Origin of the sequence: Streptococcus sp. HMSC078D09, assembly GCF_001813675.1 — a bacterium.
Classification (GTDB): domain Bacteria; phylum Bacillota; class Bacilli; order Lactobacillales; family Streptococcaceae; genus Streptococcus.
The window spans coordinates 1-57,671 of record NZ_KV813678.1; the positions used below are offsets into that span (position 1 = coordinate 1).

Annotated in this window: 53 protein-coding genes, 4 tRNA genes and 1 riboswitch; of the genes, 30 read left to right on the forward strand and 27 right to left on the reverse strand. The window is 37.4% G+C overall.

Annotated features, from left to right (window positions below; genetic code table 11):
• Positions 1–106: 106 nt before the first annotated feature.
• The 12 genes from HMPREF2926_RS09485 to ychF all read right to left on the reverse strand — a co-directional run bounded on the left by HMPREF2926_RS09485 (position 107) and on the right by ychF (position 12,048).
• The gene (locus tag HMPREF2926_RS09485; protein ID WP_070587616.1) at positions 107–586 is read right to left on the reverse strand and encodes a sigma-70 RNA polymerase sigma factor region 4 domain-containing protein; all 480 of its coding nucleotides are present in this window, start codon (positions 584–586) and stop codon (positions 107–109) included.
• Between the two features lie 154 nt (positions 587–740).
• A tRNA-Glu gene (locus HMPREF2926_RS09490) sits at positions 741–812 on the reverse strand.
• Positions 813–904: 92 nt separating this feature from the next.
• Positions 905–2,878, reverse strand: a complete 1,974-nt coding sequence (gene ftsH / locus HMPREF2926_RS09495; protein WP_023920009.1) for an ATP-dependent zinc metalloprotease FtsH — start codon at positions 2,876–2,878, stop codon at positions 905–907.
• A gap of 10 nt (positions 2,879–2,888) precedes the next feature.
• Positions 2,889–3,431: a hypoxanthine phosphoribosyltransferase gene (hpt, locus tag HMPREF2926_RS09500; protein ID WP_003018402.1), complete on the reverse strand. Its 543-nt coding sequence runs from the start codon at positions 3,429–3,431 to the stop codon at positions 2,889–2,891.
• A 4-nt stretch (positions 3,432–3,435) separates the two neighbouring features.
• On the reverse strand, positions 3,436–4,710 hold the full coding sequence (tilS, locus tag HMPREF2926_RS09505) for a tRNA lysidine(34) synthetase TilS (RefSeq protein ID WP_070587619.1): 1,275 nt from the start codon (positions 4,708–4,710) through the stop codon (positions 3,436–3,438).
• On the reverse strand, positions 4,710–5,975 hold the full coding sequence (locus HMPREF2926_RS09510; protein ID WP_256263034.1) for a serine hydrolase: 1,266 nt from the start codon (positions 5,973–5,975) through the stop codon (positions 4,710–4,712). The genes tilS and HMPREF2926_RS09510 overlap by 1 nt, the downstream gene beginning before the upstream one ends.
• Positions 5,968–6,096 carry an SP_0009 family protein gene (locus HMPREF2926_RS11370; protein ID WP_003009253.1) on the reverse strand — a complete coding sequence of 43 codons (129 nt, stop codon included), beginning with the start codon at positions 6,094–6,096 and terminating at the stop codon, positions 5,968–5,970. Before HMPREF2926_RS11370 ends, HMPREF2926_RS09510 begins: the two co-directional genes overlap by 8 nt.
• A 3-nt stretch (positions 6,097–6,099) precedes the next feature.
• Positions 6,100–6,468, reverse strand: a complete 369-nt coding sequence (locus HMPREF2926_RS09515) for an FtsB family cell division protein (RefSeq protein ID WP_003009251.1) — start codon at positions 6,466–6,468, stop codon at positions 6,100–6,102.
• Positions 6,461–6,727: an RNA-binding S4 domain-containing protein gene (locus HMPREF2926_RS09520; RefSeq protein ID WP_003002258.1), complete on the reverse strand. Its 267-nt coding sequence runs from the start codon at positions 6,725–6,727 to the stop codon at positions 6,461–6,463. The genes HMPREF2926_RS09515 and HMPREF2926_RS09520 overlap by 8 nt, the downstream gene beginning before the upstream one ends.
• Positions 6,728–6,795: 68 nt before the next feature.
• Positions 6,796–10,290: a transcription-repair coupling factor gene (mfd, locus tag HMPREF2926_RS09525; RefSeq protein ID WP_070587624.1), complete on the reverse strand. Its 3,495-nt coding sequence runs from the start codon at positions 10,288–10,290 to the stop codon at positions 6,796–6,798.
• Between the two features lie 4 nt (positions 10,291–10,294).
• Positions 10,295–10,864, reverse strand: coding sequence for an aminoacyl-tRNA hydrolase (pth, locus tag HMPREF2926_RS09530; protein WP_003009246.1), 570 nt, complete (start codon positions 10,862–10,864; stop codon positions 10,295–10,297).
• Between the two features lie 68 nt (positions 10,865–10,932).
• Positions 10,933–12,048, reverse strand: coding sequence for a redox-regulated ATPase YchF (ychF, locus tag HMPREF2926_RS09535; RefSeq protein WP_049475054.1), 1,116 nt, complete (start codon positions 12,046–12,048; stop codon positions 10,933–10,935).
• 177 nt (positions 12,049–12,225) lie between these two features.
• Here ychF and HMPREF2926_RS09540 point away from each other — a divergent pair, with 177 nt between their 5' ends.
• Complete coding sequence (locus HMPREF2926_RS09540) at positions 12,226–12,723, forward strand: DUF1307 domain-containing protein (protein ID WP_031574824.1); 498 nt, start codon at positions 12,226–12,228, stop codon at positions 12,721–12,723.
• Positions 12,724–12,758: 35 nt separating this feature from the next.
• Here HMPREF2926_RS09540 and HMPREF2926_RS09545 read toward each other — a convergent pair whose 3' ends face one another.
• The 5 genes from HMPREF2926_RS09545 to HMPREF2926_RS09565 all read right to left on the reverse strand — a co-directional run bounded on the left by HMPREF2926_RS09545 (position 12,759) and on the right by HMPREF2926_RS09565 (position 17,899).
• The gene (locus HMPREF2926_RS09545) at positions 12,759–12,950 is read right to left on the reverse strand and encodes a DUF951 domain-containing protein (RefSeq protein WP_003002008.1); all 192 of its coding nucleotides are present in this window, start codon (positions 12,948–12,950) and stop codon (positions 12,759–12,761) included.
• A 12-nt stretch (positions 12,951–12,962) separates the two neighbouring features.
• Positions 12,963–14,099: a DNA polymerase III subunit beta gene (dnaN, locus tag HMPREF2926_RS09550; RefSeq protein WP_049475055.1), complete on the reverse strand. Its 1,137-nt coding sequence runs from the start codon at positions 14,097–14,099 to the stop codon at positions 12,963–12,965.
• A gap of 159 nt (positions 14,100–14,258) precedes the next feature.
• Complete coding sequence (gene dnaA / locus HMPREF2926_RS09555) at positions 14,259–15,617, reverse strand: chromosomal replication initiator protein DnaA (RefSeq protein WP_003009237.1); 1,359 nt, start codon at positions 15,615–15,617, stop codon at positions 14,259–14,261.
• 267 nt (positions 15,618–15,884) lie between these two features.
• Positions 15,885–16,646, reverse strand: coding sequence for a ParB/RepB/Spo0J family partition protein (locus HMPREF2926_RS09560; protein ID WP_049475056.1), 762 nt, complete (start codon positions 16,644–16,646; stop codon positions 15,885–15,887).
• A gap of 71 nt (positions 16,647–16,717) precedes the next feature.
• On the reverse strand, positions 16,718–17,899 hold the full coding sequence (locus tag HMPREF2926_RS09565; protein ID WP_045760067.1) for a serine protease HtrA: 1,182 nt from the start codon (positions 17,897–17,899) through the stop codon (positions 16,718–16,720).
• A gap of 204 nt (positions 17,900–18,103) precedes the next feature.
• Between HMPREF2926_RS09565 and rlmH the strand changes: the two genes are divergently transcribed.
• From rlmH to HMPREF2926_RS09595, 6 genes are all read left to right on the forward strand, one after another.
• Positions 18,104–18,583, forward strand: a complete 480-nt coding sequence (gene rlmH / locus HMPREF2926_RS09570; protein ID WP_003009233.1) for a 23S rRNA (pseudouridine(1915)-N(3))-methyltransferase RlmH — start codon at positions 18,104–18,106, stop codon at positions 18,581–18,583.
• Between the two features lie 42 nt (positions 18,584–18,625).
• Positions 18,626–18,699: transfer RNA gene (locus HMPREF2926_RS09575), tRNA-Arg, on the forward strand.
• A 346-nt stretch (positions 18,700–19,045) separates the two neighbouring features.
• Positions 19,046–20,386 carry a sensor histidine kinase gene (locus tag HMPREF2926_RS09580; protein ID WP_070587625.1) on the forward strand — a complete coding sequence of 447 codons (1,341 nt, stop codon included), beginning with the start codon at positions 19,046–19,048 and terminating at the stop codon, positions 20,384–20,386.
• Complete coding sequence (locus HMPREF2926_RS09585; protein ID WP_003009229.1) at positions 20,383–21,141, forward strand: response regulator transcription factor; 759 nt, start codon at positions 20,383–20,385, stop codon at positions 21,139–21,141. Before HMPREF2926_RS09580 ends, HMPREF2926_RS09585 begins: the two co-directional genes overlap by 4 nt.
• Positions 21,142–21,191: 50 nt before the next feature.
• Positions 21,192–21,263 (forward strand) — tRNA-Glu (locus HMPREF2926_RS09590).
• A gap of 8 nt (positions 21,264–21,271) precedes the next feature.
• Positions 21,272–21,345: transfer RNA gene (locus HMPREF2926_RS09595), tRNA-Asn, on the forward strand.
• A gap of 99 nt (positions 21,346–21,444) precedes the next feature.
• On the opposite strand, the gene HMPREF2926_RS09600 is transcribed toward HMPREF2926_RS09595, so the two are convergent.
• Both HMPREF2926_RS09600 and HMPREF2926_RS09605 read right to left on the reverse strand, forming a co-directional pair.
• Entirely contained in the window at positions 21,445–24,012 is a 2,568-nt protein-coding gene (locus HMPREF2926_RS09600; protein ID WP_070587627.1) for a YfhO family protein, read from the reverse strand.
• Between the two features lie 49 nt (positions 24,013–24,061).
• On the reverse strand, positions 24,062–25,687 hold the full coding sequence (locus HMPREF2926_RS09605; protein ID WP_070587629.1) for an ABC-F family ATP-binding cassette domain-containing protein: 1,626 nt from the start codon (positions 25,685–25,687) through the stop codon (positions 24,062–24,064).
• Between the two features lie 205 nt (positions 25,688–25,892).
• On the opposite strand from HMPREF2926_RS09605, the gene trpS reads away from it, so the two are divergent.
• On the forward strand, positions 25,893–26,921 hold the full coding sequence (gene trpS, locus HMPREF2926_RS09610) for a tryptophan--tRNA ligase (RefSeq protein ID WP_003002236.1): 1,029 nt from the start codon (positions 25,893–25,895) through the stop codon (positions 26,919–26,921).
• Positions 26,922–27,064: 143 nt separating this feature from the next.
• Positions 27,065–28,546: an IMP dehydrogenase gene (gene guaB / locus HMPREF2926_RS09615; protein ID WP_070587632.1), complete on the forward strand. Its 1,482-nt coding sequence runs from the start codon at positions 27,065–27,067 to the stop codon at positions 28,544–28,546.
• A gap of 45 nt (positions 28,547–28,591) precedes the next feature.
• On the opposite strand, the gene recF is transcribed toward guaB, so the two are convergent.
• Complete coding sequence (gene recF, locus HMPREF2926_RS09620) at positions 28,592–29,686, reverse strand: DNA replication/repair protein RecF (RefSeq protein WP_049495794.1); 1,095 nt, start codon at positions 29,684–29,686, stop codon at positions 28,592–28,594.
• Complete coding sequence (gene yaaA, locus HMPREF2926_RS09625) at positions 29,686–30,048, reverse strand: S4 domain-containing protein YaaA (RefSeq protein ID WP_024054765.1); 363 nt, start codon at positions 30,046–30,048, stop codon at positions 29,686–29,688. The genes recF and yaaA overlap by 1 nt, the downstream gene beginning before the upstream one ends.
• A 155-nt stretch (positions 30,049–30,203) precedes the next feature.
• Between yaaA and yfmF the strand changes: the two genes are divergently transcribed.
• The 8 genes from yfmF (at position 30,204) to HMPREF2926_RS09665 (ending at position 36,989) form a co-directional block, all read left to right on the forward strand.
• Complete coding sequence (gene yfmF / locus HMPREF2926_RS09630) at positions 30,204–31,451, forward strand: EF-P 5-aminopentanol modification-associated protein YfmF (protein ID WP_070587855.1); 1,248 nt, start codon at positions 30,204–30,206, stop codon at positions 31,449–31,451.
• Positions 31,452–31,459: 8 nt separating this feature from the next.
• The gene (gene yfmH / locus HMPREF2926_RS09635) at positions 31,460–32,734 is read left to right on the forward strand and encodes an EF-P 5-aminopentanol modification-associated protein YfmH (RefSeq protein ID WP_070587635.1); all 1,275 of its coding nucleotides are present in this window, start codon (positions 31,460–31,462) and stop codon (positions 32,732–32,734) included.
• A gap of 26 nt (positions 32,735–32,760) precedes the next feature.
• Positions 32,761–33,168, forward strand: coding sequence for a helix-turn-helix domain-containing protein (locus tag HMPREF2926_RS09640; RefSeq protein WP_023919990.1), 408 nt, complete (start codon positions 32,761–32,763; stop codon positions 33,166–33,168).
• 31 nt (positions 33,169–33,199) lie between these two features.
• Positions 33,200–33,739, forward strand: coding sequence for a CDP-diacylglycerol--glycerol-3-phosphate 3-phosphatidyltransferase (gene pgsA / locus HMPREF2926_RS09645; protein WP_003009208.1), 540 nt, complete (start codon positions 33,200–33,202; stop codon positions 33,737–33,739).
• On the forward strand, positions 33,740–34,564 hold the full coding sequence (locus tag HMPREF2926_RS09650) for an energy-coupling factor ABC transporter ATP-binding protein (protein ID WP_070587638.1): 825 nt from the start codon (positions 33,740–33,742) through the stop codon (positions 34,562–34,564).
• Positions 34,549–35,391 carry an energy-coupling factor transporter ATPase gene (locus HMPREF2926_RS09655; protein WP_070587641.1) on the forward strand — a complete coding sequence of 281 codons (843 nt, stop codon included), beginning with the start codon at positions 34,549–34,551 and terminating at the stop codon, positions 35,389–35,391. Before HMPREF2926_RS09650 ends, HMPREF2926_RS09655 begins: the two co-directional genes overlap by 16 nt.
• Entirely contained in the window at positions 35,384–36,181 is a 798-nt protein-coding gene (locus HMPREF2926_RS09660; protein ID WP_070587644.1) for an energy-coupling factor transporter transmembrane component T family protein, read from the forward strand. The genes HMPREF2926_RS09655 and HMPREF2926_RS09660 overlap by 8 nt, the downstream gene beginning before the upstream one ends.
• Before the next feature lie 157 nt (positions 36,182–36,338).
• Positions 36,339–36,989, forward strand: coding sequence for a LysM peptidoglycan-binding domain-containing protein (locus tag HMPREF2926_RS09665; protein WP_070587647.1), 651 nt, complete (start codon positions 36,339–36,341; stop codon positions 36,987–36,989).
• Positions 36,990–37,013: 24 nt separating this feature from the next.
• On the opposite strand, the gene HMPREF2926_RS09670 is transcribed toward HMPREF2926_RS09665, so the two are convergent.
• Genes HMPREF2926_RS09670 through sdaAB form a run of 3 tightly spaced genes read right to left on the reverse strand, consistent with a single transcriptional unit; the run spans position 37,014 to position 39,198 of the window.
• Positions 37,014–37,643, reverse strand: coding sequence for an HAD hydrolase-like protein (locus HMPREF2926_RS09670; protein ID WP_070587650.1), 630 nt, complete (start codon positions 37,641–37,643; stop codon positions 37,014–37,016).
• Position 37,644: 1 nt separating this feature from the next.
• A complete protein-coding gene (sdaAA, locus tag HMPREF2926_RS09675) occupies positions 37,645–38,517 on the reverse strand; it encodes an L-serine ammonia-lyase, iron-sulfur-dependent, subunit alpha (protein ID WP_003002222.1) in 873 nt (290 codons plus the stop codon).
• Between the two features lie 9 nt (positions 38,518–38,526).
• The gene (gene sdaAB / locus HMPREF2926_RS09680; protein ID WP_023919982.1) at positions 38,527–39,198 is read right to left on the reverse strand and encodes an L-serine ammonia-lyase, iron-sulfur-dependent subunit beta; all 672 of its coding nucleotides are present in this window, start codon (positions 39,196–39,198) and stop codon (positions 38,527–38,529) included.
• Positions 39,199–39,426: 228 nt separating this feature from the next.
• Between sdaAB and HMPREF2926_RS09685 the strand changes: the two genes are divergently transcribed.
• From HMPREF2926_RS09685 to rpsD, 12 genes are all read left to right on the forward strand, one after another.
• Positions 39,427–39,969, forward strand: a complete 543-nt coding sequence (locus HMPREF2926_RS09685) for an aggregation-promoting factor (RefSeq protein ID WP_061604635.1) — start codon at positions 39,427–39,429, stop codon at positions 39,967–39,969.
• A 204-nt stretch (positions 39,970–40,173) separates the two neighbouring features.
• Positions 40,174–41,295, forward strand: coding sequence for a tRNA 2-thiouridine(34) synthase MnmA (gene mnmA, locus HMPREF2926_RS09690; protein ID WP_070587653.1), 1,122 nt, complete (start codon positions 40,174–40,176; stop codon positions 41,293–41,295).
• Positions 41,296–41,432: 137 nt separating this feature from the next.
• Positions 41,433–41,888 carry an NUDIX hydrolase gene (locus tag HMPREF2926_RS09695; protein WP_021154145.1) on the forward strand — a complete coding sequence of 152 codons (456 nt, stop codon included), beginning with the start codon at positions 41,433–41,435 and terminating at the stop codon, positions 41,886–41,888.
• Between the two features lie 8 nt (positions 41,889–41,896).
• Complete coding sequence (mnmG, locus tag HMPREF2926_RS09700) at positions 41,897–43,807, forward strand: tRNA uridine-5-carboxymethylaminomethyl(34) synthesis enzyme MnmG (RefSeq protein WP_070587656.1); 1,911 nt, start codon at positions 41,897–41,899, stop codon at positions 43,805–43,807.
• Positions 43,808–44,002: 195 nt separating this feature from the next.
• A complete protein-coding gene (locus HMPREF2926_RS09705; RefSeq protein WP_083307962.1) occupies positions 44,003–45,982 on the forward strand; it encodes a DHH family phosphoesterase in 1,980 nt (659 codons plus the stop codon).
• A complete protein-coding gene (rplI, locus tag HMPREF2926_RS09710; RefSeq protein ID WP_070587659.1) occupies positions 45,979–46,431 on the forward strand; it encodes a 50S ribosomal protein L9 in 453 nt (150 codons plus the stop codon). The genes HMPREF2926_RS09705 and rplI overlap by 4 nt, the downstream gene beginning before the upstream one ends.
• A gap of 24 nt (positions 46,432–46,455) precedes the next feature.
• Positions 46,456–47,814, forward strand: a complete 1,359-nt coding sequence (dnaB, locus tag HMPREF2926_RS09715; RefSeq protein ID WP_070587662.1) for a replicative DNA helicase — start codon at positions 46,456–46,458, stop codon at positions 47,812–47,814.
• 1 nt (position 47,815) lies between these two features.
• Positions 47,816–48,088: a Veg family protein gene (locus tag HMPREF2926_RS09720; RefSeq protein WP_003009183.1), complete on the forward strand. Its 273-nt coding sequence runs from the start codon at positions 47,816–47,818 to the stop codon at positions 48,086–48,088.
• A 34-nt stretch (positions 48,089–48,122) separates the two neighbouring features.
• A riboswitch (TPP riboswitch) is annotated at positions 48,123–48,224 on the forward strand.
• A gap of 74 nt (positions 48,225–48,298) precedes the next feature.
• The gene (locus tag HMPREF2926_RS09725) at positions 48,299–49,057 is read left to right on the forward strand and encodes an ABC transporter permease (RefSeq protein WP_070587665.1); all 759 of its coding nucleotides are present in this window, start codon (positions 48,299–48,301) and stop codon (positions 49,055–49,057) included.
• Positions 49,058–49,114: 57 nt separating this feature from the next.
• Entirely contained in the window at positions 49,115–50,110 is a 996-nt protein-coding gene (locus HMPREF2926_RS09730; RefSeq protein ID WP_070587668.1) for an ABC transporter substrate-binding protein, read from the forward strand.
• Positions 50,103–50,834 (forward strand): ABC transporter ATP-binding protein, encoded by a 732-nt coding sequence (locus HMPREF2926_RS09735; RefSeq protein ID WP_070587671.1) that lies wholly within the window; start codon positions 50,103–50,105, stop codon positions 50,832–50,834. The genes HMPREF2926_RS09730 and HMPREF2926_RS09735 overlap by 8 nt, the downstream gene beginning before the upstream one ends.
• A 205-nt stretch (positions 50,835–51,039) precedes the next feature.
• A complete protein-coding gene (gene rpsD / locus HMPREF2926_RS09740; RefSeq protein WP_003002210.1) occupies positions 51,040–51,651 on the forward strand; it encodes a 30S ribosomal protein S4 in 612 nt (203 codons plus the stop codon).
• 188 nt (positions 51,652–51,839) lie between these two features.
• Here rpsD and HMPREF2926_RS09745 read toward each other — a convergent pair whose 3' ends face one another.
• A complete protein-coding gene (locus HMPREF2926_RS09745) occupies positions 51,840–52,373 on the reverse strand; it encodes a TetR/AcrR family transcriptional regulator (RefSeq protein ID WP_003001962.1) in 534 nt (177 codons plus the stop codon).
• 134 nt (positions 52,374–52,507) lie between these two features.
• Between HMPREF2926_RS09745 and HMPREF2926_RS09750 the strand changes: the two genes are divergently transcribed.
• Complete coding sequence (locus tag HMPREF2926_RS09750; protein WP_061590854.1) at positions 52,508–55,303, forward strand: YhgE/Pip domain-containing protein; 2,796 nt, start codon at positions 52,508–52,510, stop codon at positions 55,301–55,303.
• Positions 55,304–55,537: 234 nt separating this feature from the next.
• Here the strand turns inward: HMPREF2926_RS09750 and HMPREF2926_RS09755 are convergent, their stop codons facing one another.
• Both HMPREF2926_RS09755 and HMPREF2926_RS09760 read right to left on the reverse strand, forming a co-directional pair.
• A complete protein-coding gene (locus tag HMPREF2926_RS09755; protein WP_070587673.1) occupies positions 55,538–56,221 on the reverse strand; it encodes a DUF4947 domain-containing protein in 684 nt (227 codons plus the stop codon).
• Positions 56,222–56,313: 92 nt separating this feature from the next.
• The gene (locus HMPREF2926_RS09760) at positions 56,314–57,558 is read right to left on the reverse strand and encodes a carbohydrate-binding domain-containing protein (protein ID WP_176745543.1); all 1,245 of its coding nucleotides are present in this window, start codon (positions 57,556–57,558) and stop codon (positions 56,314–56,316) included.
• Positions 57,559–57,671 lie beyond the last annotated feature (113 nt).

The following is a 57,671-nucleotide window of genomic DNA, read 5'->3' on the forward strand; positions in this document are numbered from 1 at the left end:
GCGACAACTATATTAGTATATCATGACCTACCCTTACTGTCAACACTTTTTCTTAAAAAAATTTATTTTTTTGAAAGTTCATTTATTCACTGGCAACTTTCAGTTTTTAAATTGAATTTTTAAAATCCTTTAGATAGTTCTCTAATTTCTTTTTCATTTTTGTTTTTCCTAGACATCTTCTGTTTACTAGTAATGCTTCATATTGTTCTTTTTCTTTTACGGTTAATTTTTCTTTAAAACGTTTTAATGCATCTCTCAGAACAACCAGCTCATCCAAATATATTTTTCTTGATGAAATTCTGTGACTAATTTCTCCAATTTCAATATATGGAAGTCTATTAATTTTTCTCTTATCACTTTCCTGTTGTCTTATTTTATCTTTAATATGATTTCTAAATTTTGTTTTGAAATATGTATAAAGTAATTCTTCATTTGTTTCAATTTCAGGATTTTTTTGATAAAGTTCAAACAGAGTTAGCTGACCTTCTTGTTCCCAATCATCCTTTTCCCATAATTGAATATAATATTCTTTTTCACATTTTCTTACGATATATTTTACTTTTTGATACATTTTATTAAATTCCATAAGCTCTCCTTTACTTTTATCTGTATTTTATAAAAATAAAGAAGCCCATTGGACTTTTTTTCTATTCTGCACGTTTTTTTAACTATTTGGTTATTATTTTTAACTATTTTTTCCAAATACACAAAAAAACTGCCACTTGGTGACAGTTTATCGATAGTCCGTACGGGATTCGAACCCGTGTTACCGCCGTGAAAAGGCGGTGTCTTAACCCCTTGACCAACGGACCATTTTTACAACATATTCTATTATACAGAATATTTTTACTCTGTCAACACTTTTTTAATAAAAAAAAGAAGGAAATATTTTCCTTCTTTTGAATTAGTTGTTTTCTTCTAATTTTGACTTAATTTCATCATATGATAGAGGTTTTGCTTCTTCTTCTAATTCATGCTCTGAATTTTCAGGCATTTTTCCTGTTTCATATAATGATTTAATTTGAACACTATCCAAGGTTTCATATTTTAATAGAGCTTCCGCAATTAGTTTATGCGTTTCTCTATTTCCTTGAATAATTTCTGCCGCTTTATTACGGGCTTCATTCAACAAACCACGAACTTCTTCATCAATTTCGTAAGCTGTTTGTTCTGAAATCATTTTTTGTGGGCTTTGAGCACCAAACATCGCATGATTTCCTTCATATTGGACCGGTCCAAGTTTTTCACTCATACCATATTCTGTCACCATTGCACGCGCCATTTGGGTAGCTTGTTCAAAGTCATTTGAAGCACCCGTTGTTTGCGAATTGAAAATAATTTCTTCGGCAACACGGCCTCCCATGAGCCCAGCTAATTGTTCTTTCATATCTTCTTTAGAAAGTAACATTTGATCTTCTTTAGGAAGGGCAATCATGTAACCGCCTGCACGACCACGTGGAACAATAGTAACTTTATGAACTACACGAGCATTTGATAAGACCAGACCAACAATTGTATGACCAGCTTCGTGATAAGCAACCATTTCACGTTCTTTTTGTGAAATCGTCCGATCTTTCTTAGATGGACCTGCAATAACACGATCTTCTGCTTCATCGATATCAGCAGCATCAATTACTTTTTTATTTCGACGAGCTGCAACCAAGGCTGCTTCGTTCAAAACATTTTCGAGATCAGCACCGACAAATCCTGGTGTTTGTTGAGCAACCAATTTCAAGTCCACATCTTGAGCAAGCGGCTTATTCTTAGCATGAACACGAAGAATTGCCTCACGACCTTTCACATCTGGACGTCCAACTAATACTTTACGGTCAAAACGGCCAGGACGAAGAAGGGCAGGGTCAAGGACATCAGAACGGTTAGTTGCTGCGATAACAATGATTCCTTCGTTGCCTTCAAAACCATCCATCTCAATCAAGAGCTGGTTAAGGGTTTGTTCACGTTCATCATTTCCGCCACCAAGACCTACACCACGTTGGCGCCCAACAGCATCAATTTCATCGATAAAGATAATGGCTGGTGCTGCTTTTTTAGCATCTTCAAAAAGTGAACGAACCCGGCTAGCACCGACTCCGACAAACATTTCAACGAAGTCAGAACCAGAGATACTGAAGAATGGCACTCCAGCTTCACCAGCTACTGCTTTTGCTAAAAGGGTTTTACCAGTTCCTGGAGGGCCTTCAAGAAGCACACCTGCTGGGATTCTTGCACCCAATTTAGTAAAGCGTTTTGGATCTTTTAAAAATTCAACAACTTCAACAAGTTCTTGTTTTTCTTCTTCAGCTCCTGCTACATCTGAAAAACGAACTTTAATATCTTCTTTATTAGCAGCGCGGGCTTTATTGCGACCAAAGTTCATTGCACCTCTGGCACCTCCGCCACCGCCTTGGTTCATCATTGAGAAGAAGAAGAACATGACGATAACAAATGGAACAATTGAAGTGAGAATTGTTATCCACATGCCACTTGAGCTCTCACGCTTGATGGTGATTTCTGCTTTGTGGTCAGCTGCTAATTTTTGTAATTCATTGACGGTGATATCAGATGGAAGGATGACACTAGTAAAGCGAGATACTTTTTGAACACTTGGGGTAAAAAATTGAATTCCAGTATCATCTTTTGATTCTTTAGCTTTATTATAGGTCCCTGCAATTTCAATCACACTACCATTTGGTTGGTAACTGATCGTTTTTACATTGTCATTTTTAATTTCTTTGACCAATTCTGTGTAGTTGATTTGCTGACTTTGACCAACTCCATTACCCGCAAAAAAGTACTGGAATCCTGTCACAGCCGCTACAATAATCAACAAATACAGAAATGGATTTCGAACAAAACCGTTATTTTTTCTGTTATTCATCTAGTCTCCTCTATTTTGAGTACACTTCCTCTTTTAATACACCAACATAGGGTAGGTTACGATAATTTTCATCATAGTCTAAACCATATCCTACAACAAACTCATTTGGAATGGTAAAGCAGGTATAATCTGCTTCAATCTCAACCAAACGTCCTTCAGGTTTATCCAGTAAGGTAGCAATCTTCACAGATGCTGCATTTCGTTCTTCAAAGAGTTCTTTTAGACTCTTGAGGGTTTTACCTGTATCGATAATATCTTCTACAAATAAAATATCTCTACCAGTAATATCTTGGTCGATATCCTTGATAATATTAATAATACCTGAGCTTGCTGTACCACCATGATAACTTGAAACCAGCATAAAATCCAATTCAATATGTGTATCCACGTGGTTGATCAACTCTGCCATAAATGGAACAGAGCCTTTCAAAATTCCAACAAAAATTGGATTTTTTCCTTGGTACTCTTTTGTTAGGGTTTCACCCAATTTCTTTGCTGCTTCCACAATTTCATCATGTGAAACCAATACTTTTTTTATATCTTTTTCTAACATGTTTTTACCTATCTATTTTTTGAATATAAAGACTATCTTTCATTATACCACTTTTTGAGGGCTTACTCAAATCACTCGTTACCAATCCCACTACAGAAAGAATATTATGATTTTGTTCTATAATGAGAGCCTTTTGCCGAAGAGAAATTGGAATTTTATGGTTGATAAACCACCGTCTTAATTTTTGATGGTGGCCATTAACAAGTAGCTGATCTCCTTCCTTTCTCCTTCTAATTAAGATGGGAGTTTCGCGTGAAACAGAAAGAATTTCTACATTTTCCCCTACTAATGGTTGTCCAAAAGATAGTTTATAATTTGCAATTTCAAAGATATTCCCAAATTCTAACAAAAATGGGAGGGGGTGGTCATCCGACTTTTGACTGATTTTTTGTATTTCAAAGAAATCATATTCTTGATGTAGTTCATAATTCGACTTTAAATAATGAACGCAATTTCTTTTTTTTCGCAATAAATCTAATAATTCTTGAAACTGGGCCCTACCAAGTTGCAAATCTGGAAATTGTGCCAGATACTCTTCTAATAAGAATGATTGCACAGAATCAGAATACGTTCTAAAAGAAGCTAAATCTTGAATGGTTAACTCGCTAGTCAATTCTTTCAGTGCTTGGTGCCAATGACTCACTTCCTCTGCTAAATAGCGAAGACTTGCTTGCATTTGAGGATTTTCTTTTTCAAATTCTGGAAGGTATTGATGGCGTACACGATTTCGAAAATAGTCCTGTGAGTCATTGCTACTGTCTTCAAAGTGAGGAATTTCCATCAACTCATCTTTGGTAAAAGTTAACAAAGGACGGATTAGCTCACCCTTACCAAATGGTTGGCGTACAGGAATACCACTTAAATGGCGTAATTTTGTTCCTCGTATTAAGCGCATGAAAGTTGTTTCAGCTTGATCGTTTGCATGATGACCTGTTACTAAAGCGGTGCAATCCTCTTTCTCCATAATCTGTTTAAAAAAATCATAACGAAAGGTACGAGCTTTTGCTTCTGTAAAATCACCCGAATAGTGAGCCACATAGATACATGTCTCTCGCCTATCAGCTAGCGTTCGAAGTTCACTTTCTTCTAAATCTGATTCTGGTCTTTGTCCATGATTGACATGAGCGAGTACCAGATGGATTTTCAATCGTTCTTTATTCTTATATAAAAGTTCATACAGATTCATTGAATCTAATCCACCAGATAAGGCAACTAAAACACGGCGATGGGGAGTAAATAGATCTTGTTTTTCACAAAACTCTAAAAATCGCTTTTCCATTATTTCAATACCTCATAGATATCTTTTGAAATGTTGGAAATCGTATCATAATTCGAATGATCTGAAAAAATGGCTATTACATAGGGTGAATTTGTATATACAATCGCAACATCATGTCTAAAATCATAGGCATCTCCAATTTTATGAGCAACTTTTACTGGAAGGTCACGCGCAATCCGTTGATCATCATATTTTGTAGAGGAGAGCGCATCAATAATCGGGCCATTTTGTTGATAGACAGCCTCCATGACATTGCCAGCCATTTCAGCGGATGCTTCTCTTTTTTCAACATCCCAATGTTTCTTTGCAATTTTATCCAAAGTTTTTTGGAAGTCTTGATCTGATTGATGAGTGACATAATAATTCAAGATATTATGTCCAACATTATCTGATTCTTTTGCAATTTTATCTATCAACTCTTGAACACTATATTCTTTTCCATCTGGTGTTTTTGAAAGGCTACCACTTCCTTCTGGTTCATAGCCACCTTTGAAATCATTGACTTCTGGAATATATTTGTAGGTTGTAGTTGGAGAAATGGCTTTTTTATTGAGCTGTTCTTGGACGTAGTACAAGTATGGTAATTTCGTTACACTGGCAGAATACATTTCTTTTTGCGGATTGATTCCAGCAGTATTTCCAGTCTCTAATTGTTTTACATAGATTCCATACGAAGGAGAATTGTATTTACTATTTAACAAGTCCTGAACTTTTTCCATTCGATTATCTTTTTCAGTAACGAATGCCTTGTTCACCCAGCCCTGACCTTCAATCTCCACAAACTCATCTCGTAAAGTCTTAGCTGTACGTAAGACTGTTACTTTTGTATAAGGAGAAAGAGGTGTATTTTTTTCTTTTGCACCATTTATTAAGGGTCGGTCATACACTTTAAAACCAGGTTTTAGCCACATGTCTTGTTTTTTTTCTTGTGTTTCTTGTACAACATCAGAAAAAATGACAGAAGAATCTGCTAATACATATCCTTTATCTGCTATTTTAAATACAGCTTTCCCTTCATCATTTACAAAGAGTTGTTCGATTGTAAACGGTGTGTTGGGAAGAATTTCTCCTTTTGCTTTTTTCAACTGAGGATCAGAAAAAACAGAAATTTTGCGATAGACATTAGGGTTCGCTGGAATTGAAGAAAAATAAAGTTCTGATGGATGAGCCATTGTCTGAGAAGGCTCAGACTGCTCAATACTCGCTGCTTGAGACCCAATAAATAAAATTGGAACTAACAATAGGAGCAGAAATCGTTTAGACACCTGTATTCCTTTCCTTTTCATCCTTTTGAAGTTTGATCATTTGGTTTTTCTTTTTTAATTCCTCTAATTTTTCATCCGAAAATTCAAGAAATTGTTTAACTGTTTGTAAGATATTTTCCATCGGTTATTGGGGAAGTAAATCTGGGATGGTATAAACATATTCACCATCTTTTGAAAAAGAATACTTAGCGCGTGCATATTTTGTTGCATAATCATCGTCTTTTAATTTTTTAGCGATGTCTTGTTGGTATTCTTTTTGTTCACTTGTTTCTTTATACTCTTTTTCCAACTGTTTGTATTGTTCTTTTTTATCTTGTAGCGATTGATAGCTCTGGGCTAAATTATAAGTTGGAAGAATAAATAGTAACATGACCAATATCAAGACGAGTCCCAGAAAACGATTGCGTTTTTTTCTTTCTTCTTCTAAAAAACGTTTTCGCTGACTTTCGTCTTTGATATACTTATTGTTCATTTGAACGATATTTTTAGGCATCTTCTTCTATCCTTGTTTCACTAATGATTTCGTACATTTTGGATGCATCTTCTTTTTTGGTACTATCCAACATTTCCAAGACTTTAACCGTCAATACTTTATTTCCAAAACGAACTTCGATTTGATCATTCACTTTCAAATCCGTTGAACTTTTGGCTAATACTCCATTAACTTTGATTCGCCCTTTATCTGCAACTTCCTTTGCAACAGGGCGACGCTTAATAATGCGAGAAACTTTCAAATATTTATCTAATCTCATACTGTCACCTCTAACATAGTATTGTATCATTTTTTATACATAAAATGCGAAAAATGAGCTAAGAACTGCTAGTTCTCTTCTTTTTCCTGTTTAATTTCCAATAAGGTTTGACCAAATTGCTTCAGAGCTTCTAAAATTTCAAAATCTTTCTTGTTTCGAATATCAAAGATTACTTCAATTAATCCCTTTTCTTCAGCAATCTGTGCCTTCAACTGTGTCATTGACAGAGCTTTGAAATAATCCTGTGTTAAAAACAGTTGTTTGGCAATTGGTTCAAACTTCACTGTCACTTTTTGTTGTTTTCTCTCAACAAGACGGACAAAAACTTGATCCAAGTAAGCTTTCACTAAACCAATTTCTAGTAGATAGGCCACAACATCTGGGTATTCTCCAAAACGATCGATCAATTCATCTTGCAAGTATTCATAGTCCGTCGCAGAATTCATTTCACGAATTTGTTTGTAAATTTCAATTTTTTGACGTTGATCTGAAATATATTCATTAGGTAAATACGCATCTATTTGAAGGTTCAACTCTGCATTGCTCTTTTGCCTGCGATGCTCTTGGCCTTGTTTCTTAGCAATAGCTTCTTCTAACAATTGAGAATACATTTCAAAACCAACTGAATCGATGAAACCAGATTGAGAAGCTCCAAGGATATTCCCTGCTCCACGGATCGATAAATCTCGCATAGCAATTTTAAATCCAGAACCCAACTCAGTAAAACCTTTAATAGCTTCTAAACGTTTTTCAGACACTTCTGTAAGAGATTTGTCTGGACGATACATCAAATAAGCATAAGCAATTCGATTGCTTCGTCCCACACGACCTCTTAGTTGATAAAGAGTTGAAAGTCCCATATGATCCGCATTTTCAATAAAGAGTGTATTGGCATTTGGAATATCCACACCTGTCTCAATAATGGTTGTCGTCACTAAGACATCGTATTCGCCATTAATGAAATCCAACAGGGTATTTTCCAGGCGAACTTCACTCATCTGGCCATGAACAAAGCCAATCGAAGCCTCTGGAATCAACTCTTTTAATTCAGACACCTTTTGTTCAATTGTATCTACCTTATTGTAAAGATAATAGGCCTGTCCTCCACGATCCATCTCCCGCAATACAGCATCTCGAATAATAGTTGGATTGGTCTCTAGTACAAAAGTTTGCACAGGATATCGATTGGTCGGAGGTGTTTCAATGACAGACAAATCTCGAATTCCTAGCATAGACATATGAAGAGTTCGAGGTATAGGGGTAGCTGTCAAGGTGAGCACATCCACCTTTTTTTTCAATTCTTTCAAGGTTTCTTTGTGCTTCACTCCAAAACGTTGTTCTTCATCTATCACGATTAAGCCTAAGTCTGAAAAAACAACATCTTTGGACAAGAGCCGGTGAGTTCCAATAATAATATCCACTCGTCCTTTTTTCAACTTTTCAAGCGTTTCTTTCTGCTCTGCCTTACTCTGGAAACGACTTAAAACAGCAACCTCTACTGCAAAAGATTCAAAACGCTCCTTAAAATTGGCATAATGTTGTTGGGCAAGAACAGTGGTAGGAACCAGCACTGCTACTTGTTTATGATCATTTACTGCCTTAAAGGCTGCTCGCATAGCGACCTCTGTTTTCCCAAAACCGACGTCTCCAACCAGCAATCGGTCCATCGGACGATTCGATTCCATATCTTTTTTAATTTCTTCAATGGAACGTAATTGGTCATCTGTTTCAATATATGGAAAATCTTGTTCAAAAGCCTCTTGGTTTTCATCATCTTGGGAATAGGCAAAGCCTTCTAATTGACTACGCTCCGCATAAAGTTTTATCAAATCATCCGCAATGTCCTCCACCTGGGTCTGAACCTTTTGCTTCGTTTTTTGGAAACGCCCATCATTTAACTTATTAATTTTTGGCGTTTTTCCATCACTTGCAACGTATTTGGACAACATCTGAATCTGATCGACAGGAATCGAGATGCGATCTCCATTTTGATATTGAATTGAAACATAATCACGATGGACACCCGAAATTTCAATCGTTTCAATTCCTAAATATTGACCAATACCATGAACTTGGTGAACAACATAGTCCCCTTTTTCCAGTTCATTATAATTTTTTAGGCGTTCTGCATTGGAAATATTTTGTCTGCGAATCTTTCGTTTGATCTTTTTCTGATAAATCTCTGATTCTGTAATGTAGACAATTTTTTCATCAACAAATTGAAAACCGTGAGCTAGTCCTCCAACAATTAATTGACTAGCTTGAGGAATGATCGCATCCCCATCAATATAATCTAATCGAATCCCATACTCTTCTAAATTTTTATGGAGCTGTTGAAGATTGTGATGAGAAGTTGCTTGGACAATAACCGTATAGTTTGATTTTCGATACCGTTCAATTTCCTCTTTTAGTAAATCAAATTGTCCAAAAAACTCCTGCATTGGATATTGATTGAATTGATACAAATGATCAAACTTCAGATTTCCCAATCCTTTTTGAAAGTTTGAAAAATAAGTTGCAGGCGTATATTTTCGTAATGTTGTACTGGTGTCTGCAAAATACACTTGGCGAGAAGAAGCTCTATTTTTATGTAAATCTTCCGTCAAGAGATTAGCTGTATCTAGTTCAAATCTCGCTATTTGATCTGCTATTTTTTGATAATCATCCAGAAAGACTGGAGTGTGTTTAGGGAGATAATCGAATAGGGTATATTGTTTCTTGTAAAAGAAACTAATAAATTTTCTAAGATCCGGATGGAGTTTCCTTTGAGAAATATCTCCTAAAATTTCTGCTAGATAAGATTTAAATTCTTCATTTGCGCTCTGTTCTTGCAATTGTTCGATTTGCTGCTGACCACGTATAAAATCTTCCTCTTGCAACAATAGATCACTCACTGCCTTCAGTTGAACTTCTTCAACATTTTCAACAGAACGCTGACTTTCTGGGTCAAAGATTCGGATTCCATCAATCTCATCTCCGAAAAATTCAATCCGATAAGGTTGGAGTTGTTCGATCTCAAAGATATCTAAAATATCTCCTCGTAGACTAAACTCTCCCTGTTGCAAAACTTGGCTCACCTTTTGATAGCCAATCTTTTGTAAGGTTTCACTCAGAGTAGTTAAGTCTATTTCTTGACCAACCTTCAATTGAAAAATGCTAGATGCAAAAACTTTAGGAGAAGGTAATAGTAGTTTTATACCACTCACATTGGTCACAAGGATGCCTTGACGATCCTCTTGACATAAAAAGTTCAAAGCCTCTAATCGTGAAAATTGCCTTTCTTGTGAAGCAAAAACAAATTCTGCTAAAGGGTTATCATCTCCCAAAAATGTATGGACTTTCTCTTCTCCAAGTAAAGCAATAAAATCACTAGCCAATCGTTCTGCTTCGTTATAACTGGAAGTAATGAGGACTGCTTTTTCAATAGAATCAAAGGCTGAAGCCATTACAATAGCCTTTGTGGTCGCAGATAATCCTAAAATCAATTCCCTATTATTTTTTTGCAAACCTTGTTGCCAGGATAGAAGGTTGGAGTTTTGACTCACTAAATCAATTACATTCATCTACTTACCCGTTGTATTTCTGCATGCTTCTTTCAAAATTTTCTTCTACCAAGTAATCGTTAACCGCTTCTTCTACTCGATCAATTGTTTGTAGAATAGTGATGTAATCGTCTTTATCAAATTTTCCTAATACATGATGAACAACTGACATGCCCTGCTTAGGTCTTCCAATTCCAATCTTAATTCGATAAAAAGTCTGAGTTCCAATATGATTGATAATCGATTTGATTCCGTTATGACCTCCAGCTGATCCTTTCGCTCGAAGACGAATCTTGCCAACTTCCATATCTAAATCATCGTAAATAACCAAAAGATCTTCAATATCCAGACCATAATAAGTCAGAAGGGCATGGACTGCTTTTCCACTCTCATTCATGAAAGTGGTCGGCTTTACAAAATAGACCTTTTCGCCATTCAAAAATGTTGAGGCGATATCAGCTTGAAAAATCTTATCATGGGAGAAAGTAAGATTTAAAGACTTTGCCATTTGATCAACTAACATAAAGCCTACATTGTGTTTGGTTTCAAAATACTTATCACCTGGATTTCCCAATCCAACAATTAATTTCGTCATCTCTTTCCTTTCAAAACACTAAAAGGGTTGGAAATATTTTTTCCAACCTTTACATCTTTTTAACTCTCTTATACATTAAAACGGAATTCCATGATGTCCCCATCTTGGACAACATATTCTTTTCCTTCTTCGCGCAAGCGTCCTGCTTCTTTTACAGCCTTTTCAGAACCGTATTTGACCAAATCATCATAGGACATAGTCACGGCACGAATAAATCCTTTTTCAAAATCGGAGTGGATGATTCCAGCTGCTTGAGGAGCTTTCATGCCACGTTTGAAGGTCCAAGCACGCACTTCTTTTTCACCAGCTGTGAAATAAGTGCCAAGTCCCAACAAGTGATAAGCTGCACGCGTAAGTTTATCAACTCCAGACTCTGCTAGGCCAATCGCCTCTAAAAATTCTTGTTTATCTGCATCATCTAGCTCAGAAATTTCTTCCTCAGCACGCGCAGAAATCACCACGACTTCCGCGTTCTCTGTTGCCGCAAAGTCACGAATTTGCTTCACATACTCGATAGAATCTGGATCTGCAACAACATCTTCATCCACATTGGCTACATAAAGAACTGGTTTGGTAGTCAAAAGGAAAAGTCCTTTCACCACTTTTTGTTCTTCCTCAGTGAATTCAATGGTCCGAGCCGATTTACCATCTTCAAGAACTGGTTTTATTTTTTGTAGAACATTAAATTCCGCAACAGAATCCTTATCTTTTTGTGTACGAGCGATTTTTTCTACACGCGCATAGCGTTTATTGACAGACTCTAAGTCGGCTAAAATTAATTCTAAATTGATGGTATCAATATCTGCCAGTGGATCAACAAAGGCATCTTCACGACCTTGCTCCCGCATGACATTTTCATCATCAAAAGCACGTACCACATGAACAATGGCATCTACTTCACGGATGTTGGCCAAGAATTTATTACCAAGTCCTTCCCCTTTAGAAGCTCCTTTCACAATCCCAGCAATATCTGTAAATTCAAAAGTAGTCGGAACTGTCTTCTTAGGAGTAATCATTTCCGTCAATTTTTGGAGGCGTTCATCTGGAACTTCTACCATCCCGACGTTTGGATCAATGGTCGCAAAGGGATAGTTTGCGGCCTCTGCTCCTGCTTTTGTAATTGCGTTAAATAGGGTTGATTTACCAACGTTTGGTAAGCCAACGATACCTGCTGTTAATGCCATTTTTCTTTTTCTCCGTTCAAATTTCAATCTCTTTTATTATAACATAATTCAAAAGACAAGTGATGAAAAATGAAATATTTCATCACCTTTGAAACTAGATTTTTTCATCAAACTGTAACGTTCTAAAAAGATAAAAATGGTATACTATATTTAACAATGAACAAAGGAGTTTTTCAGATGAAAAAACAAACATGGAAATCTATTTTTCTTTCTTTAATCGCTATCTTTACTCTCTTTCTTCTTGGAGCTTGTGGACAACAATCTGTTCAAAAATCCTATCTTCAGGCAATCAACCAAGAAAAGAAAACAGATGTTCGTATTACACTAGAACATAAAGGTGATAAAGCGATCAGTAACCAAACCACCACTACTATTTATTACAAAGAGGCGGGAGTTACGAAAGATCAATTAAAGGAAATGATCGATAAATATGATGAAGAATACAAAGATGTCAAAGGATTCACACATTCTGCTGAATATAAAGATGATTATATGGTTGAAAAAACAACACTAAATTATGAAAAGGCAGACTTAGATCAGCTAATTGAAAAGAAATTAGTAACGACACAAAAAGATAAAAAAGTCGACTATATCAGCTTCAAATCAACTTTTGATATGATGAAACAGGGTGGTTTCAAAGAAGTTAAAAATGGAAAATTTGAAGAATTAAAATAATCGAAAAGGTTCGGTCACATAAGTGACTGAACCTTTTATAGTACTTTCTTCATTTTCTGTTCAAAATCATGGCGACTCATCATGACCACATGATCACAATTGCTACACTTGATTTTTATGTCTGCACCAAGTCGCGTAATTTCCCAACGATTTGCCTTCTTGCCTGTTTCTTTAATCACACAAGCGTGGGGCTTTTTCATTTCTACAAAATCACCTAACGTATACATGATTCACCTTTGTTAATTTGTGCGAACTGGCGTAATCAATTGAATGAACCCTTGTTCATTTCCTTCTGGAACCAATGTAAACGGTCTAACAGAAGAAATAAAACGAATAACAACTTGTTCACTATCAATAGCTTTGAGCGCTTCAATCAAATAAGTTGGATTAAAGCTAATAGACAAATCCTCTCCTGAAACGGCGCTCGTATCGATCTCTTCATTTACTCGCCCAACTTCTGGTGAATGAACGTGGGAAGAAACTACTCCATTTTTGAACTCTAATTTAACCGTTCCGTTTTGAGTCGCATTTGAAAGAAGACGAGCACGCTCCATTGCAAATCGAAGGTTGGCCACATTGAAGGTTGCCTCTGTATTGAATTCTGTTGGAATGAGACGGTCTGTATCAGGATAATTTCCTTCTAGCAAACGGGTATAGAAACTAATGTGTTCACTTCTAAATAGGATTTGATTGTTAGCAAAGAAAACCTCAACTGTTTCAATATCATCAGAAAAAACAGAGGTGAATTCACGAAGAGAGCGACTTGGGATGACAACATCAAAGTTGTCTCCATTTTTCTCCAGTGTAATCACTTTTTGACTCATACGGTGAGAGTCTGTTGCTACTGTTTTTAGCTCTTTATTATTCGATAGAACAAAGTGAACACCTGTCAAAATTGGCCGACTTTCTTGTACACTTGCTGCAAATGCTGTTTCATTAATTAATTGTTTTAATAATTTTGTTTCCAAAACTAATGGATTACTTGCAGCAATTTCTTGAATACGTGGATATTGATCTGCATCTTTTCCTTTAAGTGTAATTTCTGATTTTCCACTTGTTAAAAGAACCTGTTTTTGTTCAATCTCTTTAAAATCTAAAGTAACATCTGGTAAACTTGAAACCACATTAATAAAGAAAGTTGCTTCTAATAAAATAGAACCTGGAGAGGTCACCAATAAACCAGCATTTTCATCTTTGATAGAAATAAAGTTTTCAATTGAAATTTGGCCATTCGATCCAGATAAGGCAACTCCTTCTGGAGTGACATCAATTTTAATCGTGGAAAGGATTGGGATAGCATTTTTTGAACTGATCGCTCTTTTGGTAGTATTTAGTGCTTGTAAAAATAAAGTTTTGTTAATAGAAAAATTTATCATGGTCATTCCTTTTATTTATTTTATGATTAGTAAATTAATAGTAATAGTAGATTGTGTGGAAGTTGTGGAAAACTCTCAGAATCCTGTCTATGACTTGAAAAGTTACTTGTTTAAAAATTGTGCATAACCCCTAGAAGTTTAGAGGAAGTTATCCACAGATTAATTTAACTTTTTCTTGATACTTTGAATTTCGAGTCGTAGATTATCATCTGTGTCGACCATACTTTTAATTTTTTCATAGGCATGAATGACAGTCGTATGGTCTTTCCCACCGAATTCTTTTCCGATTCGAGGAAGTGAGTTGTCCGTCATCTCTCTTGAAAGATACATGGCCACTTGTCGTGCTAGGACAATATTCTGAACTCTTCGCGAACCTTTGATTTCTTTTACACTGACTCCATAAAAGGCTCCAACTGCTTCCTGAATTTTTTCAATGGGGATGACAAGCGTCTTGCTATTATCGTTTTTACGAGCTCGAATAGCTTCAGCTGCAACATCGATCGTAATTTCTTTTAGTTTTTTCACCTTCGCCATTAAAGAAATATCATTTAAGGCACCTTCTAAGTCTCGGACATTTGAATCAAACTGACCAGCTAGATATTCTAGTGTGTCATTAGGAAAAATATAATCTAGATCTTCAATTTTATTTCGTAAGATGGCAATCCGAGTTTCAAAATCAGGTGGTGTTATATTTTGCGTTAGTCCCCATTTGAAACGAGTAACCAGCCGCTCTTCAAGACTATCTAAATGATCCGGACTTCGATCGCTTGTTAGAACAATCTGTTTGTTGTCGCTATGGAGAGCATTAAAGGTATTAAAGAATTCCTCTTGAGTCGTGACTTTTTTCCCGCCAAGTGACTGGATATCATCGATTAGTAAAAGATCAAGACTTCGATAGGTATTCTTGAACGTCTTCATTTCTCCTAATCGAAGGTGTTCTAAAAATTCATTAATAAAGGTTTCTGCTGGGACATACTTAACCCGTGCATTTGGAATATTTTCTAGGATTTGATTTCCAATTGCGTTCAATAGGTGAGTCTTTCCAAGCCCTGGTCCACCATAGATAAAGAGAGGGTTGTATGTTGTTGCAAGATTTTCAGAAACTGCAAGCGCTGCTGCTTTCGCCCAAATATTTCCATCCCCTTGCACAAAATTATCAAAGGTGTACTTTGATTTCAGGCCTGTATCAATTTTAGGCAACGGTTCGGTTGTTAAGCTACCTGAAGATAATCTCCTGTTCTCACTGCTATGACTACTAGGAATTTCTTCGGTATCTTCAAAAACGAAATGGAACTTCAAATCTGTATTGTAGACTTCAAAGCTGGCTGTGATCAAAGCATTTTTTAGATTTGTTTCCCAAAATAATTCTTTATAATTCCCATCAAGATAAATGGTAGCCGTCTCTCCATCGATTTTTACTAATTTTGAATCGGCGACAAAAAAATCATAGGCACTATCTTTTAGTTGTAATTGGGCTAATTCTAAAAAACGAGACCAAAATTGCTCTTCTTGTGACACTATCAGACTTCCCTCCTTTTCTTGAATTGTATCAAATCATACGTACTCCTATTCTACCACAAACAAAAATAGTTTTCCACAGGCTAAATTTCATGAAATTAAATTATAGTTTTAAACTTTTCCACAAGTTGTGGATTTAAATTCACATTGTTTTTAAAAGTTATCCACAAAGTGGGGATAACTAGTGAATATCCTTATTTTTCTGCTATTTACAAAAGATTTTTATGGTGGAAAAGCTTGTCAATACAAAAAATAAAAATAACAGCCTTATTTAAGGCTGTTGATAATTCGTTGGTATTCATCAAGACTGGAAAAAGAAATTTGGATAGTTCCTTTATTTTGAGAAGAGGAGTGTATCGTCACATCTGTTCCTAATATTTTTTTCAATCGCTGTTCCTCTTCCAGTAGGAAGCTCTCTTTTGCTTTTTGTTTTTTCTGTTTTCTTTTTGAACTGATCTTATTTTCTAATGTTCGAACATTTAAATGATCCTGTTTGATTCGCTCTAACCAAAATCGCTGCTCTTCTTCATCAAGAGGAACAAGAACACGCGCGTGAGCCGAAGAAATATCATTTTGAATGACTGCTTCTTGAACAGAGGGAGCTAGTTGTAACAAGCGAAGCATATTGCTGATGTAGGGTCTAGATTTCCCCATAAATTGAGCGATTTGGTCGTGCTTATAGCCATGATCAACGAGCTTCTGGTAGGAGATAGCTTCTTCAATTGGATTGAGATCTTCTCGTTGAAGATTTTCAATAATGGCTTGTCGCATCATTTCTTGATCCGTTAACTCTTTAATAATCGCAGGAACAAGATCTAATCCAGCAATTTTTGAAGCTCTAAAACGTCTTTCACCTGCAAGCAATTCAAAACCAATTATTGGAGATTTTCTGACAATAATGGGTTGAATTAAGCCATTTTCTTTGATTGACTGAGCCAGTTCTTCTAATTTTTCTTGATCAAATACTTTTCTTGGTTGGAAAGGATTGGTTCGAATGTCCTTTACCGCTATTTTTTCTAATTTTTCCATCTTATGAATAGAATAACACACCTTTACAAATTCGTAAAGGTGTGTTTACAAGTATGTCAAGAAAGTGAAAGTTAATCGCTCAGATCCTCAGTTGATTTTGTCAACTTGATAGAAGTTGTTTGTTGTTTTCCATCACGATAGAATGTGACCTTGATCGTATCATTGATTTGGTGAGAATAGAGGGCGGATTGTAAATCTGCCGTTGACTCGATATCTGTATCATCGATCTTTGTGATGACATCATAACGTTGCAATTTATCTGAAGCAGGCATATTTTCAAGTGTTGAACGAACCAGTACTCCTCCAGAGATTTTTTCAGGAAGTTTTAATTGGCTTAAATCAGAAGTTGAAAGGTTGGATAAATCCATCATTTGGATTCCAAGAGCTGGTCGAACTACTTTTCCTTTTTCTTCTAGTTGCTTGATAATATTGACAACATCATTTGCAGGAATAGCAAATCCCATTCCTTCTACTGAAGTTTGTCCGTTATTTGAAATTTTACTTGAGGTAATCCCGATGACTTGTCCTTGAATATTGATTAATGGACCTCCAGAGTTTCCTGGGTTGATGGCTGCGTCTGTTTGTAGGGCGCGTGTAGAGATATTTTGTCCATTATCGGCTTTCAATTTCACATTGCGGCCTTGGCTAGAAATAATCCCTTGGGTAACAGAATTAGCATAATCTGTTCCAAGAGGGCTACCAATTGCAATTGCAGTCTCACCGACCGTTAATTGGTTTGAATCTCCGAATTCAGCTACTGCCTTTGCTTTATCCGCACTAATGCGAACGACTGCAATATCAGAATAGACATCTGACCCAACTACTTCTCCGGGGACTTTATTCCCATCTGCTAAAAGAATATCTACTTTTTTAGCACCATTGATTACATGGGTATTGGTAACAAGGTAGGCATATTTTCCTTCTTTTTTATAAATGACCCCAGAACCTTCACTAGAAATTTGTGAGTCAGAGTTTTCTTCTTTTTCAAATAACCCTTGATTCGAAGAATCAGAATAAGTAATCACAGAAACTACAGCATTTTTCACCTTATCTACGGCCTCACTAGTTGAGGTTGTATTTTTATAAGCTGTTTTAACAGTGGTTGAGTGTACTTGCTTACTTTCAGTATTTGAAGTAGAAGAATGAGAGGTTTGTAAGGTTAAAAAGGTTCCAAGAATCCCACCTAGAAAACCTACAACGAAAATGAGGGTTATATTTCCAAGTTTTTTCAGTAAATTAGATGAAGATTTCATATTTTCCTCCTAAGGATATCAAATTGTCTAAAGTATAGAAAAACTTTCTTAATTATATCTTAAATAACTAAACTTATCCACAAATTGTGGATAAGTTGTAGAATTTAGTTGAGAAATGGCTTTAAAAAGGACTTTATAGAATAGATTTCCTTTCTATAGCTGTGGATTATTTGTGGAATTGAAGAATTATGCTACAATAGGGGAATGAAAATTAAATTGATAACCGTTGGAAAATTAAAAGAAAAATACTTAAAAGATGGGATCGCGGAGTATATTAAAAGGCTTGGTCGATTTGCAAAAGTAGAACAGGTTGAGTTAGTTGATGAAAAAACTCCAGATCGTGCCAGTCAACTCGAAAATCAACAAATCCTTGAAAAAGAGGGGGAACGAATTCTCTCTAAGATTTCAGATAAGGAATATGTGATTGTATTAGCCATCGAAGGAAAACAATTTCCTTCAGAGAAATTTAGTCAAACGATTGACCAGATTATGACATCTGGTTATTCAAACCTTACTTTTGTTATTGGAGGCAGTCTTGGTCTGTCTCCTGAAGTGAAAAAAAGAGGAAATCTATTAATGAGCTTTGGTCAATTAACTCTTCCTCATCAGTTGATGAAATTAGTGTTGGTGGAACAAATCTATCGTGCTTTCATGATTCAACAGGGGAGTCCTTACCATAAATAACCTTGACGCTCCTTCCTTTTTCTGCTAAAATGAAGTAAGTTCGGTCTCATAGCTCAGCTGGATAGAGCATTCGCCTTCTAAGCGAACGGTCGCAGGTTCGAATCCTGCTGGGATCAAATGAGAGATGCAGCTTTTGCTGCATTTTTTTATGTAAGAATGTATAAATTTTCATTATCTATTAATTTTTGTATACTTCACTATAGACAAATAGTAATGAAATGATTTATTAGGAATATTTTTAAAAAAGAACTAACAATCCCTATATAGTGCAAAATGTAGATTATATAAATTGTGTAAAATAGTTTTCATTCATGTAACAAAAACATTAAAAACATTACAATTTTACCTATTCCCTTTAATTTTAGGCTATTTTATATTATAATTTTTTGTATATAAAATTTTATTTTTTTATAATAATACTAGAGTATAATAAAATAGAAAAAACAAAGTGGGAGAGTTTGTGTGATTCAGTCATTAATCTTGTCTTTTCTCTTGGGAGGGATCATTGTTCTGACGTTTGCGTTAGTGGACGAAAAAATCTATCAGGAACATCAATTTGCATTTATCTTTCTGCTGAGCACCTTTGTTCTTCTTTTTGAAAGTCTCTTAGTATTTTTAGATGTGACTTTATTTTCAAATATTCGACTCTCTGATTTAAATATGCTCTTATGGCCGGTTTATTTATATCCTTATTATCATTATGCCAATCGGACGAATCGCTTGTGCGCCATTTTTTATTCTTTTTTTACTTATTTAGCGGTTGAAGGAACAGCAACTTTTCTGACGATAATTGTCTCTTCAGTGTTGGGAGATGCTGTTGTAGCAGCTTACTCGATTGTCTACAATATGTGTATTCGTTTGTTTTCTTTAGGAATCATTTTGAAGTTAATTGACTTATTTGAATTTGATTTCACTCCTTTTTATGAGCAAGAATTTGAAAAATATTTAAAGAAACTCATCTGTGTCTATTTTGCTATATTTGTAGTGATTAATTTTGCTTTATGGATTAGTGAACAAGCGCAATTTAAAAATTTTGGGAGTATGTTGGCAACGATTTGTTTTTTCTCTTTTGTAGTCAGCTTATTCCATATGAAAATCGAGCGAGATCAGTATCGTAAAAATTTAGAACTGGAGTATAAAGAATTTTCTGAGCAACAAATGAGTCGGTATATGGCTGAAATTCAAAGTCTCTATTCTATTGTTAGGGGATTTCGTCATGATTTGGGAAATTTAGTTATTTCTATGTCATTAGCTATTGAGGAAGAAAATATTCCAGAAATACAGAGAATCCATAGAGAAGTATTGGAAAAAGGTTATAAAGAGATCAATACAGAAGCATTATCAGGATTCAACTTGGTCAATATCAAAGATTCTGCTTTACGAAGTATTTTGATTCGAGGTTGGTTGGATGCAAGAGATGCTGGGGTAGAAATGACCTTTGAAACGAGTGAACCAATCGAGCAACTACCAGTTGATTTATTGGATATCGTGAGAATCGTTGGGATTCTAGTGACAAACGCTTTGGAAGCTTCAAAAGAAGCAGAAGAAAAGAAAGTTCATATTGCTATTTTCTCTATTTCAAAAATTGTTTACTTAGTGATTCATAATACAACAAATGAAATCACTTTTGATATTAGAAAAATATATGAAGAAGGCTATTCGACAAAAGGGGAAAATAGAGGACTAGGATTAAATAATGTGAGAAAAATCTTAGCAAATTATGGAACGATGTTTTTAGAAACGGAATTGCAAGGAAATCGTTTTTTACAAGTTTTGAAGATTGGAGGATACGAACAAGAATGAAGATTTTTTTATTAGAAGATGAGCTCTCTCAACAGATACGGGTAGAAAAACATATTGCAGAAATTGCTAAGGAATTAGAAATTAAACTTGAAGTGATTTCTACCGGTAAAATTTCGGAATTTGAAAATTATATCCAACATTCGGATATCCACCAATTATATTTTCTAGATATTCATATCCAAGACAATGAGTATTGTGGGCTGGAAATTGCTCAAAAAATACGAGAAGCAAATCCTTATGCCATTATTGTTTTTATTACTACAAAATCAGAATTCGCTTCGATTACCTATCGTTATAAAGTATCTGCCTTAGATTTTATTGATAAAAATTTGAATGAAGATTTATTTAGATTAAAAATCAAGGAGTGTATTGAGTACCTAACAACTATTCAAATTGGAAATGATGATTTGACAGATTATTTTGAGTATGACTTTAAGGATAAAAAGATAAAAATTCCATTTAAGGATATTCTTTATATTGAAACTGTTGGTTCGGCTTATAAATTAAACTTAGTTGGGAAAAATTTTCAAAAAGAAATTGCGGGAAGTTTATCAGATGTCTTGGAGAAAGATGTGGAGGAGAGATATTTCAGTCCCCATCAATCTTTTATCGTGAATAGAAGTATGATCATTGGAATGGATAAGAAAAAGAAACAGCTGCTGTTGAAAGAAGGGTATTCTTGTCCAATCTCAAGAAGCAATATCAAACGTGCCAAAAAATTAATTGAAGAGCAAAATTTAGAATTTAGTGCTTGACAATTAGTTAAATTTTGATATAATGGGATATGTTCTGTTAATGAATATATGGTCCGTTGGTCAAGGGGTTAAGACACCGCCTTTTCACGGCGGTAACACGGGTTCGAATCCCGTACGGACTATATCTCATTCCGCCATAGCTCAGTTGGTAGTAGCGCATGACTGTTAATCATGATGTCGTAGGTTCGAGTCCTACTGGCGGAGCTAGTATAGCACCCATTTGGGTGTTTTTTTTGTTTTGAAAAAGGCTAGGATAATGACTATCCTAGCCTTTTATTTATAAGTGAACGATGGTTAGATTCCTTAACTTTTTCGTCTTTTTATTTGTCTCCATTCGTAGAGGAAGAAGAGAATGATTCCAACGAAAAAGGCAATGAGTCCTTCAATGAAGCCTTGGGGAACAAATGTTAAGGTGACTGTTCCGGATCCTTTTGAAACACGAACTCCCATCAATCCTTTCTGGATGCGATGAATTTGGATAGGCTTTCCATTTTGTTTAGCTGACCAGCCTTTATCATAAGGGAGTGTAAAAATAAGGGTAGTGTCTCTATTTGCGTTATAGGCTGCTACCAATTTGTTTTTCTTTTTGTGAATAGCAACTTCTTGCTGACGAATACTAGCGATAGCTTGTGTGTATTGGTCAAGATCCAGAGCAAAAAATTCTGGTGTATCAAAGGAGACTGTCGAATTTTCTGGAAAACTCAAACGAATAGTAACTGTTTCTTCTGTGTCAAAATGGCCAATCGAAAAGAATGGAAAGGCATTATCAATGGTATAGCGTTGGGTCTGTCCATTGTAGCTGATTTCAATATCTTTCCGATCATCGTTTGAAAATTGTAAATTTGGAACATTGACATATAGTTGGCTATGGGCAGGAACCGTTACTTCATATTGAATACTTGCGTAGGATAGATGACTATCTTCTTCAATTTTTGCAGTTTGCAACGAAGATGTAGTATTTTGTGAAGTAGGCGAGAGAATATTTAATTTCTTATAAAATTTATATTTTTCATCTGTGATTTGATGGATGAATCGTGTCTGATTATCCAGTGTCAAATTCGTAAAGGAAGTATTTTTATAAGGTTTTGCTGACAGAAAGGCGATTGGTAAGGCATATTCGTTTTCTGAAAGTGAGACTCCATTTTTGGTTGCAATCTCTTTAAATCCAAATTTTTGAACAGGTTGTTGGCTTAAATTATAGCGAACACCAAATAGACTATCCATTAAAATAGAATTGTTTTGGTATCGAAGATTGAGGTTGGTTCCTTCAGATTTAAATCCAAGTTTGTCCAATGTCGAGCTAGCATCCGTATTTCGTACAGATGAAAATTGAGAAATTCCATTATAACCATACTTCATGCTATCATTGCCCGTTTGTGGCTGTAGAATCTCAGTCCGATAATTAGAGTCTGTCTTCTCTCTTACTAAGGATTGGATGGCTTTTAAGTCTCGTTCGTAGGATGACCGAGAAGCAAAGACCCATTCATTCGCAATTCCTTCTATTTGATAATAACTATTCACCGATAATTCAAAGATGGAGAAAAACAGGATCGAAAGATAGAAAAGTCTAGGCGGTATCTTTTTTAGGATAAATCCTAAACAGACCAAATAGAAAGCAATTAAAAACTCAAAAGTAACAATGAAATTGACTGCATCTAAAAATTTATAGTGACTGCTGTAAAGGACAGTTGCTCCAAATCCTAGAATAAGGAGGAAATTAGCAAGACTAAAACGAATCCAAGTGATCTCCTCTATTCGATTTAGTACTTCTCCTGCCATCAGAATAATCGTCAAAGAAAAGATCCAAGAGTATCGATGAAGAAACATATTTGGCGCGTGCATACCTTGCCAAAGGAGATCTAATAATTGAAAACGAAAACTCAAAATAAGAATGGTCAAGAGTATAAAGTAAGAAAGTTTCACGTGAAACTTGATCGACTTTACAAAGAAAAAGGTAATCGCTAAAAGAAGTGGAAATAATCCCACGTAGATCATTGGAATTGATCCATATTTAGTAGTGTCAAAACTTCCAATGAAATTTTTTGCAAATACGTCAAGATACCAACTTTTTTCTGTAAAGATACTGTCAACCTTTGAAAAACTTTCTCCATGAGTGCGTAAATCTAAGAAGGTTGGATATAACATCACAAGGCTTGTTATAACTGATAAAAGAGATACAATCACAAAATGAAAGAAGCGTTTTCCAATTCCTTTGATGTCCCATGACAGTTGTGTCAAGTACCATAAAATAAGAAAAATAGACATCATAAACCCAAAATAATAATTTTGGATAAACAAGCTGGTTAAGCTGATAAAGTAGAGAATCTCTCCCTCATTGTAAATGAGTTTTTTGAATCCATAAAGAATTAATGGTGCTAGGATAAAAACATCAAGCCAAGTTTTGATTTCAATTTGGCTGATAGCAAAGCTCATAAGAGCAAATGAGGTTGAAAGGGTAAGAACCAGGGATCTAGGAATTTTAGAAAACATTCCATGTAAACTAATATAAGTGCTTAACCCAATAGCTCCAAATTTAAGAAGAGTGATGAGGTAAACAGCATTCGGCATGGATTGTGCATTAAAGAAGAAGACAAGAGGAGAAAAGAAACTTCCTAGATAATAGCTACTGAGTGCATAGAAATTAATGCCTAATCCACTTTGAAAACTGTAAAATAGGCTATCTGTCCCGTGTAAAATATTTCGAAGTGTGGCATCAAAAATGACATACTGATGATAACCATCTCCTAATAAGGGGGATGTATCACTGTTCCAGTAGATTCCTTGTGAGAAGTAAATAAAGAACATTATGATAGCTGGAATCAGGAAAGAAGATACTATAAAAAGGGATGTTTTTAGCTTTGTTTTATTCATATATTTCTACTGAAAGAGCCTGAAATAATGATTTCAGGGCTCTTTATTTTTATGATTGACTCCAAAGTTCTTTCACTTTTGCTTGAACTTCTTCATTTTCAAGAAACTCATCATAGGTTTCATCAATACGATCGATTACGCCGTTTTTTGAAAGAACGATAATATGGTTGGCGAGTGTTTGAATGAATTCGTGGTCATGGCTGGCAAAGATAATCGATTCTTTAAAATTCTTCAATCCATCATTCAAACTTGAGATAGACTCCAAATCCAAGTGATTGGTTGGATCATCCAGTACAAGAACATTTGACTTGAGGAGCATCAATTTAGACAACATGACACGAACTTTTTCTCCCCCTGACAAGACGTTGACAGACTTGTTAACTTCGTCACCCGAAAAGAGCATACGTCCTAAGAAACCACGAAGGAAAGTATTGTCATCTTCTTCTTTACTTGCAAATTGACGAAGCCAATCAAGAATACTTTCACCACCTGCAAAATCACGACTGTTGTCTTTTGGTAGATATGATCGACTAGTTGTAACTCCCCACTTGACAGTTCCTTCATATTCAATATCATCCATCAATGCACGGATTAAAGCGGTTGTTTGAATATCGTTCTGTCCGATAAGCGCGGTTTTGTCACCAGGACGTAAGATAAAGCTGATATTGTCAAGGATGGTTTCTCCATCAATCTTGACAGAAAGATTTTCAACTGTCAAGAGATCGTTACCAATTTCTCGTTCTGCCTTAAAGTTGATAAATGGGTACTTCCGACTAGATGGAACAATTTCTTCAAGTTCAATCTTGTCAAGCATTTTTTTACGCGAAGTTGCTTGTTTTGATTTTGAAGCGTTGGCTGAGAAACGTGCGACAAACTCTTGTAATTGTTTAATTTTTTCTTCAGCTTTTGCATTTCTATCTGCTTGTAATTTTGCTGCAAGTTCAGAAGATTCTTTCCAGAAATCATAGTTTCCGACGTAAAGTTTAATTTTTCCAAAGTCAAGATCCGCCATATGGGTGCAGACTTTGTTCAAAAAGTGGCGGTCGTGGGATACAACGATAACCGTATTTTCAAAATCAATCAGAAAATCTTCTAACCAGGTAATGGATTGAATATCCAATCCATTGGTCGGTTCGTCCAAAAGAAGGACATCTGGTTTACCAAAAAGGGCTTTAGCTAAGAGAACTTTCACTTTATCCCCATTGGATAACTCGCTCATAGTTTGATAATGAAGGTCTTCTGAAATATTTAGATTTTGAAGTAATTGAGATGCTTCACTCTCTGCTTCCCATCCACCGAGTTCGGCAAATTCACCTTCAAGTTCAGCTGCACGGACGCCGTCTTCATCAGAGAAATCTTCTTTCATGTAGATAGCATCTTTTTCTTTCATAATGTTGTAGAGCTTTTCATTTCCCATAATGACAACATCGATGACCCGCTCGTCTTCGTAGTCAAAGTGATTTTGACGCAAAACAGACAAACGTTCATCAGGGCCAAGAGAAATATGACCAGTTGTTGGTTCAATATCTCCAGCTAAAATTTTTAAAAAGGTTGACTTTCCAGCACCGTTGGCACCGATGAGACCGTATGTATTTCCTTCTGTAAAGTTGATATTGACATCGTCAAACAATTTTCGATCACTAAAACGTAGTGAGACGTCTGATACTGTAAGCAATGATTTTCTCCTCTTTCTATAATGTCTTCATTTTACTAGAAAATAGGGGAAAATTCAACTTTTTTACTGTCAATTTGTTTTTACAATGATGTAAACGAAATTGACAGTTTAGTAAAGTGTTAATTCCTTACAAACATAGAGGATAGACTAACATTTTCAACTAGAAAGTGCTATAATGATAGGGATAACGATTAAGGAGAAGAGTATGACAAAACCCATCATTCTGACAGGAGATAGACCGACAGGAAAACTCCATATCGGCCACTATGTTGGTTCTTTAAAAAATCGCGTCTTGTTGCAAAATAAAGACGAGTATAATATGTTTGTTTTCCTAGCAGACCAGCAAGCTTTGACAGACCATGCAAAAGATCCAAAAACGATTGTAGAATCTATTGGTAATGTTGCTTTGGATTATCTGGCAGCTGGACTAGATCCTGAAAAAGTTACGATTTTCATTCAAAGTCAGATTCCTGAATTAGCGGAATTGACCATGTATTACATGAATCTTGTATCTTTGGCGCGACTTGAAAGAAACCCAACTGTAAAAACCGAGATTTCTCAAAAAGGTTTTGGTGAGAGTATTCCAACAGGATTTTTGGTATACCCCATTTCACAAGCAGCCGATATCACAGCATTTAAAGCGAATTTTGTTCCAGTAGGAAATGATCAAAAGCCAATGATTGAGCAAACTCGTGAGATTGTTCGTTCCTTTAATCATGCTTATAATACAGATACTTTGGTGGAACCGGAAGGAATTTATCCTGAAAATGAAGCAGCAGGGCGCTTACCTGGTTTAGATGGAAATGCTAAAATGTCTAAATCGTTGAATAATGGCATTTACCTAGCTGATGATGCAGATACTTTAAAGAAAAAAGTGATGAGTATGTATACTGATCCTGATCATATTAAAGTAGAGGATCCAGGAAAAATTGAAGGTAATATGGTCTTTCATTACCTGGATGTATTTGGCCGTCCAGAAGATGCAGCTGAAATTGCAGAAATGAAAGAACATTATCAACGTGGTGGACTTGGTGATGTAAAGACCAAACGATATCTTTTAGAAATTTTAGATCGTGAATTAAGACCGATTCGTGAAAGACGTCTTGAGTTTGCAAAGGATATGGGCGAAGTCTACTCTATTCTTGAAAAAGGAAGTGAGCGCGCTCGAAATGTAGCAGCTCAAACACTGGATGAAGTAAAATCTGCGATGGGAATTACCTATTTTAAAAAATAAAACGACTTCATTAATAGCGAACATTTCTTTACTGCTCATTGATAATTTACCAATAAATGATTGACAAATTGCCATAGAATGGTATGATATTAACAATAAAAATTCGAGCCTTGCTCAAATAAAAAGAAAAGAGGATCCAGCTAATGTCTAATTGGGACACAAAGTTTTTGAAAAAAGGGTTTACATTCGATGACGTGCTTTTGATTCCAGCAGAAAGTCACGTATTGCCTAATGATGCAGATTTAAGTACACAATTAGCAAGTAATTTACGCTTGAATATCCCAATCATTACTGCTGCTATGGATACGGTGACTGAAAGTCAAATGGCAATTGCCATGGCACGTGCTGGTGGACTTGGTGTTATCCATAAAAACATGTCAATTGAGCAACAGGCAGATGAAGTACGCAAAGTAAAACGCTCTGAAAATGGGGTTATCATTGATCCATTCTATTTGACTCCGTCTCATACAATTGCAGAAGCAGATGAGTTGATGGGACGATATCGAATTAGTGGTGTTCCTGTTGTTGAAACACTTGAAAATCGTAAATTAGTTGGTATCCTTACAAACCGGGATTTGCGTTTTATTTCTGATTACAATCAACCCATTTCAAATCATATGACGAGTGAAAATTTGGTGACTGCACCAGTTGGGACTGATTTGGGAACAGCTGAACGCATTCTACAAGAGCACCGTATTGAAAAATTACCATTGGTAGATGAAAATGGTCGTCTTTCTGGCTTGATTACAATCAAAGATATTGAAAAAGTTATTGAGTTTCCAAATGCGGCTAAGGATGAATTTGGTCGTTTGCTTGTGGCTGGGGCCGTAGGGGTTACTTCAGATACTTTTGAACGTGCAGAAGCTCTTTTTGAAGCTGGTGCAGACGCAATTGTCATTGATACTGCTCATGGACATTCTGCGGGTGTTCTTCGTAAGATTGCAGAAATTCGTGCTCACTTCCCAGATCGTACCTTGATTGCAGGAAATATTGCAACTGCTGAAGGTGCTCGTGCATTATTTGATGCAGGGGTAGACGTAGTTAAGGTCGGAATTGGTCCAGGATCAATCTGTACAACTCGTGTTGTTGCAGGGGTTGGTGTTCCTCAAGTGACTGCCATTTATGATGCAGCAGCTGTAGCTCGTGAATATGGAAAAACGATCATTGCTGATGGTGGTATCAAGTATTCAGGAGATATTGTCAAAGCACTCGCAGCTGGTGGAAATGCAGTAATGCTTGGTTCAATGCTTGCAGGTACAGATGAAGCACCAGGTGAAACAGAAATCTTCCAAGGTCGTAAGTTTAAAACATACCGTGGTATGGGATCTATTGCAGCAATGAAGAAAGGTTCTAGCGACCGTTACTTCCAAGGATCTGTCAATGAAGCCAATAAATTAGTCCCTGAAGGAATTGAAGGACGCGTTGCTTATAAAGGTTCTGTAGCAGATATGGTCTTCCAAATGATCGGTGGTATTCGTTCAGGTATGGGTTATGTTGGTGCAGCAACCATTCAAGATTTACATGATCATGCACAATTTGTCGAAATGAGTGGCGCCGGATTGAAAGAAAGCCATCCTCATGATGTGCAAATTACAAACGAGGCTCCTAACTACTCGGCACAATAAATTTACACATTTGTAAATAAAAATAACAGCATCTTGACAGTATTGTCAAGATGCTGTTTTGATATGACCAGCTTGAACAGTGAAAATTTTCAACTCTTCAGGCAGTTCTTTTAAATGATCGAGAGTGGTCGTTGTAATAAATGTTTGAATATTATTAGAGATGGTTTCAAGTAGTTGAAGTTGACGATAATTGTCAAGTTCGCTCATGACATCGTCAAGTAATAAAATAGGCTTTTCTCTTGTGATTTCTTCCATCAATTCGATTTCTGCTAATTTTAGAGAGAGAACAACACTTCGATGCTGGCCTTGACTACCAAAGGTAGCATTCATATTATTGATAAAAAATGCCAAATCATCCCTGTGAGGCCCAATACTTGTTGTTTTCCTAAAAATATCCTTCTGACGGTTTTTTTCCAACATAGAGAGAAACTGCTCTTCTATATCATTTCCTTCTTCAGAAAAAACAGTTGACTGATATTGAATCGATAGGTCTTCTTTGTTGTCAGAAAGTCGAGTGTGTTTTTCTTTTGCTTTGGCTTCTAATTTCTTAATAAACTCAAGCCGATGATGGATGACGCGACTTCCAAAACTAGCTAGTTGTGAATCTAAGACCTCCAAAAATGTAGCATCAATTTTTTCCGAATTTTTTAGATAACTATTTCTTTGTTTCAGTACATGGTTGTATTGAGATAAGTCGGATAAATAGAGAGGTTTCATCTGACCTAATTCAATGTCAATAAACTTTCGGCGCCCTGCAGGTGATCCTTTGATCAGTTGCAAATCTTCGGGTGCGAAAAGGACAACATTCATATGGCCAATATAGTTTGATAATTTGGCTTGTTTCAAATGATTTACCTTAGTTATCCGACCTTTTGGTGTCAAGGAAATTTCTAATGGAAGGGGACCAGTTTCTCTTTGCAATTGACCAGAAACTTTAAAATCGGTGGATTCAAAATAGATGAGATCTCTATCATTTCGTGTTCGATGACTTCTGGTTAAAGCTAGAAAATAAATTGATTCGAGAATATTGGTCTTTCCTTGAGCATTTTGACCTAGGAAAATATTTAATCCAGGATGAAACTCGACTTCTAGTTCTTGATAATTACGAAAATGTTGAATGGATAAGTGTTTTAACCACATTAGGAGATACCAGGAAAGCGAATTGCTTTTTCTTTTTTGTTAGTCTTTGTCGGTTGTTTCTTTTGTTGTTGATTGAGTTGCTTGACAAGTTTAGCAACACGTTCCTTTTCTTCCTTCTCTTTAAGATGTTCTTCTATTTCTTCTTGAGAAGGTTCAAGAATGGTGATAGTCATGCTCAGTTCAGGAATGTCAATCTGATCATTGACACGAAGTTTACGGCCTCTCCGTTGTTCTAATTCACCATTCACAAAGACTTCTTTTTCTTGAAGAAAGGCTTTGATTGCACCACCACTCTGTATAATGCCGAGTTCTTTTAAGATTGCTTGTAATGTAATAAAGTCATCAAATAATTTGTAATTCATAGTTCACCTCTTTGCGTGTTATTATACCATATTTTTAGTTTTTCTAGGGTAGAGAATGTTGAGTGATTTGAGGAGCTTTTTCACAGTTTGAATTAGGATTTTAGTGTGATTTCGTGTTATAATGAAAGTTACTATTGAGTAGAACGAGGATGAAAATGGAATTAGTAAAGGGCGTGAATCTTCACTTTCTTCAATCAAAAAAATTTAAAACCAATAAAATTAAGGTCCGTTTTTCATCACCATTAGATGAAAATACCGTGGCTGCGCGTGTTTTAGTAGCCTGTATGATGGAAACTGCAAATCAAAAATATCCAACTTCACAATTATTCCGTGAAAAATTAGCGAGTCTATATGGGGTAGAATTGTCAACCTCAGTCTCTAAGAGGGGGCGTGTTCATTATGTTGATTTGAATATTTCCTTTGTGCGCGATGACTTTTTGAGCAAGAAAAATGTTCTTACGGATGAGGTTTTGGACATTATAGAAACTATCTTCTTTTCACCTTTGGTAGTAGAAGATCACTTTGACAGTGATACATTTGACGTTGAAAAGAAAAATACAATTTCCGATTTGGAGTCAGAAATTGAAGAGCCTTATTATTATGCACATGGGCAATTGAATCAACTATTTTTTGAAGACGAAACAATCGGGATGTCAAGATTGGGGAAAGTTGATTTAGTGAGACAAGAAACAGCTCAAAGTTCTCTTGAACAGTTTCATCAGATGCTCCAATTAGATAACATTGACTTCTTTTTCATAGGTGACTTTAATGAGGTCGCTATTGTGGATCGAGTGACCCAGTTTGAATTCAAGCCACGTGATAACAATTTGTCTGTCACCTATCAACAACCTTTTACAAATGTTGTAAGAGAAAAGTTAGAGCAAAAACAAAACCAACAATCTATTTTAGAATTAGGTTACCATTTTTCTACCCAGTATGGAGAATCTCTCCATATCCCTCTAGTTGTATTAAATGGGATGCTGGGAGCTTTCTCGCATTCGAGACTTTTTCAAATAATTCGTGAGAAAGAAGGCCTCGCTTATACAATCTCAAGCCATTTTGATATTTTTACAGGCTTCATGAGAGTTTTTGCAGGCATTGATAAGGAATCTCGTACGAAAGTAATGACCTTGATTATGAGACAGTTGAATGATTTAAAACGAGGCAAGTTTACAGAGTCAGAGCTTCAATTGACAAAAGAAATGTTGGTGAATACGACCTTATTAGCACAGGATCGGCAAAATACCTTGATTGAAAGGGAATATTTGAAAACGATCCTAGGAAAGAAAGTCCTTCCTTTAGAAGAGTGGTTAGAGTCCATCGATAAGGTTAGTAGAGAAGAAATTATTGAAGTGGCAAAAACAATTAATTTACAGTCTGTTTATTTTATGGAAGGAAAGTAGTGTAAAGATTGAAAATTAAAGAAAAATATTATGAATCAGTTGGTGAGCAAGTATACTTTACACGCTTGTCAAATGGGTTGACTATTCATTTAATTCCCAAAGAAGATTATTATGAAACCTATGGAATAATCACAACTAAGTTTGGCTCAGTGGATACACGAATTCTAGTGAATGGTGATGAAAGGCAATATCCTGCAGGAATTGCTCATTTTCTAGAACACAAAGTATTTGAAGATGAAAATGGTCAAGATTATTTAAAAAAATTCGTTCATTTAGGATCGGAAAGTAATGCCTTTACAAGCTTTACAAAGACAAGTTATCTTTTCTCAACAACTTCAAAGGTCCCTGAAAATATTCAATTGTTATTGGAGATGGTTTCAAAGGTTTCCTTTACAGAAAAATCTGTATCTAAGGAAAGAGAAATCATTCAACAAGAAATTGGAATGTACCAAGATAGTCCAGACTATCGATTATTTTTTGGTGCTTTAGAAAATTTATATCCTGGAACACCGTTAGCAGATGATATTGCTGGAACTAGGGAGTCTATTTCTGACATTACAATAGATAATCTCCGTGAAAACTTTGATCTATTCTATCATCCCTCTCAAATGCACTTATTAGTGATCGGAAACTTTGATGTTGATGAAGTATTGCAAGTAGTAAAGGAATATGATCTGGTTCCTCCTCATCCATCTGTGGAGTTAGAACGTTTTCCTGTAGAAAAAAATGAAGTAAGATTGAATCAATCTTGTAGAATGGAAGTTGCTACTCCTAAGTTGGCAATTGGAATTCGAGGAAATGATATCATTAAGGAAGAGGAAAAATTTCGTTATAAATTGATGTTGAAATTACTGTTTTCGATGATGTTTGGTTGGACTTCGCAACGGTTTCAAAGTTTATATGAAGCTGGGAAGATTGACAACTCATTGACACTTGAAGTCGAGGTTGAGGAATTATTTCATTTCGTTATTTTGACAATGGATACTCAAGAACCGGTGTCCTTATCTCATCAATTTAGATCAGCGATCAAACAATTTGAGAAGGATCCAGATGTCAATCAAGAACATTTGGATACGATTAAAAGCGAAATGTTTGGTGATTTCTTACAAGGTTTAAATTCGCTTGAGTATAGTGCTACTCAGTTTGAATATTTTTCAGACGGTAGCACTTCTTATGATCTTCCAAAGATTTTACAAGGTATTAGTTTACAAGATATCATCAAATTAGGGCGTCAGTTCATCGACCATGCTGATATGGTTGACTATATGATTTTTCAAAAGTAGTAAACAATGTATCAAGAAGGGAAAACATGAAGAAGAGAACGATTGGTCAAGTGTTAAGACTGTCAAGAGTGAATTTACACTTAAGTTTACAGGATGTGTCAAATAAGACAGCCATTGAAATTCCTTATATAGAAGCGTTGGAAAACGATGAGTTTGATCTATTACCGAGTCCCTTTTACGCTCAGATCTATCTTAAAAAGTTAGCATGGGCTTTGGGATTAGATGAGTCCATCCTATTGACAGCTTTTCGTGAAGGAAAAGAATTGTTATTTGATGAAGAGATACTTGTAGATGACGAAGAGCTTCATTCAAGAAAATTAAGACAGAAAGCGAGCTGGTTACCAATCCTGTATTATCTACTAGTTAGTTTTGTCATTCTTGGTTTTGTGATTTATATCGTATATTTTTATGAGTTTACAGCATCTGTAAAATAGATGTAAAGATAGTTTATTTTTTGGAGGAAGTATGAAAAAAGAAAATATTCCTAATGCATTGACATTAATTCGGGTTGTGATGATTCCTATTTTTATTGCCATTTTAAGTTTAAGTCACTCTTACTTAGGACATATTGTAGCGGCAGTTATTTTTGCAATTGCTAGTATTACAGATTATTTAGATGGCTTTCTTGCACGAAAATGGAATGTAGTTAGTAATTTTGGTAAATTTGCGGATCCAATGGCAGATAAATTATTGGTCATGTCAGCTTTTATCATGATGATTGAATTAAAAATGGTTCCTGCTTGGATTGCAGCCGTTATCATTTGTCGTGAGTTAGCTGTTACTGGTTTGCGTCTTCTACTTGTTGAGACAGGTGGTACAGTTCTTGCTGCAGCCATGCCAGGGAAAATTAAAACCTTTAGCCAAATGTTTGCCATTATCTTTTTGCTTTGCCATTGGACACTTCCAGGGCAAGTGTTGCTTTATATTGCATTGATTTTCACAATTTATTCTGGTTACGACTACTTTAAGGGAAGTAGCTATCTCTTTAAAGACACATTTAAATAAATGAAACAGATGATTGAGCTAAAAAATGTATCCTTTCGATACGATAAAACAGTAGAAGAGTATCAAATTGACACGGTTTCGTTTCACGTGAAACAAGGAGAGTGGCTTTCGATTGTTGGACACAATGGTAGTGGGAAATCTACAGTTGTACGCCTGATTGATGGCCTTTTGGAAGCTGAGTCTGGTGAGATTTACGTTGATGGAAAACAACTGACTCGTGAAACTATATGGGAAATTCGTAGTAAAATTGGGATTGTATTTCAGAACCCTGACAACCAATTTGTTGGTGCGACAGTAGAAGATGATGTTGCCTTTGGTTTAGAAAATCAAGGAATTCCACGGGAAGAAATGTTTCAACGTGTGGAGAAGGCTATTGAGCAAGTCGGTATGCTGGAATTTAAAGATCGCGAACCATCTCGTTTGTCAGGTGGTCAAAAGCAACGGGTGGCCATAGCAGGTATTATCGCCTTGAGACCAACTATTATTATCCTTGATGAAGCAACTAGTATGTTAGATCCAGAAGGCAGAGAGGATCTAATGGCGGTAATGAGAGAACTTCAGAAAAAATTTCAATTAACAATTATCTCCATTACCCATGATTTAACCGAAATTGCCTTAAGTGATCGAACACTCGTCTTTCAAAAAGGAAAACTAGAGTCTTCTATGACGCCGCGGGAATTGTTTTCAAGAAATGACCTTAATGAGATTGGACTAGATAAGCCTTTTAGTAAGCAGGTTCAAGAATCTCTCAGCTCGCATTTTCCGCTAAAACAGGATTATCTAACAGAAAGTGAGTTATTAGACCAACTATGGGAATCTCTTTAAAGAATGTCTATTATACTTATCAAGAGGGAAGTCCTTTTGAAGGGCAGGCGCTTTCTGATATTAGTTTGGAAATAAAAGATGGATCTTATACAGCCATCATCGGGCATACTGGTAGTGGCAAGTCTACTTTGTTGCAATTACTAAATGGTTTACTGCGTCCGACTACAGGAACGATTCAATTTGAAGATTTTGTTTTAGATAATCATTCTGAGCCAAAAGAAATGAAGTACCTGAGAAAAAAAGTCGGTTTGGTTTTTCAATTTCCAGAAAGTCAGCTATTTGCGGAAACTGTTCTAGCTGATGTAGCCTTTGGACCACAAAATTTTGGGGTACCTAAGGACAAAGCGGAGGAAATAGCCAAAGAAAAATTAGCGATCGTTGGTTTAGAAGAGTCTATCTATGATAAAAGTCCATTTGAACTATCTGGTGGACAAATGAGACGGGTTGCGATCGCGGGTATTTTAGCTATTGAACCAGAGATTTTAGTATTGGACGAGCCAACAGCAGGGCTAGATCCTGCTGGAAGAAAGGAATTGATGGCGCTGTTTGAAACATTACATAAAAATGGGATGACCCTAGTTCTGGTAACTCATACGATGGATGATGTAGCAAATTTTGCTGATACCGTATTTGCTTTGGAAGCGGGAAAACTTGTCCTAAACGGATCCCCAAGGAAAGTGTTTCAACAGGTTGAGTATTTACAAAAGCTTCAATTAGGAGTCCCACAAATTACGAATTTTGCTCTTCAATTGAAACGAAGAGGACTTCCTCTGGACAGACTACCAATCAAAATTGAGGAACTAAAGGAGCTGTTACTTCATGAATAATATGATTTTAGGAAGGTATATTCCTGGAAACTCCATTATCCACCAACTAGATCCTCGTGGGAAGTTGCTCTCAATGTTTTTATTCATATTTCTTCTGTTTTGGGCAAATAATATCCAGACAAATGTTCTTCTCTTTGGTTTTATTTTTGTTTTAATGTATCTAACGAGGATTTCGGTTAGTTTTTATGTCAAAGGCTTAAAATCAATGATTTTTATCATTGCTTTTACAACTATTTTTCAATTATTTGCGACCTCTCAAGGAACTATTTTGTATCAATGGTGGTTTTTTAAATTAACCGACCAAGGATTGATGCAAGCTACTATCATATTTTGTAGATTTATTTTAATCATTTTTTATTCGACGATTTTAACCGTGACGACGACACCATTGAGTTTAGCAGATGCTGTTGAAAAGATCCTTACCCCACTGAAAATTATTAAGGTTCCGGCTCATGAGATTGGGTTAATGCTATCTATGAGTTTGCGCTTTGTTCCAACCTTAGTAGATGATACGAATCGAATCATGAATGCGCAGAGGGCACGTGGTGTTGATTTTGGTGAGGGAAATCTATTAAAAAGGATCCGTTCCTTTATTCCGATCCTCATTCCTCTATTTGCTTCTAGTTTTAAACGCGCAGATGCATTAGCAATTGCGATGGAAGCGAGAGGGTACAAAGGCGGTGAGGGACGAACACGCTATCGGACTCTGCAGTGGGGAGTAAAAGATACTCTGGCATTGCTCGTTATTCTGTGCCTCATGTTGATAGTTTTTTATCTAAAAAATGGATAGAGCTAGTTGTATTGGTTCAAAAATAAGGAAAAAGCGCTATACAAAGCGCTTTTTACATTAAATTCACATATTCTTGTAACATTTGTAATATATTCTACAATAAACTGTAACATTTTGTGTGTATGATAGAATTATGTTCGAAAGGAGAATAGAATTCATGAACAGTAAAAAGTTCCAATGGACAGTCACTTCCCTACTTTCAGCAGCATCACTTTTCATTTCTGGTATTGCTACAGTGAATGCTGAAACTTACGAAGTGAAGTCTGGAGATACTCTATCAAAAATTGCACTAGAAAATAACACTTCAGTAGAAAATATTATTGCATCTAACAATCTGACCAATGAAGATTTGATCTATGCAGGACAAATTATTGAGTTAGGTGAGCGTTCAAAATCTATGATTGATAAAGTTGCTCCACAAGAGCAAGCAAAAACTGCTGAAAGTGCACCTACAGCAACTGCAACAGCACAAGCTGCTCAAAAACAAACAACTTATGCAGCAAATGCTGCAGTGACTTCTGCACAATCAACAAATGGTGGAATTGTTCTATCAAATGGAAATACTGCTGGAGAACAAGGATCTTATGCGGCTGCTCGTATGGCTGAAATGACTGGCGTACCTGCTTCTACTTGGGAAGCAATCATTGCCCGTGAATCAAATGGTCAAGTAAATGCAGCAAATGCTTCTGGTGCTAGTGGTTTGTTCCAAACAATGCCAGGTTGGGGTTCAACTGCAACAGTTGATGATCAAATCCAGGCTGCATACAATGCATATAGCTCACAAGGTTTATCTGCTTGGGGTTATTAAAAAATAGGTTTACAATTTGTAAACCTATTTTTTTAATGTCTCAAGAATGTCAAGTGGAGAGTGACAAATAAAATCTGGTGAGTAAAGAAGTAGCTCTTCAAGATCTCCAAATCCCCAAGTGACGGCCATGGTTTTTATGCCCACTGTTTGACCTCCAATGAGGTCAAATTTTGTGTCTCCAATAATCACTGTCTCCTCTTTTGGAAGGTCATTGATTGACAAGGCGTATCGAATGACATCGGCTTTGTGGATACGATCTGAATTTGATCCATAAATTCCTTTAAAGTATTTAGCAACACCTAAATCTTGACACATCTGTAAAGCCACTGGTTCATGTTTTGAAGTGGTTACATAAAGAGGAATGTTTTCGTCTTGTAATGCTTTCAAAGCTTCTACGATCTGAGGAAACAGAGTTGATTTGTATTGACCTTTTTTATGATAATACTGGCGATAGAGCGTCACTGCTTGATCTACTAAAGTTTCCGGAAGTGTAGCTTCAAAACTAGAAATCAAAGGTGGTCCCATAAAACTACGGATGGTTTTGAGATCGGGTTGAGGAACCTTCAAAGTATCGAATGTATGTTGAAAGCTCTCTGTAATTCCCTTGGAACTGTCAACTAATGTTCCATCTAAGTCAAAAAATAAGGCTTGCATGCTATTCTCCAAATATCTCTTTTTGTAATCTACGTCCGGTTGGTGTTGCTGCCAATCCTCCTTCAGCTGTTTCTCTAAAGGCAGTCGGAAGACTAGAACCAACTTGGTACATGGCGTCAATCACTTCATCAACAGGTATTTTTGATTCAATACCTGCTAAGGCCATATCAGCAGCAATGAAGGCATAGCTAGCTCCCATTGCGTTCCGTTTAACACATGGAACTTCCACGAGTCCTGCTACTGGATCACAAATGAGGCCAAGCATGTTTTTGATGACAAAACAGACTGCCTGACTCGCTTGATAAGGAGTTCCCCCAGCAGCTAGTGTCAATGCTGCCGCACTCATAGCTGAAGCAGAACCAACTTCTGCTTGACAACCACCTTCTGCACCTGAAATAGAAGCATTATTTGCGATCACTAAACCAAAAGCTCCAGCTGTCAGTAGAAAATCTAATTGTTGCTGACGGTTTAACCCTAATTTTTGAGTTGCTGCAGTGAGAACTGCGGGAAGGCAGCCAGCAGATCCTGCAGTGGGTGTTGCGCAGACCAGTCCCATCTTAGCATTATGTTCGTTGACAGCAATAGCATTCTTCGCTGCGGTTAGGACGGTCAAGTCAGATAACGTTTTTCCTGATTTGATATAGCGATCTAATTTTGCGGCATCCCCACCGGTTAACCCACTACGAGAGTGGTTTTCATTTAATCCTAACTTTACAGAATCAATCATCACTTCTAAATTACGGGTCATTAATCGTAGGACTTCTTCTCGTTCACGACCAGTTAGTTCAAATTCAGTTGCAATCATTAACTCTGCAACGTTTCCTTCGTATTGCGTGCTTGCTTGTTCTACGAGGTCTACAATTGAATAAAACATATGAACTCCTTATTTGAAAAAGTTGACATTATGAAGATGAGGAATTTTACGGATATCATCGATAGCTGCTTCACAACTCCTTGAGTCAACTTCTATAATCATAATCGCTTTTTCTCCAGCTTTTTCTCGTGTTACATTCATTTGTGCAATATTAATATCATAGCGAGAAAGAGCTTCTGTGACATGAGCGATCATTCCAGGGACGTCCTGGTGAACAATGATAATGGTTGGAGTATTCATATTTAGCGAGATAGCAAAGCCATTTAACTCAGTAACCTGTATGTTCCCACCACCAATTGAGATTCCAGTGACAGAAATCGTTTTATGATCATTTTTAACAGTAATAGTCGTTGTGTTTGGGTGAGGAGCATTGCTTTCTTTTTGAATAGACCAAACAATCCGAATGCCTCGTTCATGTGCAATTTTTAGACTATCTGGGATTCTAGGATCATCTGTGTCCATTCCTAAGATGCCTGCTACTAAGGCTAAATCTGTTCCATGACCACGATAGGTTTTAGCGAAGGAATTAAATAATTGGAACTCAACTTCTTTTGGCTCCTCTCCAAAGATAGAAGAAACAATTTTACCAATTCGAACAGCACCTGCAGTATGACTACTGGATGGGCCAATCATCACAGGTCCAATAATATCAAAAACTGATTGGAATTTTAAAGAGTTCATGCTCTGCTCCTTTGTGATCACTTTACTTCATTATATCAGATATGGCTGATGATTTCTTCTATTTTTCCCGAAATATCTGAGAAATCTTAAAGGGGGCTTAAAGCATTTATATTATCCTGGATTTTTAGTATTTCTAACATCTGACTGAAATATTTGACATATAATTTCAATAAATATGAAATATTTCTTGTGTAGTATAGAGGTATACCAATAAAGGAGTACATAATAATGAATAAAAAACAAATGATGAAACGAATTATTGGACTTAGTTTACTTGCAGGACTTTTCCTTCCAATTGTAGCGAATGCAGATTCTTATACTGTCAAATCAGGTGATACTTTATCAGCTATTGCTAAAGAGAAGAACACAACGGTTGATGCAATTGCTAAGAAAAATAAGATTAGTAACGTGAATCTCATCTCAGTTGGTCAAGTTCTTGAGATTGAAGATGCAAATACAACGCAGAAAACCACGGAGCAAGCTCCTGCTAGTAAAACTGATACTACACAAGCAACAACTACTGTCTCTGCTTCAGATGGCTTGAGTGCGGAAGATGCAGCTGCTAAGGAATGGATTGCCCAAAAAGAGTCAAGTGGTAGTTATACAGCACAAAATGGCCAATATTATGGTCGTTATCAATTGACTATCACTTATTTGAATGGTGATTTATCACCTGCAAACCAAGAAAAAGTGGCCAATCAATATGTTGTCAACCGTTATGGATCATGGTCAGTAGCTAAAAATTTCTGGTTAGCAAATGGCTGGTATTAAATTCGTTTGAAAAGAGTTCTTGAATAGGACTCTTTTTAAATTTACAGACTTGTAAACCCATCGATCCTGATCAACAAAAAGAATAGTAAGATGCTTGTTTTCTAATATAAAGCGTGTTAAAATGGTAACTGCTCAAAACGACCTTCAATCGTTGAAGCAAACCACGACCTTCAATCGTGAGAAACGAAAAGATGGGAGAAATCTATGAGTGATAACTCGAAAACACGTGTTGTTGTTGGTATGAGTGGTGGTGTGGATTCATCTGTAACGGCTTTATTATTAAAGCAACAGGGTTACGATGTCATCGGCATCTTCATGAAAAACTGGGACGACACAGACGAAAATGGCGTATGTACAGCTACAGAAGATTACAAAGATGTAGCAGTGGTTGCAGACCAAATTGGCATTCCTTACTATTCTGTCAACTTTGAGAAAGAATACTGGGATCGTGTCTTTGAATATTTCCTTGCCGAATACCGAGCTGGTCGAACACCAAATCCGGATGTCATGTGTAATAAGGAAATCAAATTTAAGGCCTTTTTAGATTATGCTATGACACTCGGTGCAGATTATGTAGCGACAGGGCACTATGCGCGTGTGGCGCGTGATGAAGATGGCATTGTTCATATGTTACGCGGCGTTGACAACGGGAAGGACCAAACTTATTTCTTAAGCCAGCTGTCACAAGAACAACTTCAAAAAACCATGTTCCCATTGGGACATTTGGAAAAGCCAGAGGTTCGTCGTCTAGCTGAAGAAGCTGGATTAGCAACAGCTAAAAAGAAAGACTCAACTGGGATTTGCTTTATCGGAGAAAAGAATTTCAAAGAGTTTCTCAGTAACTACCTACCTGCTCAGCCAGGCCAAATGATGACCGTAGATGGACGAGATATGGGTGAACATGCCGGTTTGATGTATTACACGATCGGTCAGCGTGGTGGTCTTGGAATTGGTGGACAACAGGGTGGAGACAATGCTCCATGGTTTGTAGTGGGGAAAGACCTTAGTCAAAACATTCTTTACGTTGGTCAAGGCTTCTATCATGAAGCACTGATGTCAACAAGTTTACAGGCTAGTCAAGTTCACTTTACACGAGATATGCCTGAAGAACTTACGTTAGAATGTACAGCTAAGTTTCGCTATCGCCAACCAGATTCCAAGGTGACTGTACATATTAAAGGTGACAAGGCAGAAGTGATTTTCGCAGAACCTCAACGGGCTATTACACCAGGACAAGCTGTTGTTTTTTACGACGGGGAAGAGTGTCTAGGCGGTGGCTTGATTGATAATGCTTATCGAGATGGAAAAGTTTGTCAGTATATTTAAATTGACAAATTTTCTCAATTTGCTACAATAATAAAAGCAATAGAAATGATGGTCAAAGCTCATGGATGTTGCAGGCTTTTTTGTCCTGCACTTCTCAGAGTTTTGACTATTTTTGTGTGATTTTGAAAGGAAGTAAAATGAGGCAACAGGATTTTCGTACGAAAATAGGTTCTACTGTTTTTGGCGTGAGAGCGACTGCTTTGATTGTAAAAGATAATCGCTTGTTCGTCATAGAAGATGAGGACGGCTGTTATACAATCGGAGGTGCTATTCAAGTCAATGAAACTACAGAAGATGCTGTAGTTCGGGAAGTCAAAGAGGAACTTGGTGTCACATCTACAGCAGGTCCGTTAGCTTTCGTGGTTGAAAATCACTTTGAACAAGCTGGAATCCACTACCATAACATTGAATTTCATTATTTGGTGGACTTGCTGGAAGATGCACCTTTGGTCATGCAGGAAGATACAAAGCAATTACCTTGCCGCTGGATTGCTTTAGATGATTTACACACTGTTGACCTGAAACCAGCCTTTTTAAAATCAGCCCTACCAGAATGGGACGGAAAATTACGACACATCCATCTTGAGAAATAGGAGAAAAAATGACTTATAATTTTATTGAAGAATACGATATCATTGTAATCGGTGCTGGGCATGCAGGAGTAGAAGCCTCTCTAGCTGCTAGCCGTATGGGTTGCAAGGTCTTACTTGCGACTATTAACATTGAAATGCTAGCTTTTATGCCTTGTAATCCATCTATTGGTGGATCTGCTAAAGGGATTGTTGTCCGTGAAGTAGATGCACTTGGCGGAGAAATGGCGAAGAACATCGATAAGACCTACATCCAAATGAAAATGCTCAATACTGGTAAAGGTCCTGCGGTTCGTGCACTTCGCGCTCAAGCAGACAAAGAACTTTACTCAAAAGAAATGCGAAAAACGGTTGAAAACCAAGAAAATTTGACCCTTCGCCAAACCATGATTGATGAGATTTTGGTGGAGGATGGTAAGGTTGTTGGTGTAAGGACTGCGACTCACCAGGAGTATGGGGCAAAGGCTGTTATTGTCACTACTGGGACAGCTTTACGCGGAGAAATTATCATTGGAGATCTCAAGTATTCGTCAGGACCTAATCATAGTCTAGCTTCTATCAATTTAGCTGATAATCTCAAACGGCTAGGATTAGAAATTGGACGTTTCAAAACAGGGACGCCACCTCGTGTAAAGGCATCGTCAATTAATTATGACGAAACGGAAATTCAACCTGGAGATGAAGCTCCAAATCATTTTTCTTATACATCGCGCGATGAAGATTATGTAAAGGATCAGGTTCCTTGTTGGTTGACTTATACGAATGGTCATAGTCATGAAATTATCCAGAATAATTTACACCGGGCACCTATGTTTACAGGTGTTGTAAAGGGAGTAGGCCCTCGCTATTGTCCGTCCATTGAGGATAAAATTGTCCGTTTTGCTGACAAAGAACGTCATCAACTATTCTTAGAACCAGAGGGACGAAACACAGAAGAAGTCTATGTTCAAGGGTTGTCAACGAGTTTACCAGAGGATGTTCAGCGGGATCTCGTCCATTCTATTAAGGGACTTGAGAAGGCTGAAATGATGCGAACCGGTTATGCGATTGAGTATGATATGGTTCTTCCACATCAATTGCGAGCAACACTAGAAACTAAGAAAATCTCAGGTCTCTTTACAGCAGGCCAAACCAATGGAACATCTGGCTATGAAGAGGCCGCTGGTCAAGGGATTGTGGCAGGGATTAATGCTGCGCTGAAAATCCAAGGAAAACCAGAGCTCATCTTGAAACGGAGTGATGGTTATATTGGGGTCATGATCGATGACTTGGTGACTAAAGGAACAGTTGAGCCCTATCGTTTGTTAACCAGTCGTGCTGAATATCGTTTGATTCTTCGTCATGATAATGCAGATATGCGCTTAACAGAAATCGGTCGCGAGGTTGGTTTGGTTGACGATGAACGTTGGGCACGTTTTGAAACCAAGAAGTATCAGTTTGAAAATGAAATGAAGCGCCTTGACAGTATCAAGTTAAAACCTGTAAAGGAAACGAACGAGAAGGTTGCAGCACTAGGCTTTAAACCTTTGACAGATGCTGTCACAGCCAAAGAATTCTTGCGAAGACCAGAAGTCTCTTACCAAGATGTGGTAGAATTTATAGGTCCTGCAGCTGAAGAACTGGATGATAAAATCATTGAATTGATTGAAACTGAAATTAAATACGAAGGCTATATTTCAAAAGCAATGGACCAAGTCGAAAAAATGAAGCGTATGGAAGAAAAACGAATTCCTGCGAATATTGACTGGGATGATATTGACTCCATCGCAACCGAAGCGCGTCAAAAATTTAAATTAATTAATCCAGAAACGATTGGTCAAGCAAGTCGTATCTCAGGTGTCAATCCAGCGGATATCTCTATTTTAATGGTTTACTTGGAAGGTAAATCTCGGAGTATCTTCAAAAGCAAGGCAAACCACTAATAAAATGGGGCTGAGATGATGTTTCAGCCTCAATTTTATGGATTGAAATCTTTTGTTGCTATTTACATAGTTGTAAACGTTGTTTACAAAGTAGTGAGGCGGAGGAAGAGCTTTTTACGGGTCAATCTTCTCTGTAATATAGAGAGAAACCTCGCTTTTTACCTCTATTTATGGTATAATTCCGAGGAGAGGTTTATGATGAAAAAATTTCGTTTATCGTTCATCCATTATGTGTTAATTGGTTTTATTTCATTTGCAATTTTAGCAATTTTTTTAAGAATCTTTGGCAAAGGCTATGTAACTCTCATTGCAATTTTTTTAGTCTTAGCTGGATTGATTGCTTTATTTGAATACCAGTTACAAATTTCAGAGTTAGATGAATTAGAACAAATACAATACGTTAACCATCAGGCAGAAAGCGGATTAGCATCCCTCCTTGATAAAATGCCTGTTGGAGTTATCAAAATTAATGAAGAGTCAAATGAAGTAGAGTGGTTCAACCCTTATGCTGAATTGATTTTTTCAACAGATGATGGCGACTTTGATGTTGAATCCTTGAAAAAGTTACTCAATACTCTATTTGAGGATAAAGGACATTATGTCACTGTAGCCGATAAGAAATATTCCGTTTACTTTGATCAGACGTCTAGTGTTGTTTACTTTTTTGATGTTTCAAGTGAGTATGAAGCAACTGTGGGATTGGTGACAACTCGTCCTGTTATCGGTATTATTTCTGTTGATAACTATGATGATCTGGAAGATGTCATTTCAGACTCTGATATTAGTAATATCAATAGTTTTATTGCCAACTTTGTAGAAGAGTTTACAGCTCATTACCATATGTTTTACAGACGTGTGGGGATGGATCGTTTCTATTTGTTTACAGACTACACGGTCTTAGAACAGTTGATGGAATCAAAATTTTCAGTCATCGATCAATTCCGTGAAGAAGCTAAAAATCGTGAGCTACCTATTACCTTAAGTATGGGATTCTCGTACGGTGATGGAGAGCATGATGAGATTGGTAAAGTGGCTCTCTTGAACCTAAACCTTGCGGAAGTTCGTGGTGGGGATCAAGCAGTAGTCAAAGAAAATGATGAACAGAAAAACCCTATTTTCTTTGGTGGGGGAACAGCTTCAGCTGTTAAGCGGACTCGGACCCGCACACGCGCTATGATGACAGCTACTTCGGATAAGATTAAATCCGTTGATCAAGTTTTCATTGTTGGGCATAGAAACTTGGATATGGACGCTTTAGGAGCGTCTGTGGGAATGCAGTTTTTCTCTAGCAATATTTTGGCTTCCTCTTATGTGGTCTATGACCCGCATGCAATGGCTAGTGATATTTCAAGAGCAATTGCGAAACTAGAAGAAGAGCAGGTAACGAAAATCCTTCCCCTAGAGGAAGCCATGCAAATGGTGACGGATCGCTCTTTGTTAATTATGGTTGACCATTCTAAGACAGCCTTGACCCTTTCTAAAGAATTTTATCAGGAATTCCAACAGATTATTGTCATTGACCATCATCGTCGGGATGATGATTTCCCTGAAAATGTTCTGATCACCTATATTGAAAGTGGAGCAAGTAGTGCGAGCGAATTGGTTAGTGAACTTATTCAGTTCCAGAAGTCGAAGAAAAATCGGTTAACGAAGATTCAAGCTAGTGTCTTGATGGCTGGAATTATGCTGGATACTAAGAACTTCTCCGCACGTGTTACGAGTCGGACCTTTGATGTGGCGAGTTACCTTCGTTCAAGAGGTAGTGATAGTGTAACCATCCAGGAGATCTCTGCGATTCAGTTTGACGAGTACCGCGAAGTGAACGAACTGATCTTGACTGGTGAAAAGATTTTGCCACATATCATCGTAGCTTGTGCCAATACGACTAAAGCCTATGATTCAGTAACCATTAGTAAAGCAGCTGATAGTATGCTAGCCATGTCTGAGGTGGAAGCAACCTTTGTCATTGCTTGTAATCAAAGTGGGACTGTCTCGATTTCTGCACGAAGTCGAAGCAAAGTCAATGTACAGCGTATCATGGAACAGCTTGGCGGAGGAGGTCATTTCAACTCGGCAGCCTCTCAAATTGAGGGTCAAGATTTGATGAGTATTCGTCAACAACTGATTGAGACTATTGAAAACGAAGTAACTATTGAAAAGGAGAATGTAGAATGAAAGTTATTTTCTTAGCGGATGTAAAAGGTAAAGGTAAAAAAGGCGAAATTAAAGAAGTGCCTACTGGTTATGCACAAAATTTTTTGATCAAGAAAAATCTTGCGAAAGAAGCCAATGCCCAAGCAATCGGTGAGCTTCGTGGAAAGCAAAAGTCAGAAGAAAAAGCGCATGCTGAATTGTTAGCGGAAGCGCAAAAGATTAAAGCGAAATTAGAAGAAGAAGCAACTGTTGTTCAATTCACTGAAAAAATTGGGCCAGATGGCCGTACCTTCGGCTCTATTACCAATAAAAAGATTGCAGAAGAGCTTGAGAAACAATTTGGCATTAAAATTGATAAACGTCATATCCAAGTTTCCTCTCCAATTCGTTCAACAGGTTTGATTGACGTCCCTGTAAAAATTTATCAAGATGTTACAGGTGTGATTAATATTCGTGTAAGCGAAGGGTAAACACGATCGATAGAAAGGTTTTTTATGGCTGAGATAGAGGAATTACGAACACAACCTCAGGATATCCAAGCGGAGCAATCAGTGTTGGGAGCCATCTTTATTGATGAGGGGAAATTGGTCTTTGTTCGTGAATATATCGAGCCTGGCGATTTCTTTAAGTACTCGCACCGTTTGATTTTTAAAGCCATGATTGATCTAGCTGACCGCGGGGATGCGATTGATGCGACGACTGTTCGAAATATTTTAGATAGTCAGGGGGATCTCCAAAATATTGGCGGTCTCTCCTATTTGGTAGAAGTCATTAATTCGGTACCAACTTCAGCTAACGCGGAGTATTACGCGAAGATTGTTGCCGAAAAAGCTGTCTTACGTCGATTGATCTCTCGATTAACGGAAAGTATTAATCAAGCTTATGATGGTGCAAGTCCTTCAGATGAAATCATTGCGGGTGCTGAAAAAGCTCTGATTGATGTTAGTGAAAACGCAAATCGTAGTGGATTTAAAAATATTCGAGACATCTTGAATATAAATTTTGGTAGCTTAGAAGCCCGTTCGCTTCAAACCTCTGATATCACGGGTATTGCGACAGGCTATCGCGATTTGGACCATATGACGACGGGGCTACATGAGGAAGAATTGATTATTTTAGCGGCTCGTCCTGCGGTAGGGAAAACAGCCTTTGCTCTAAATATTGCTCAAAATATCGGGACAAAGTTGGATAAGACAGTGGCTATTTTCTCATTAGAAATGGGTGCTGAAAGTTTGGTTGACCGGATGTTAGCAGCTGAAGGCTTGATTGAATCCCATTCGATTCGTACAGGTCAATTGACGGATGAAGAGTGGCGGAAATATGCCATTGCTCAAGGAAATTTGGCCAATGCGAGTATTTACATCGATGATACCCCAGGAATTCGGATCACTGAGATTCGTTCGAGAGCAAGAAAATTAGCGCAGGAAACAGGGAATCTCGGTCTTATTCTGATTGACTACCTGCAGCTGATTACAGGGACTGGAAGAGAAAACCGTCAACAGGAAGTTTCAGAAATTTCTCGTCAGTTAAAGATTTTGGCGAAGGAACTAAAAGTTCCCGTCATTGCTTTGAGTCAGCTGTCACGTGGCGTGGAACAGCGCCAAGACAAACGTCCGGTTCTTTCTGATATTCGTGAATCTGGATCGATTGAGCAGGATGCGGATATTGTTGCTTTCTTGTACCGTGATGATTATTATGATCGAGCTGGTGAAGAGGACGAAGATGGAATGCCTAATAATACGGTTGAAGTGATTATCGAGAAAAACCGTTCAGGTGCGCGTGGGACAGTCGAATTAATATTCCAAAAGGAATACAATAAATTCTCAAGTATTTCAAAGAGAGAGGATCAATAAGATGAGTGATGCATTTACAGATGTTGCAAAAATGAAAAAAATTAAGGAAGAGATCAAGGCTCATGAAGGACAAGTGGTTGAAATGACACTTGAAAATGGACGGAAACGTCAAAAAAATAAATTTGGACGCTTGATTGAGGTCTATCCTTCTTTATTTATTATCGAGTATACGAACGACAATAGCTTACCAGGTGAACCGGCCAATACATACGTGGAGTCTTACACCTATTCAGATATTTTAACAGAGAAAAATTTAATTCGTTATTTGGATTAATTTCTTGCTTTTATCGTCTAAATCAGTTATTATAATAAATACATATGGGAGTCTGTGTACAGTCTGAGAGGAAGTGTAAGCTTCGACCGCACCTGATCTGGGTAATGCCAGCGTAGGAAACAAATGAAATGTATTTTTCGTTATGAGTGACCTTGTGCAATTCGTCTCCTATTTTGGAGGCGTTTTTTATTTGTGAGAAAGGAGGTTACGATGTCTCTTGTAAAAAGATATTCAAAACAATTGATAGGATTTGCAGGTTTTAGCAGTCTTCTTGTCTTATGGCAGTTAGCAGGATTTTTAAATATCCTCCCCAAATTTGTATTACCAACGCCACTTGAAATTGGGAATGCCTTTGTACGAGATCGAGTTCTCCTGATTCATCACAGTTTGTCTACTCTTCAAGTGGCCTTGATTGGACTTGTTATAGGGGTTCTTCTTGCTGCTGGCTTTGCGATTCTCATGGATAGTTTTCAATGGGTGAATGATCTGGTCTATCCTTTTATGGTTGTTATTCAAACCATTCCGACGATTGCCTTGGCCCCTATCCTGGTTCTTTGGTTTGGTTATGGTATGCTTCCAAAACTGGTTTTGATCATTATTACGGTGGTATTTCCCATCGTAGTTAGTTTCTTAGATGGTTTTCGGCATTGCGATCAAGATATTCTGAGATTGTTTCAGATTATGCAAGCCAATCGCTTTCAGACCTTAGTCCATTATAAAATTCCTGCAGCGCTTCCTTATTTTTTCGCAGGTTTACGTGTGAGTGTTTCCTATGCTTTTATCAGTACGGTCGTTTCAGAATGGTTAGGAGGTTTTGATGGATTGGGGGTCTATATGATCCAATCGAAGAAGTTATTTCAGTATGATACGATGTTTGCGATCATTGTATTGATTTCTGCTATTAGTTTACTCGGTATGTTTCTCGTTGACCAATTAGAACGAACCATTCTAAAATGGAAAAAGGATTGACAAACTTGTAAATAGTGTAAAAAATAAATTGACAAAAATGTAAAAGAGGTATGGCTAATGAAAAAGTCAATAGGTTTATTTTTCTCAATAATATTGGGATTTGTTTTCTTGAGTGCTTGTCAAAATTCTGTCAATCAATCGTCAAGCGATTTGAAAAAGATTGATTTTATTCTAGATTGGACCCCGAATACCAATCATACGGGTCTCTATGTAGCTAAGGAAAAAGGGTACTTTAAAGATGCAGGACTGGATGTAGATATAAAACTTCCTCCGGAAGACAGTAGTTCTGATTTGATTATCAATGGGAAAGCTCCATTTGGAATTTATTTCCAAGATTCTATGGCCAAGAAATTGGATAAAGGTGCGGGTATTACCGCTGTTGCAGCTATCGTCGAACACAATACGTCAGGGATTATTTCAAGAAAAGATGCAGCGATCACAAGTCCAAAAGATTTGGTTGGTAAGAAGTATGGTACCTGGAATGATCCGATTGAATTGGAAATGATCAAATCTATGATGAAAAAAGAGGGGGCTGATTTTAATCAAGTAAAATTGGTTCCAAATAGTGATTCGAATTCTATTACTCCGATTGAAAATAAGGTCTTTGATGCTGCTTGGATTTATCACGGTTGGGATGGAATTTTGGCTGAGCAAAAGGGAATGAAGACCAATTTCTTCTATATGAAAGATTTTGTTCCTGCATTTGACTACTATTCGCCTGTTATTATTGCTAACAATGACTATTTGAAGTCTCATAAAGAGGAAGCAAAAAAATTCATTCAAGCGGTGAAAAAAGGCTACCAATATGCTATAGAGCATCCAGAAGAAGCAGCGGATATCTTGATCAAACAGGCCCCTGCCTTAGCTAACCAGCGTGATTTTGTACTCGCTTCCCAAAAATATCTTTCCAGTCAATATGCTTCAGACAAGGACAAGTGGGGGCAGTTTGATCCTAAGCGGTGGAATGCTTTTTATGCTTGGGCAAAAGAGCAAGGATTGGTTTCAAATGACATAGAAGACAAAGGTTTCACAAATGAATTGGTAGGTGACTGATATTTTAACCGTAAAAGATGTAAGTTTCTCTTTTGGAGATAAAGCAGTTTTAAACAATGTATCACTAGAAGTGCAAAAAGGAGAAATTGTCTCTATTCTAGGTCCGAGTGGGGTAGGGAAATCAACCTTGTTTAATTTAATTGCTGGGATCCTTCCCTTACAAAAGGGGGCTATAGAAGTAGATAACGCCCCGATCTCCTTTGGGAAAGTCAGCTATATGCTACAAAAGGATCTTTTGTTGGAACATAAGACAGTATTGGGAAATATTATTCTTCCCCTTCAATTAAAAAAGATTCCTAAGGAAGAGGCGACATCTACAGCTCTAAAATTGTTAGATGAATTTAAATTGGGAAGTATCGCCAACCTTTATCCCAATGCCCTGAGTGGGGGGATGCGGCAACGGGTGGCGCTATTAAGAACCTACCTTCTGGGTCATTCTGTCTTCCTATTAGATGAAGCTTTTAGTGCCTTAGATGAATTGACAAGGCAGGATCTTTATCACTGGTATTTAGAAAGTAAGGAACGTCTTGGTCTCACCACTCTGGTGATCACTCATAGTATCGAAGAAGCTTTGACATTGAGTGATCGGGTCTATATCTTGAATCATAATCCCGGTGAAATTATTGCAGATCTTCCTTTAAAATGGGATCCAGCAACGGATAGAGACTGGCAACAATTGCAATATAAAAAACGAATCATAGAATTATTGTCTAAATTTCATTGAAATTGTTTTGAAGGACTTTACAAAGTTTCTATTCCGTGATAAAATAGAATTTGTGCGAAATGACAGCAGGACAAAATGAAGCTCGTCAACAGGAAGTCAGCTAGAAAAGTAACCTTTGCTGTTTGGGCGAAGGCTTTCTGAACGAATCAGGTTTGTCTAAAACGTTATTTCCTACAAAAATTATTTTTATAGGAGGACATTTCAAATGTCACGTTATACAGGACCATCTTGGAAACAATCTCGCCGTCTTGGCTTGTCACTTACAGGTACAGGTAAAGAATTGGCACGTCGTAACTACGTACCAGGTCAACATGGACCAAACAACCGTTCAAAATTGTCAGAATACGGTTTGCAATTAGCTGAAAAACAAAAACTTCGTTTCTCTTACGGACTTGGTGAAAAACAATTCCGTAACTTGTTCGTACAAGCTACTAAAGTTAAAGAAGGAACTGTCGGTTTCAACTTCATGCTTCTTTTGGAACGTCGTTTGGATAATGTTGTTTACCGTCTTGGACTTGCGACTACTCGTCGTCAAGCTCGTCAATTCGTTAACCACGGTCACATCCTTGTTGACGGAAAACGCGTTGATATCCCTTCATACCGTGTAACTCCAGGTCAAGTGATCTCAGTTCGCGAAAAATCAGCTAAAGTTCCAGCTATCCTTGAAGCTGTTGAAGCTACAGTTGGACGTCCAGCATTCGTATCATTCGATGCTGACAAACTTGAAGGTTCATTGACTCGCCTTCCAGAACGTGATGAAATCAACCCAGAAATCAACGAAGCACTTGTCGTTGAATTCTACAACAAAATGCTTTAATTTTAAGATATACTTTGCAGAAAGCCTACTACAGTGGGCTTTTTGTTTTGTCTTAAAGGGTTGATTTCTGGCTTTGTTCAGTTACAAATTTTCTAAAGCTGTTTCATTACATGAGACAGTTTTTTGTTTTCTTAAAACCTAAAACTGCTAATAAAAAAATCCTGATCTATCTAGATCAGGAGGCACTGTTACCGTAGCATTTTCATTAAAAATTCAGCCATTTGTTGAGGGCTTTCTTTTTTTCCCCGAGAAACCCACATTTGACAGACTCCGAAGAAGGCATTGGTCAGATAGACAGAACTGTAGACTCTTTCAATATCTGTTAATGATTTATGACTATAGCGCTCTTGCAAACTATCAACCAGGAGAATCTGTAATTTATGTCGTAAGAAGGTTTGGATCTCTTTGGTTCCATTCTCTGTCAGAAGAACCGCAAAGAGTGGCTCCTTGGTTAGAAATTCGAACACTTCTGTAATCGCTTGGCGCTTGTCATCTTGGTGTTTATCAAAGATATATTCAAGCTTGTGAAAGAGTGCTTGTTGGTAGCGCTCGATCATATCATACTTGTCTCGATAGTGGGTATAAAAGCTAGAGCGACTAATGCCGGATTCTTGTGCTAACTCAACCGTTGTGATTTGGTCGAATGATTCCTTTTCTAGTAGTCGAACCATCGCCTCCTCGATATTTCGTTTTGTTTTTAATCGTTTATTGCTCTCAGTCATCTGTTAATCCTTTTTGCACAAAAATATACACAGTGTCTAAAAATAAAGATTTCCTACTTGTGAAAATTTCTAGAAACTGTATAATCTATTATATCAGAAATTTAGACAATGTGTATAAAAAGGAGACAAAAAATATGATGAAAGAATGGAAGGCTATTCTTAAAAAGCCAACATTTATCATTGTCATGATTGGAGTTGCTTTGATTCCAGCTCTTTATAATATTATTTTTCTATCTTCCATGTGGGATCCATATGGCCAAGTTTCGGATCTTCCTGTAGCGGTTGTCAATAAGGATCAATCTGCTACATATAATGGACAAAAAATGGAAATCGGGAAAGACATGGTGTCCAATTTGAAGGACAATGACTCACTTGATTTTCATTTTGTAGATGAGAAAGCTGCGAAAGATGGTCTCAAAAATGGCGATTATTATATGATTGTAACCCTGCCTGAGGATCTTTCAAAAAAAGCTAGCTCCATCTTAACCAATCATCCGGAACAGATGACCATTGATTACCAAACATCCAGTGGTCATAGTTTTATCGCAGGGAAAATGAGCGACACTGCGATGACAAAAATGAAGCAGTCAGTGGCTGAAAAAGTGACCAATACGTATACAACAGCTTTATTTTCCAAAATGGGATCGCTTAAAACTGGTATGGGGACAGCGGCAGATGGAAGTGCTAAATTAGCAGATGGTGCAAGTAAATTGGAAGATGGTGGTCAAACACTGTCTACTAATTTGAATACATTAGCTCGTTCAAGCTTAGCATTTTCAGATGGTGCGACTACTCTTCGTACGGGTCTAGCAGCTTATACAGATGGTGTTGGTCAATTAGGAAATGGTCTCAATCAAATGGCTGGTCAACTTCCAAATTTGGTATCTGGCGTCAATCAATTAAATAATGGGTTTGGTACTTTTAATACAGGCTTGATGGCTTACGCTACCGGAGTGGATCGATTAGGAAATGGTCTCAATCAAATGGCGAGTCAAACCCCTCAGTTGGCTTCAGGAGTTGGTCGGTTAACCAGCGGTATGGGGACCCTCAATGACGGTCTTGGGAATTATACCAATGGCGTGCGTCAATTGAATTCGGGTCTATCTAACTTTTCAAATGGTTTAGTGACCTATACAAATGGCGTTGCTACTTTATCAGAGGGAGCAGGTCAATTAAGTAGTCAATCCGCTACTCTTCGAAATGGGGTTTCTCAATTAGAATCAGGTATTCAAACATTATCAAGTCAGCTACAAGCTTCTACAAGCCAATCAGCTCAGATTGATCAATTGGCAGCTGGTTTGAACCAATTAAATGCAGCGATTCAAAATGCTTCGGTAGATACCAGTCAACTTTCATCTGGCTTGACGAGTATTGCGAATTCAGCTCAATCAATCCTTGCTTCAGCCCAAGCGGATCGTGCAAATGCCCTTGCAAGTGTACAAGGGACAGCAGCCTATCAAGCAATGACAGCTGACCAACAAGCGGAAATCAATGCGGCGATCTCATCGAGCCCAAGCTCGAGTGAAACGGCGGCTCAAGGAATCTTGACTACGATTCAAACGATCCAAAGTAGTTTGAATACAGGAAATAGCTTGACACAACTGCAAACGGCAGCCAATCAAGTTTTACCAACAGCTTCTTCTACCTTGACAGACTTGTCAAGTGGCTTGTCTAAGATCCAATCCGCAGTTAGTGGACAATTGTTGCCAGCTAGCCAAACCATCAGTCAAGGGATCGGCGCTTATACAGCTGGTGTCGATAAAATCGCTAATGGAGCAACCCAACTTCAGACGAATAGCAGTACTTTAACAAATGGGGCTAGTCAGTTAGCAGCAGGTGTTGGTCAACTAGATAGTAAATCATCAGAATTACTTGCAGGAAGCAATCAATTAGCTTCTGGTCTAGGTGAGTTAAATGGGAAGATGCCTGCCTTGACATCAGGCATGAATCAACTGGCTTCAGGAGCGACCCAATTAACAGGTAAGTCGGGTGAATTGGTTGCTGGTGCTGGAAAATTAGCTGACGGTGTAGGGCAATTGAACAGCAAAACTCCAGAGTTGGCAGGTGGTGTCAACAAACTTGTCACTGGTGTCAATCAGTTGACAGAAAAATCAGGTCAATTGGTGACTGGTGCTGATAAACTAGCCGACGGTGCAAATCAAATCTCAGATGGGTCCAGCAAATTAGCAGCAGGTGGCCAAACATTGACAAATGGTTTAGGTGAATTAGCAACAGGAAGCCAAACCTTGAGTCAAGGATTAAACGATGCTAAGGGACAATTGAATGTGGCTACAACTGAAAAAGAAAACGCTAAAACCTTAGCAGATCCTGTCACTTTGTCTAAAACAGACCGTGACAATGTCCCGGTGAATGGTGTCGGAATGGCTCCTTATATGATCTCTGTAGCACTCTTTGTTTGTGCCTTGTCAACCAATATGATCTTTGCAAAATTGCCATCCGGTCGTCATCCTGAAAGTCGCTGGGCATGGTTTAAATCTCGCTTTGAGGTCAACGGAACGATTGCGGTGATTGCAGGAGTCTTGGTCTATGGTGCCGTTCACTTGATTGGTTTATCAGCTAATCATGAGATGGCTACTCTCTTCCTTTGTGTGATTGGTAGTGTGGCCTTCATGTCTATCGTGACTGCTTTGACAACATGGCAAAGAAAGATCGGTGCTTTCCTTTCCTTGATCCTCTTGCTCTTGCAATTGGCTTCTAGTGCAGGAACCTATCCTCTTGCTTTGACAAATGGATTTTTCCAAGCCATTCATCCATTCTTGCCAATGAGCTATACCGTTTCTGGTCTTCGTCAAACGATTTCGATGACAGGAGAAATTGGAAATCAAGTGGCCTTCCTTCTGATGACTATTGTTCTTTTTGCAGGCCTCGGAATGTGGTTCTATAATCCAAAAAAATATGAAGAGGACTAATCTTCAAGAACTCCCAACAGAATGTGTTGGGAGTTTTTTTGTTTCATGTGAAACAAGAGGCTGGGACAAAAGTCCTAGCCTCTCAATTGATTTTGGATTGTCGAGCAAGACGCAGTGGTTGAGTAGGCTCTACTACGCTGATTTCATCAGCTTTTACAGCCCTACTCAACTGTGCGGAGGTGGGACGACGAAATCGAATTCTAACGAATGACCGATTTCTGTCTCACTCTCTTATTATTTAAAGAAGACAACATCAGGATTTGGTGTAATATAGAGAAGTTGGTCGTTTTCAAAGACCAGTTGGATAGTGTTGTTTTTATAGGTGTAAATGGTATAGTTTACTCCGAATTTAGACGCTTGTTTGAGATCAACAGCTCCCATCAAAAAAGCGTGAGCTTGTTCCCCTGTGATTTTTCCCTCGTGGTAGAGCCCTTTAATATTTCCTAATTCGGTATTTTCAAAAGATTCGGCAATATAAGCAGGGTCTGTTATTTGTTTCTCTGGATTTCCAAGAATTGTTTGGACAAGAGCGGTGGTATATCCTTCATAATCCGGCGTCTGTGCAAAAATTTTATCGTCATTTCTAGAGTAGGCTACTTTTAAGTTCCCTGTCGCATAAATTTTATCTTTGGGTGCTTCTTGAGCATTTCTAGGGAGTCCTTCGGTTGTGACGATATCCGAAGAGGGCTGTGTAGTGGTTGAAGGAGAGCTAGAGGAGTTGTTTGAGCTATTTGAACTAGTTGAACGAATCGGGTGGCTAGAACGACTCGAGCTACTTTTTTTAAAGGTTTTCTTTTTTGAGCTGGTAGTTGTTGGTTCTTTTTTAAAGTTGATCTTAAGATCCGGCACACAGGCTGATAGAAAAAGAAGAGATAGCAAGAGTGTGAAGAAAAGAGGGAGTGTTTGTTTTTTCATCATGTTCCTTTCGATAAGCTGATTGATTTTCTATTCTATCATAAAAAGGGTAACAAAAAAAGGTCAGGAAGAAATCCTGCCTTTATTTGTTATTATTAATGACCGCCTTGAGGTCCACCGCCTTGAGGTCCGCCACCTCCGGGAGCACCACCGCCTCCAGGCATGGAGTTGACAATTTCCGTTTGTTTTTCACCGTTGATATAGATGTCTCCGCCAGTGTAGGTAGCTGTTCCATCAAAGTCGAAGCCAGATTGACCCGTTAATTTAATGGTTCCTCCGGTAACGGTGATATTTCCATTCGAATCAATTGGATCGGTATCGCCTTGGCCAACTTCAACGTTGAGGGTTCCACCATTCATGGTGAAGAAAATTTCATCTTGGTTGGCATTGGCATTGGCTGCATTGACCCCATCATCGGTTGCATAGATGGTGATATCTCCGCCGTTGATGGTGATCGATTTTCCTTCGAGGCCTTCGACAGACTCGGTTACCTCATAGGTTCCGCTATCGATGATCAGATCACCAGAAGCATGGATTCCGTCGTCTCCTGCAGTGATGGTCATTTTGTTGTCTGAAAGATACATGGTTCCGACCGAAGTATCTTCATCATTATCTACCTTGACGGCATCTTCATCTGCATCGATGGTCATGGTCGTACCAGTGATATTGAGTTCGTCATTGACGTTGAAGGCATCTCCTACAGCCGTGATCTTATAGGTTCCACCTGTGATATGGAGAGTGTCATTGGCCTTGATACCGTTGTTCATCTTGGCGTCAATGTTGAGCGTACCTGAACCATTGATGGTGAGGTCGCCTTTAGAGAAGATGACCGCATCGGCATCTTCATCATTGTTTGAACTTGAATCAGACAAGGTATTGGTCGTGCCGTCTGCTAGAGTGAGGTAGACATGCCCTGCTTTCGTAGCAGAAATTGGCGCGTTGGTGTTGGTCATGGTAACGCCTTTCAAGACGATGTGAACATCGTCTGAGTCACCCGCTTCAACCTTGATTTGAACCCCATCGGATTCACCAGAGATGACATAGGTTCCAGCCTTTGAGATGGTCACAGTTGATCCAGATACAGCTACGCCGTCACCTGATACACTTGCAGACGAAGCAGATAGTTTTACAGTAGATGCTTTGCTTTCATCATAAGAGCTGTCCTTGTCCTTATCTGTAAAATAGTTGGAATTGTTTGTTTTATTTTTTGAAGTAGAAGTAGTGGTTGTTTGTGCAGTATTGCTTTTTGTAGCTGATTGTGATGACGCCTGGGCACAAGCTGTCAGTAAGGTGAGGGTTGTGGCCCCCGTTAATAAAAATTTCCATTTGTTTGATTTCATGAGCTTTTCCTCTCGTTCCATTGATATGCTCCTAGTCTAAAGTTGCTAGCTGAAAGTTTCCTAAAGTTTTTCTGAAAGGAACCTTAACTTTAGTTTTCTTTAAGTTTGGCTTA

Coding starts and splice junctions, on each gene's coding strand:
- HMPREF2926_RS09485 (WP_070587616.1), bottom strand. CDS start 586: ATGGAATTTAATAAAATGTATCAAAAAGTAAAATATATCGTAAGAAAA.
- ftsH (WP_023920009.1), bottom strand. CDS start 2,878: ATGAATAACAGAAAAAATAACGGTTTTGTTCGAAATCCATTTCTGTAT.
- hpt (WP_003018402.1), bottom strand. CDS start 3,431: ATGTTAGAAAAAGATATAAAAAAAGTATTGGTTTCACATGATGAAATT.
- tilS (WP_070587619.1), bottom strand. CDS start 4,710: ATGGAAAAGCGATTTTTAGAGTTTTGTGAAAAACAAGATCTATTTACT.
- HMPREF2926_RS11370 (WP_003009253.1), bottom strand. CDS start 6,096: ATGGAAAATATCTTACAAACAGTTAAACAATTTCTTGAATTTTCGGAT.
- HMPREF2926_RS09515 (WP_003009251.1), bottom strand. CDS start 6,468: ATGCCTAAAAATATCGTTCAAATGAACAATAAGTATATCAAAGACGAA.
- HMPREF2926_RS09520 (WP_003002258.1), bottom strand. CDS start 6,727: ATGAGATTAGATAAATATTTGAAAGTTTCTCGCATTATTAAGCGTCGC.
- mfd (WP_070587624.1), bottom strand. CDS start 10,290: ATGAATGTAATTGATTTAGTGAGTCAAAACTCCAACCTTCTATCCTGG.
- pth (WP_003009246.1), bottom strand. CDS start 10,864: ATGACGAAATTAATTGTTGGATTGGGAAATCCAGGTGATAAGTATTTT.
- ychF (WP_049475054.1), bottom strand. CDS start 12,048: ATGGCATTAACAGCAGGTATCGTTGGCTTACCAAACGTTGGTAAATCA.
- HMPREF2926_RS09540 (WP_031574824.1), top strand. CDS start 12,226: ATGAAAAAACAAACATGGAAATCTATTTTTCTTTCTTTAATCGCTATC.
- HMPREF2926_RS09545 (WP_003002008.1), bottom strand. CDS start 12,950: ATGTATACGTTAGGTGATTTTGTAGAAATGAAAAAGCCCCACGCTTGT.
- dnaN (WP_049475055.1), bottom strand. CDS start 14,099: ATGATAAATTTTTCTATTAACAAAACTTTATTTTTACAAGCACTAAAT.
- HMPREF2926_RS09560 (WP_049475056.1), bottom strand. CDS start 16,646: ATGGAAAAATTAGAAAAAATAGCGGTAAAGGACATTCGAACCAATCCT.
- HMPREF2926_RS09565 (WP_045760067.1), bottom strand. CDS start 17,899: ATGAAATCTTCATCTAATTTACTGAAAAAACTTGGAAATATAACCCTC.
- rlmH (WP_003009233.1), top strand. CDS start 18,104: ATGAAAATTAAATTGATAACCGTTGGAAAATTAAAAGAAAAATACTTA.
- HMPREF2926_RS09585 (WP_003009229.1), top strand. CDS start 20,383: ATGAAGATTTTTTTATTAGAAGATGAGCTCTCTCAACAGATACGGGTA.
- HMPREF2926_RS09600 (WP_070587627.1), bottom strand. CDS start 24,012: ATGAATAAAACAAAGCTAAAAACATCCCTTTTTATAGTATCTTCTTTC.
- trpS (WP_003002236.1), top strand. CDS start 25,893: ATGACAAAACCCATCATTCTGACAGGAGATAGACCGACAGGAAAACTC.
- guaB (WP_070587632.1), top strand. CDS start 27,065: ATGTCTAATTGGGACACAAAGTTTTTGAAAAAAGGGTTTACATTCGAT.
- recF (WP_049495794.1), bottom strand. CDS start 29,686: ATGTGGTTAAAACACTTATCCATTCAACATTTTCGTAATTATCAAGAA.
- yaaA (WP_024054765.1), bottom strand. CDS start 30,048: ATGAATTACAAATTATTTGATGACTTTATTACATTACAAGCAATCTTA.
- yfmF (WP_070587855.1), top strand. CDS start 30,204: ATGGAATTAGTAAAGGGCGTGAATCTTCACTTTCTTCAATCAAAAAAA.
- HMPREF2926_RS09640 (WP_023919990.1), top strand. CDS start 32,761: ATGAAGAAGAGAACGATTGGTCAAGTGTTAAGACTGTCAAGAGTGAAT.
- pgsA (WP_003009208.1), top strand. CDS start 33,200: ATGAAAAAAGAAAATATTCCTAATGCATTGACATTAATTCGGGTTGTG.
- HMPREF2926_RS09650 (WP_070587638.1), top strand. CDS start 33,740: ATGAAACAGATGATTGAGCTAAAAAATGTATCCTTTCGATACGATAAA.
- HMPREF2926_RS09655 (WP_070587641.1), top strand. CDS start 34,549: ATGGGAATCTCTTTAAAGAATGTCTATTATACTTATCAAGAGGGAAGT.
- HMPREF2926_RS09660 (WP_070587644.1), top strand. CDS start 35,384: ATGAATAATATGATTTTAGGAAGGTATATTCCTGGAAACTCCATTATC.
- HMPREF2926_RS09665 (WP_070587647.1), top strand. CDS start 36,339: ATGAACAGTAAAAAGTTCCAATGGACAGTCACTTCCCTACTTTCAGCA.
- HMPREF2926_RS09670 (WP_070587650.1), bottom strand. CDS start 37,643: ATGCAAGCCTTATTTTTTGACTTAGATGGAACATTAGTTGACAGTTCC.
- sdaAA (WP_003002222.1), bottom strand. CDS start 38,517: ATGTTTTATTCAATTGTAGACCTCGTAGAACAAGCAAGCACGCAATAC.
- sdaAB (WP_023919982.1), bottom strand. CDS start 39,198: ATGAACTCTTTAAAATTCCAATCAGTTTTTGATATTATTGGACCTGTG.
- HMPREF2926_RS09685 (WP_061604635.1), top strand. CDS start 39,427: ATGAATAAAAAACAAATGATGAAACGAATTATTGGACTTAGTTTACTT.
- mnmA (WP_070587653.1), top strand. CDS start 40,174: ATGAGTGATAACTCGAAAACACGTGTTGTTGTTGGTATGAGTGGTGGT.
- HMPREF2926_RS09695 (WP_021154145.1), top strand. CDS start 41,433: ATGAGGCAACAGGATTTTCGTACGAAAATAGGTTCTACTGTTTTTGGC.
- mnmG (WP_070587656.1), top strand. CDS start 41,897: ATGACTTATAATTTTATTGAAGAATACGATATCATTGTAATCGGTGCT.
- HMPREF2926_RS09705 (WP_083307962.1), top strand. CDS start 44,003: ATGATGAAAAAATTTCGTTTATCGTTCATCCATTATGTGTTAATTGGT.
- rplI (WP_070587659.1), top strand. CDS start 45,979: ATGAAAGTTATTTTCTTAGCGGATGTAAAAGGTAAAGGTAAAAAAGGC.
- dnaB (WP_070587662.1), top strand. CDS start 46,456: ATGGCTGAGATAGAGGAATTACGAACACAACCTCAGGATATCCAAGCG.
- HMPREF2926_RS09720 (WP_003009183.1), top strand. CDS start 47,816: ATGAGTGATGCATTTACAGATGTTGCAAAAATGAAAAAAATTAAGGAA.
- HMPREF2926_RS09725 (WP_070587665.1), top strand. CDS start 48,299: ATGTCTCTTGTAAAAAGATATTCAAAACAATTGATAGGATTTGCAGGT.
- HMPREF2926_RS09730 (WP_070587668.1), top strand. CDS start 49,115: ATGAAAAAGTCAATAGGTTTATTTTTCTCAATAATATTGGGATTTGTT.
- rpsD (WP_003002210.1), top strand. CDS start 51,040: ATGTCACGTTATACAGGACCATCTTGGAAACAATCTCGCCGTCTTGGC.
- HMPREF2926_RS09745 (WP_003001962.1), bottom strand. CDS start 52,373: ATGACTGAGAGCAATAAACGATTAAAAACAAAACGAAATATCGAGGAG.
- HMPREF2926_RS09750 (WP_061590854.1), top strand. CDS start 52,508: ATGATGAAAGAATGGAAGGCTATTCTTAAAAAGCCAACATTTATCATT.
- HMPREF2926_RS09755 (WP_070587673.1), bottom strand. CDS start 56,221: ATGATGAAAAAACAAACACTCCCTCTTTTCTTCACACTCTTGCTATCT.
- HMPREF2926_RS09760 (WP_176745543.1), bottom strand. CDS start 57,558: ATGAAATCAAACAAATGGAAATTTTTATTAACGGGGGCCACAACCCTC.